Annotated in this window: 46 protein-coding genes and 5 pseudogenes (2 of these 51 cut by a window edge); 13 read left to right on the top strand and 38 right to left on the bottom strand. The window is 45.2% G+C overall.

Translation table 11 applies throughout. The annotated features are described in order from the left end of the window. The 6 genes and pseudogenes from HGD77_RS03740 to HGD77_RS03715 all read right to left on the bottom strand — a co-directional run. Positions 1-1207, bottom strand: partial view of an ABC transporter ATP-binding protein gene (locus HGD77_RS03740; RefSeq protein ID WP_168730716.1) — the 5' portion only. 524 nt of this gene lie to the left of the window's left edge; the window shows 1207 of its 1731 coding nt (coding positions 1-1207); it begins with the start codon at positions 1205-1207; the stop codon falls past the left edge of the window. A gap of 10 nt (positions 1208-1217) precedes the next feature. Next, a complete protein-coding gene (locus HGD77_RS03735; RefSeq protein WP_168730715.1) occupies positions 1218-2369 on the bottom strand; it encodes an ABC transporter permease in 1152 nt (383 codons plus the stop codon). Between the two features lie 7 nt (positions 2370-2376). Continuing rightward, positions 2377-3315, bottom strand: coding sequence for an ABC transporter permease (locus HGD77_RS03730; RefSeq protein ID WP_004279216.1), 939 nt, complete (start codon positions 3313-3315; stop codon positions 2377-2379). Positions 3316-3327: 12 nt separating this feature from the next. Continuing rightward, positions 3328-5333 (bottom strand): annotated as a pseudogene (locus HGD77_RS03725) (M3 family metallopeptidase). Positions 5334-5353: 20 nt separating this feature from the next. After that, a pseudogene (locus HGD77_RS03720) lies at positions 5354-7155 on the bottom strand (ABC transporter substrate-binding protein). Between the two features lie 21 nt (positions 7156-7176). Further along, positions 7177-8933, bottom strand: a pseudogene (locus HGD77_RS03715) (ABC transporter substrate-binding protein). 724 nt (positions 8934-9657) lie between these two features. Here HGD77_RS03715 and HGD77_RS03710 point away from each other — a divergent pair. The 5 genes from HGD77_RS03710 (at position 9658) to HGD77_RS03690 (ending at position 14977) form a co-directional block, all read left to right on the top strand. Beyond that, positions 9658-12321: a TonB-dependent receptor gene (locus HGD77_RS03710; protein WP_168730714.1), complete on the top strand. Its 2664-nt coding sequence runs from the start codon at positions 9658-9660 to the stop codon at positions 12319-12321. 147 nt (positions 12322-12468) lie between these two features. Next, entirely contained in the window at positions 12469-13170 is a 702-nt protein-coding gene (locus tag HGD77_RS03705) for an energy transducer TonB (protein WP_168730988.1), read from the top strand. A 39-nt stretch (positions 13171-13209) separates the two neighbouring features. Then, positions 13210-14097, top strand: coding sequence for a MotA/TolQ/ExbB proton channel family protein (locus tag HGD77_RS03700; RefSeq protein WP_415877834.1), 888 nt, complete (start codon positions 13210-13212; stop codon positions 14095-14097). 16 nt (positions 14098-14113) lie between these two features. After that, positions 14114-14539 carry an ExbD/TolR family protein gene (locus HGD77_RS03695; protein ID WP_004730650.1) on the top strand — a complete coding sequence of 142 codons (426 nt, stop codon included), beginning with the start codon at positions 14114-14116 and terminating at the stop codon, positions 14537-14539. Positions 14540-14560: 21 nt separating this feature from the next. Then, positions 14561-14977 carry an ExbD/TolR family protein gene (locus HGD77_RS03690; RefSeq protein ID WP_153566852.1) on the top strand — a complete coding sequence of 139 codons (417 nt, stop codon included), beginning with the start codon at positions 14561-14563 and terminating at the stop codon, positions 14975-14977. Positions 14978-15032: 55 nt separating this feature from the next. On the opposite strand, the gene ftn is transcribed toward HGD77_RS03690, so the two are convergent. Next, positions 15033-15497 (bottom strand): heteropolymeric bacterioferritin subunit Ftn, encoded by a 465-nt coding sequence (gene ftn, locus HGD77_RS03685; protein WP_004646080.1) that lies wholly within the window; start codon positions 15495-15497, stop codon positions 15033-15035. Between the two features lie 342 nt (positions 15498-15839). Here ftn and HGD77_RS03680 point away from each other — a divergent pair, with 342 nt between their 5' ends. Beyond that, positions 15840-16907: an SDR family oxidoreductase gene (locus HGD77_RS03680; protein ID WP_168730712.1), complete on the top strand. Its 1068-nt coding sequence runs from the start codon at positions 15840-15842 to the stop codon at positions 16905-16907. A gap of 121 nt (positions 16908-17028) precedes the next feature. Here HGD77_RS03680 and rlmF read toward each other — a convergent pair. The 6 genes and pseudogenes from rlmF to HGD77_RS03650 all read right to left on the bottom strand — a co-directional run bounded on the left by rlmF (position 17029) and on the right by HGD77_RS03650 (position 26508). Continuing rightward, a pseudogene (rlmF, locus tag HGD77_RS03675) lies at positions 17029-18003 on the bottom strand (23S rRNA (adenine(1618)-N(6))-methyltransferase RlmF). 225 nt (positions 18004-18228) lie between these two features. Then, positions 18229-20268, bottom strand: a complete 2040-nt coding sequence (ligA, locus tag HGD77_RS03670; protein ID WP_168730711.1) for an NAD-dependent DNA ligase LigA — start codon at positions 20266-20268, stop codon at positions 18229-18231. A 109-nt stretch (positions 20269-20377) separates the two neighbouring features. Beyond that, a complete protein-coding gene (locus HGD77_RS03665; protein ID WP_168730710.1) occupies positions 20378-21343 on the bottom strand; it encodes a cell division protein ZipA C-terminal FtsZ-binding domain-containing protein in 966 nt (321 codons plus the stop codon). A gap of 1 nt (position 21344) precedes the next feature. Then, on the bottom strand, positions 21345-24797 hold the full coding sequence (gene smc, locus HGD77_RS03660) for a chromosome segregation protein SMC (RefSeq protein WP_168730987.1): 3453 nt from the start codon (positions 24795-24797) through the stop codon (positions 21345-21347). An 11-nt stretch (positions 24798-24808) separates the two neighbouring features. Then, on the bottom strand, positions 24809-25504 hold the full coding sequence (locus tag HGD77_RS03655) for a GntR family transcriptional regulator (protein ID WP_005262529.1): 696 nt from the start codon (positions 25502-25504) through the stop codon (positions 24809-24811). A 200-nt stretch (positions 25505-25704) separates the two neighbouring features. Continuing rightward, the gene (locus HGD77_RS03650; protein ID WP_005247146.1) at positions 25705-26508 is read right to left on the bottom strand and encodes a sulfite exporter TauE/SafE family protein; all 804 of its coding nucleotides are present in this window, start codon (positions 26506-26508) and stop codon (positions 25705-25707) included. A 27-nt stretch (positions 26509-26535) separates the two neighbouring features. Between HGD77_RS03650 and HGD77_RS03645 the strand changes: the two are divergent. Then, positions 26536-27290, top strand: a pseudogene (locus HGD77_RS03645) (biotin--[acetyl-CoA-carboxylase] ligase). A gap of 14 nt (positions 27291-27304) precedes the next feature. Continuing rightward, complete coding sequence (locus HGD77_RS03640) at positions 27305-28045, top strand: type III pantothenate kinase (protein WP_168730709.1); 741 nt, start codon at positions 27305-27307, stop codon at positions 28043-28045. On the opposite strand, the gene HGD77_RS03635 is transcribed toward HGD77_RS03640, so the two are convergent. From HGD77_RS03635 to ffh, 3 genes are all read right to left on the bottom strand, one after another. Then, a complete protein-coding gene (locus tag HGD77_RS03635) occupies positions 27999-28604 on the bottom strand; it encodes an RBBP9/YdeN family alpha/beta hydrolase (protein WP_005262536.1) in 606 nt (201 codons plus the stop codon). The two genes, HGD77_RS03640 and HGD77_RS03635, sit on opposite strands and share 47 nt — an antisense overlap. A gap of 144 nt (positions 28605-28748) precedes the next feature. Then, complete coding sequence (locus tag HGD77_RS03630; protein ID WP_005262538.1) at positions 28749-29315, bottom strand: RBBP9/YdeN family alpha/beta hydrolase; 567 nt, start codon at positions 29313-29315, stop codon at positions 28749-28751. A gap of 151 nt (positions 29316-29466) precedes the next feature. Beyond that, positions 29467-30873, bottom strand: coding sequence for a signal recognition particle protein (ffh, locus tag HGD77_RS03625; RefSeq protein WP_004279196.1), 1407 nt, complete (start codon positions 30871-30873; stop codon positions 29467-29469). Between the two features lie 138 nt (positions 30874-31011). Between ffh and HGD77_RS03620 the strand changes: the two genes are divergently transcribed. Continuing rightward, the gene (locus HGD77_RS03620; RefSeq protein ID WP_004730673.1) at positions 31012-31821 is read left to right on the top strand and encodes an inner membrane protein YpjD; all 810 of its coding nucleotides are present in this window, start codon (positions 31012-31014) and stop codon (positions 31819-31821) included. Positions 31822-31881: 60 nt separating this feature from the next. Here the strand turns inward: HGD77_RS03620 and HGD77_RS03615 are convergent, their stop codons facing one another. From HGD77_RS03615 to paaA, 13 genes are all read right to left on the bottom strand, one after another. Further along, a complete protein-coding gene (locus HGD77_RS03615; RefSeq protein ID WP_168730708.1) occupies positions 31882-32643 on the bottom strand; it encodes a class I SAM-dependent methyltransferase in 762 nt (253 codons plus the stop codon). Between the two features lie 129 nt (positions 32644-32772). Continuing rightward, positions 32773-33381: a DapH/DapD/GlmU-related protein gene (locus tag HGD77_RS03610; RefSeq protein ID WP_168730707.1), complete on the bottom strand. Its 609-nt coding sequence runs from the start codon at positions 33379-33381 to the stop codon at positions 32773-32775. A 31-nt stretch (positions 33382-33412) separates the two neighbouring features. Next, complete coding sequence (gene paaX, locus HGD77_RS03605) at positions 33413-34351, bottom strand: phenylacetic acid degradation operon negative regulatory protein PaaX (RefSeq protein ID WP_004279192.1); 939 nt, start codon at positions 34349-34351, stop codon at positions 33413-33415. A gap of 63 nt (positions 34352-34414) precedes the next feature. Then, positions 34415-35707 carry a phenylacetate--CoA ligase PaaK gene (paaK, locus tag HGD77_RS03600; RefSeq protein WP_114541382.1) on the bottom strand — a complete coding sequence of 431 codons (1293 nt, stop codon included), beginning with the start codon at positions 35705-35707 and terminating at the stop codon, positions 34415-34417. A 60-nt stretch (positions 35708-35767) separates the two neighbouring features. Continuing rightward, positions 35768-36979, bottom strand: coding sequence for a 3-oxoadipyl-CoA thiolase (gene pcaF, locus HGD77_RS03595; RefSeq protein WP_168730706.1), 1212 nt, complete (start codon positions 36977-36979; stop codon positions 35768-35770). An 11-nt stretch (positions 36980-36990) separates the two neighbouring features. Beyond that, positions 36991-38544 (bottom strand): 3-hydroxyacyl-CoA dehydrogenase, encoded by a 1554-nt coding sequence (locus HGD77_RS03590; protein ID WP_168730705.1) that lies wholly within the window; start codon positions 38542-38544, stop codon positions 36991-36993. A gap of 3 nt (positions 38545-38547) precedes the next feature. Beyond that, entirely contained in the window at positions 38548-39339 is a 792-nt protein-coding gene (paaG, locus tag HGD77_RS03585) for a 2-(1,2-epoxy-1,2-dihydrophenyl)acetyl-CoA isomerase PaaG (protein WP_168730704.1), read from the bottom strand. Next, positions 39339-40109, bottom strand: coding sequence for an enoyl-CoA hydratase-related protein (locus HGD77_RS03580; protein ID WP_005104871.1), 771 nt, complete (start codon positions 40107-40109; stop codon positions 39339-39341). Before HGD77_RS03580 ends, paaG begins: the two co-directional genes overlap by 1 nt. Before the next feature lie 42 nt (positions 40110-40151). After that, complete coding sequence (locus tag HGD77_RS03575; RefSeq protein ID WP_168730703.1) at positions 40152-41210, bottom strand: 2Fe-2S iron-sulfur cluster-binding protein; 1059 nt, start codon at positions 41208-41210, stop codon at positions 40152-40154. A 75-nt stretch (positions 41211-41285) separates the two neighbouring features. Further along, entirely contained in the window at positions 41286-41786 is a 501-nt protein-coding gene (gene paaD / locus HGD77_RS03570) for a 1,2-phenylacetyl-CoA epoxidase subunit PaaD (RefSeq protein ID WP_005247163.1), read from the bottom strand. Between the two features lie 28 nt (positions 41787-41814). Next, the gene (paaC, locus tag HGD77_RS03565; RefSeq protein ID WP_168730702.1) at positions 41815-42570 is read right to left on the bottom strand and encodes a 1,2-phenylacetyl-CoA epoxidase subunit PaaC; all 756 of its coding nucleotides are present in this window, start codon (positions 42568-42570) and stop codon (positions 41815-41817) included. 17 nt (positions 42571-42587) lie between these two features. Further along, entirely contained in the window at positions 42588-42878 is a 291-nt protein-coding gene (gene paaB, locus HGD77_RS03560) for a 1,2-phenylacetyl-CoA epoxidase subunit PaaB (protein WP_004279183.1), read from the bottom strand. Between the two features lie 33 nt (positions 42879-42911). Then, positions 42912-43856 carry a 1,2-phenylacetyl-CoA epoxidase subunit PaaA gene (gene paaA / locus HGD77_RS03555; RefSeq protein WP_168730701.1) on the bottom strand — a complete coding sequence of 315 codons (945 nt, stop codon included), beginning with the start codon at positions 43854-43856 and terminating at the stop codon, positions 42912-42914. Between the two features lie 262 nt (positions 43857-44118). On the opposite strand from paaA, the gene paaZ reads away from it, so the two are divergent. The 3 genes from paaZ (at position 44119) to HGD77_RS03540 (ending at position 48985) form a co-directional block, all read left to right on the top strand. Then, positions 44119-46230: a phenylacetic acid degradation bifunctional protein PaaZ gene (gene paaZ, locus HGD77_RS03550; protein ID WP_168730700.1), complete on the top strand. Its 2112-nt coding sequence runs from the start codon at positions 44119-44121 to the stop codon at positions 46228-46230. Positions 46231-46424: 194 nt separating this feature from the next. Next, positions 46425-47864 carry a spinster family MFS transporter gene (locus HGD77_RS03545; RefSeq protein WP_168730699.1) on the top strand — a complete coding sequence of 480 codons (1440 nt, stop codon included), beginning with the start codon at positions 46425-46427 and terminating at the stop codon, positions 47862-47864. Between the two features lie 185 nt (positions 47865-48049). After that, the gene (locus tag HGD77_RS03540; protein WP_216077186.1) at positions 48050-48985 is read left to right on the top strand and encodes a tRNA-dihydrouridine synthase; all 936 of its coding nucleotides are present in this window, start codon (positions 48050-48052) and stop codon (positions 48983-48985) included. Positions 48986-49037: 52 nt separating this feature from the next. Here HGD77_RS03540 and HGD77_RS03535 read toward each other — a convergent pair whose 3' ends face one another. The 4 genes from HGD77_RS03535 to rpe form a co-directional block, all read right to left on the bottom strand. Continuing rightward, complete coding sequence (locus HGD77_RS03535) at positions 49038-49700, bottom strand: nuclease-related domain-containing protein (RefSeq protein WP_168730698.1); 663 nt, start codon at positions 49698-49700, stop codon at positions 49038-49040. 34 nt (positions 49701-49734) lie between these two features. Continuing rightward, entirely contained in the window at positions 49735-50217 is a 483-nt protein-coding gene (locus tag HGD77_RS03530) for a methylated-DNA--[protein]-cysteine S-methyltransferase (RefSeq protein ID WP_168730697.1), read from the bottom strand. A 72-nt stretch (positions 50218-50289) separates the two neighbouring features. Beyond that, positions 50290-50607 carry a DMT family transporter gene (locus HGD77_RS03525; RefSeq protein WP_168730696.1) on the bottom strand — a complete coding sequence of 106 codons (318 nt, stop codon included), beginning with the start codon at positions 50605-50607 and terminating at the stop codon, positions 50290-50292. 627 nt (positions 50608-51234) lie between these two features. After that, positions 51235-51921: a ribulose-phosphate 3-epimerase gene (gene rpe / locus HGD77_RS03520; protein WP_005247170.1), complete on the bottom strand. Its 687-nt coding sequence runs from the start codon at positions 51919-51921 to the stop codon at positions 51235-51237. 168 nt (positions 51922-52089) lie between these two features. Here rpe and HGD77_RS03515 point away from each other — a divergent pair, with 168 nt between their 5' ends. Continuing rightward, on the top strand, positions 52090-52368 hold the full coding sequence (locus HGD77_RS03515; RefSeq protein ID WP_004730701.1) for a DUF2218 domain-containing protein: 279 nt from the start codon (positions 52090-52092) through the stop codon (positions 52366-52368). A 44-nt stretch (positions 52369-52412) separates the two neighbouring features. On the opposite strand, the gene HGD77_RS03510 is transcribed toward HGD77_RS03515, so the two are convergent. The 5 genes from HGD77_RS03510 to HGD77_RS03490 all read right to left on the bottom strand — a co-directional run. Further along, a complete protein-coding gene (locus tag HGD77_RS03510; RefSeq protein ID WP_168730695.1) occupies positions 52413-53552 on the bottom strand; it encodes a M48 family metallopeptidase in 1140 nt (379 codons plus the stop codon). 11 nt (positions 53553-53563) lie between these two features. Then, positions 53564-54661 carry a YjgN family protein gene (locus HGD77_RS03505; protein ID WP_168730694.1) on the bottom strand — a complete coding sequence of 366 codons (1098 nt, stop codon included), beginning with the start codon at positions 54659-54661 and terminating at the stop codon, positions 53564-53566. 120 nt (positions 54662-54781) lie between these two features. Next, positions 54782-55618: an S-formylglutathione hydrolase gene (gene fghA, locus HGD77_RS03500; RefSeq protein ID WP_168730693.1), complete on the bottom strand. Its 837-nt coding sequence runs from the start codon at positions 55616-55618 to the stop codon at positions 54782-54784. 43 nt (positions 55619-55661) lie between these two features. Continuing rightward, positions 55662-57044: a C13 family peptidase gene (locus HGD77_RS03495; RefSeq protein ID WP_168730692.1), complete on the bottom strand. Its 1383-nt coding sequence runs from the start codon at positions 57042-57044 to the stop codon at positions 55662-55664. A 120-nt stretch (positions 57045-57164) separates the two neighbouring features. Then, on the bottom strand, positions 57165-57671 hold the 3' portion of the coding sequence (locus tag HGD77_RS03490; RefSeq protein WP_168730691.1) for a class I SAM-dependent methyltransferase. It continues 315 nt past the right edge of the window; 507 of the gene's 822 nt are visible here — the last part of the coding sequence; its start codon lies beyond the right edge, outside the window — the gene reads right to left on this strand; it ends in the stop codon at positions 57165-57167.

Genomic DNA, 57671 nt, shown 5'->3' with positions numbered 1-57671 from the left:
GTTGATACTGGGTAAATTCCTGTTCCGACATGTCCAAAATGTCCCGGCCCTGAAACAGTGCCTTGCCGCCCGTAGACTGTTGCAGACGCATCAGCAACAAACCGATGGTGGTTTTACCCGAACCGGATTCCCCGACCAACCCCAAGGTTTTTCCTTTGGCCAGTTGGAAAGAGACTCCTTTTACTGCCTGAAATTCATCTTTGCCAAACAGTCCTTTACGACTATAAAAAGATTTTTTCAGATCCCGTACATCCAGAATAATTTCCTCTCCGCCCTTTAGTCCACGTGAACGTTGCGGAAGCTGAGTATTCAGACGGATATCTTCCAGCCAGGTTGAGCCATCCTGTTTCATAAAATCGCTGATCATCGGTAAACGTAACGGACGTTGCGACAATTGTGGACGGCAGTGTAACAAGGCTTTGGTATACATGTCCTGAGGCCGGTCCAGCACCTCCCGAACCGGACCCTGTTCACGGATTTCCCCATGGCGCATCACAATCACCTGATCGGCAATTTCACCAACCAATGCCAGATCATGGGTAATAAACAGCATCGACATCTGGCGACGCTGACGCAGCGATTCCAGCAAGTCCAGAATCTGCTTTTGAATAGTCACATCCAGAGCTGTGGTCGGTTCATCTGCAATCAATAGTTTAGGTTCACAGGCAATGGCCATGGCAATCATGACCCGTTGCTGCTGTCCACCGGAAAGCTGCCCCGGATAGGCATCAATTTTAGTTTCTGGCGTAGGGATCCCCACTTCTTTGAGCAGCTCCAGGGTCCGTTGTCGCGCCTGTTTTTTATTCATGCCCAAGTGTAATTGCAGGATTTCTGCAATCTGCATGCCTATCGTAAATACCGGATTTAGCGAAGACATTGGCTCCTGAAAAATCATGGCAATGTCTTTGCCACACATCTGGCGCATTTCTCGGGTTTTAAGCTTGAGCAGGTTTTTCCCTTCAAAGATGATCTGGCTATCTTCTGAAATACGTGCGCTTTCTGCCGGAAGCAGGCCCATAGTAGCGAGGGAAGTAACCGACTTGCCACTCCCCGATTCGCCTACCAGTGCAACCGTGGTATTGGCCGGAATCTCGAAAGAGACCCCTTTTACGGTCTCAATATATTCTTTATTTTCACCTTTAAAACTGACTCGCAGATTTTCTACGCGAAGTAACGCAGGTACTGTGCTTGGATTGATTTCAGACATCGTTGCGCTCCTATTTCAGTTTTGGATCTAATGCATCACGCAGTGCATCGGTAAACATCGAGAAAGCAGTCACCAATACCGCCATGGCGATTGAGGCTGCCGCCAGTTGCCACCATTTACCCAAAATCAGCTCGCTTTGCGCTTCATTTAGCATACTGCCCCATGACACTACCCCGATAGGCACACCGAAACCAAGGAAGCTCAAAATGACTTCAGACTTGATAAATGCCACCACCAGAATAGACATCTGTACCAGGGCAATATGGCTGACATTGGGAAAAATATGGACAAACATACGACGCATATTACTCACGCCAATTGCCTTGGCAGCCTGCACATATTCACGTGCCGTATGTTTCATGTATTCGGCACGAACCAAACGGAAAACTCCGGTCCAGCCAGTCAAGCCTAAAATCAGGATGATCGATAGAATACCTTTCTGTTGCAATACCGCAGCAATTGCCAGAACCAGCAACAGGTAGGGAATCGAGGTAAAGATATTATAAAACCAGTTGAGGACATCATCGACCCAGCCACCAAAGTAACCTGCTATTGCACCCAGTGCAGTCCCAATCAGTACAGCGACAAAGGCTGCAATCAGTCCAACCAGAATCGAGGTTTCAGCCCCCTTGATGGTTTTCTGTAAAACATCCTGACCCCATTTATCGGCACCGAAGACCAGACTTTGCTTGAGTTCCCCACTTTCATCCATCAGCTGGCCGCCGAGTTCCTGATTAATGGCCTTCATGTCTTCTGCCAGCGGATCGACCACTCCATAATAATCGATGCCTGCACCAGCACCCTGCTCAGCAGCAATTTCAGCATTCAATTCAGCAATGACATCTTTTAAAGGATCAACTGGATTGACCGGTAGAGGCACAGATTCTGTACCCTGTTCTGCATCAGATCCAGCCGGAACTGGCGCTGCACTGATAAAACTCGGCGGTGCATAGCTGACCGCTACTTCTTTATTCCAGTCTTTGGCAATCAGGCCGCTCATTGACAGTACCAGCAGCAGCAGATAAAACAGCACCACATACAGGGAAAACATGGCAATCCGGTCACGTTTCAAACGGCGCATGGCCAGTTGCCATAAGCCTGTTGAAGCCGATTCAGGTGCTGCTTCAGCCGCTTGTTCTTTTTTAAATATCGCACTCAGCATAATTCACCTACTTCAACTGTACACGCGGATCGACCCATTTATAGATCAGATCGGCGATCAGGTTGAATATCATGGTCGCAGCAGCGACATAGACTGTAATGGCTTTAATCACAGGAAAATCGGAACGTTCTACCGCAATAATGACTTCACGGCCAATTCCAGGAATACCAAAAAAACGTTCAATCAGGAAAGCACCAATCAGCAGTGCCGGAAGTCCTGCCATGACATCGGTAATAATCGGAATCGAGGCATTGCGCAGGACATGCACGCCCATGATACGGTTTTCACCCAGGCCTTTGGCACGCGCAGTACGTACATAGTCCTGATTGACTTCATCCAGTACAAAACTACGATACAGGCGTAGTGTTGGTGCAATACTGACCACCAACATAATCAGCACAGGTAACAAGGCATATTTGAAAAGATTATCAGCGAAATTATCGCTCCAGCCCTGTACCGGGAACCAGCTCAGTTCATAGGCCAGGAAATACTGGAACACGATGATGTATACCAGAATACTGATCGACATACCGATCGTACACAGCATCATGATCATGCGATCAGTCAAAGAACCACGAACCGAAGCCACACCCAAAGCCAGAATGATAGAAATAATAGTTTGCAGAATGGTCAGTGGAATCAGAATGGTCAGTGAGGGCCCCAAACGGGTGGTGATAATCTGTGCCACCGATTCCCCGGTACTCCAGCTCACCCCATAATCAAAGGTTAAAATCTGCTTGATAAAGATCCACAGTTGTACGTAATACGGTTGATCCACACCCAGTTGCTGACGGATGTTTTCAATCTGTTCCGCATTGGCCATTTTACCGGCCAGAATATAGGCAGGGTCTCCACCTACCCAGTTAAACAGCAGGAATATCAGCAAAATCACCCCGAGCATGGTCGGGATCATTTGCCAAAGCCGTCGAATAATATATGCCAGCATCGCTTGCCTTCCTTAATTTTTTCCAGAGATTTCATTAAAGAAAGCTTTGCTGTCCGGATCACGACCCAAGAAGTCTTTCACCATTTGCTCGCCATGCTTTTGACCACCTTGAGCCAGGACCGTATTACGATAATGCGCACCGACTTTCTTGTCCATCAGCTGATCACCAAAGGATGAAAGCATATCCAGGGCAATGACTTCAGACCACATATAGCTGTAGTAACCTGCCTGATAGCCGCCCATCAGATGCCCGAACTGTCCCGGGAACTGCTGACCGCTGACATAACCCAAGGCGGTCTTGCCTTCCATATCCTGCCAGAGTTTTAAAGGCTCAATGTTTTTTGCATCTTTACCATGCAAGGCCATATCATATTGGGCATATAAAGCCTGACGGGCATAATGCAGGCCTCGGCCGTAATTCTTCACATTCTTTAAGCGCTCGGTCATGGCAGCATCCACCCGAGGACATGCTGGCTCACAGTAATCTGCTACTTTTGACAAGGTTTCCAGACGACGTGCCCACTCTTCGTACATCTGTGACGGCGCTTCAACAAAGTCACGCTCTACCGAAGTACCAGATTGTTCTGTATAGCGGGTCTTCGAAAGAATCCCGTGCAAGGCATGACCCATTTCATGCACAAAGGTTTCCAGTTCATTGCTGTTCAAGCCCTTACGGTTAAAATTGGTCACCAGTACCGATACCGGACGACGCTGATTCAGGGTACTGCCGCCATAAGCTCCCCAGACAGCTGCATGCCCATATTTGCCTTCACGCGGGTATTTATCAACATATAATCCGCCCAGGAATTCGCCCGTAGCTTTGTCATGTACCGCATAATATTCCACTTCATCATGCCAGGCCTTGACTTTCACCGGCTTGAACTCAATACCATAGAGTTCCGAAGAAATAGCGAATAACCATTTTTGCGATGCTTCTGTCGGGAAATAATCCCGCAATTTTTCCTGGTCTACCTTGTATTTGGCCTGACGCAGTTTTTCACTCCAGTAACCCTGATTCCAGCGTGTAATTTCTGCTTTCTCTAATGGAACTTTTAAAGTTTCAGCCTTGAACTGGCGTAATTGTTCTACATCCTGCTTTTCTAGAGGTGCAACTTTGGCATAAACCTCATCCAGAAAACCGTTCACTGCTTCAGGAGTTTTGGCCATACGGAATTCAAGCGCAGAATGAGCATAGCTTTCCTTATCAAAAAGTTGTGCCATTTCATAACGCAGATCAATGGCTTTTTTCATGAATTGCAAGTTTTGTTCGGTCCCGCGACGCGTGTAAGCGGTCTGGTAACGTTTGCGTGCTTCATCACTTTCTGCCAGCTCCATAAAAGGCTGGTATTCCGGATAATCAAAGCCGAGCAGATAATTGCCCTTTTCATTTTTCTTTAAATTTGCGATGTAACTTTCTGGCAGGCCTTTCATTTCAGCTGGAGTAAATTCAACTTTTTCAGGGTTATCCCGCACATTTTTGGAAAAGTCCTGTCCCAGTTTGGTACTTTCTTCAATAATTTCTTTCAGTCGTTTCTGTTTTTCTGCACTGAGTTGCACCCCGGTGTTCTCAAACTGCTCCAGAATATCTTCTAAAAATTTCTGATCAATCGGATCACTGGCTTTCAGTTTTTTGAACTGTCCATACAGTTTAGGATTCTGATACAGGGTGGTTTGGTATTTGCTGATTTTAAGTTCACAGTCATCGGCTGCCTGACGCAATGCAGGATCCGGATCGACATTACTGTACAGCCCTACTGCTGCACCGAAATCCCGGGCTTTGGCATGCAACTCATCCCATTCAGCTAGATAAGGTCCTGCCTTGGCTTTATCTTTAATTTTTTATTTTCAAATATCTGGATATCTTTTTGCATGGAAGCCAGACTGGCATCACATAAAGACGGAATTTCTGCAGCCTTGAACAATTGCAACAGCTGTACTTGGGTATCTGCCGCTACACCTTGATATCCCCCCATTATCATTAAACATAAGGTACTTAATTTTAAAGACTTTGATTTCATATTCATCTCCAGATTTTTTCTTACTTTTTCGTATTAATATCGATATACATCCATTCTGAAGACAGAATCGGATGAGACTTATGTCCAATAATTTGGGGTTGGGTCAAGGCGTTACGGTAGGTGCTATAGAGCATCAGGGTTGGCATGTTGACTTCGAGAATCCTGGTCATTTTGCGATAGAGCAGATCACGCTCCGGACCTGGCGGCATGCTCTGGGTTTGCTCGTAAAGACGGTCAAATTCAGGATGCTTGAAACAGGCATTGTTGGTGACATTGACATTCTTGCCATAGAACAGCTGCATAAAATTGTCGGCATCCGGATAATCGGCAATCCATGCAGAACTCTTGAACATGGTTTTACATTGCTTTTCCAGCTTGATGCCTTCAGCAAATGGCATGGCCTTACTGGTCAATCGAATATGAATACTGTCCAGGGTCTTTTTCCAGAACTCACCCTGCTGCTGGCCCCGACTGGTATTCCCAGTAATCAGCTCAATCACCAGAGGTTTACCTTCAGGCGTTTTCCGCCAGCCATCTGCACCGATCTTGTAGTTATAGCGGTCGAGCAACATGTTGGCTGCTTTGACTGAATAGGAAATACTGCTTTTATAGGACGGTGAATAGCCTGCTACTCCTGGGGGGATAGGCATGTGCAGTTTTGCTCCATCCCCCTTAAGTAATACATTGATCATGTTTTCTACAGAAAATGCCATCGCCATGGCACGACGTAAGGCAATTTTTTCTGGCGCGAAACCACCCACGACCGGGTTTTGCATATTCCAGTAATGGTAGCTAATGGAGGGCTCTAAAATACGTGACAGCTTCACTCCCTGCTGAGCCAGCTCAGGCTTTAATTTGTCACCATCGAGGGCCTGTACGACGATATCGCCCTCAATTTCGAGCAGGTCCAGTTCATTTTTCTTAAATGCCAGCATCCGGGATTGCGCTTCTTCAATAACACGCACATCAATAGTGCCGATTTGAGGCATTTTTTTGCCCTGCATGGCTTTTACAATAGCCTGATCTTCTGCACCACTGGCTTTAAAGTCCCAGACAAAACCACGATAAGCTGGATTTGGTTTTAAGATAATCCGTGAGCCTGGTGTCCAGCGACTGAGCACATAAGGACCAGTTCCCACTGGCCTATTCATGACCCAACCCGCTTTGTCTTTATATTTTTCAATCACTTCACGAGCTACTGCAGCGGCAGGCCCATGTGCCAGCAACATCGGAAAGTTCTGATCCGGATTATTCAGCTTTAATATCAAGGTATAGCGGTCTGGGGTCTGAATACCTTCAAACGGATTTTCATAGGCTTTGCCATTTTTTTGGTTAGGGCCATCCATGCGTCCAGCCCCTTAATTCGGCCATCCAGCAACCAGCTGTTCGGTGAATGCAGCTTTGGGTCCAGTAGACGTTTCAAGCTATAGGCATAGTCATACGAAGTCAGTTCACGTTTTTTACCGCCGAAAACAGGATCATCGGCAAAGTAAATGCCCTTTTTGATTTTGATGGTATAAGTCAGGCCATCCGCACTGACTTGAGGCAGACTGACTGCAGTTAATGGCACTAATTTTGCCGGCGAGGCCAGATAGTCATAGGTAAATAAGGTCTCAAAAATCGCCGCATTAATCTTGGCTGAATAACGGTCATGGATATAACCCGGATCAAAACCGGTTTCAGCCGCCGGAAATACTGTTTTTAAAACTTTATTCGGGTTGGCAGGATTGGCAGCCCATGTGGACGCAACCCCTGCCATCATCAAACCAGCCACTAACACCCCACGAGCCAGTTTTTTTAAAGCATTTGTATTCACATTCATATGGTTCTTAATCTTCTCAAGTTATTTTTTAACAGGTTCAATATCCATATATTGCCAAACTGCTCTGGTCACCGGATGGGCTTTAAAGCCCTGCACATGCGGATGAATCAACCAGTTGCGTATACGGGTATTGTGCAGAATCCATGGATTATCGGCCTCCATCTGACGGTTCATCTGCTCATAATATGGCGCCCGCTGCTGCGGCGGCAGTTTCATCGCGGTCTGGTACAGTGCATCATAAGTTTTGGAGGTATAGCAACTCAGGTTGCCTTGCTGCGCATTTGGCCCATACAGTAACTGGGCAAAGTTTTCCCCTTCCGGATAGTCCGCAATCCAGGCTCCACCCCACATCATATGCTTGCATTGGGTGGCTTCTTTTAAATTGTCAGCAAAATTACTGACCTTGAACTCAATTCGCACCCCGATCGCATCCAGATTTTTTTCCATAATTCTGCAGAAATCACCGAAGAGCTTGAGCTGGTTGAATTCATTTTTAGTATCAGAGGCTTGCCATCAGGCAAGCTACGGTAACCATTAGCGCCTTTCTTATAACCAAAGCGGTCAAGCAGTTTATTGGCCAGTAATGGGTTATAAGCAATACTGCTTTTATACGTCGGGTCATGTCCACCTACTCCCTCTGGCAAAATCATTTCAGCTTTATCGGCATGACCTTTGTACAACTGCTGGATAGCTTCTTTCTGGTTATAGGACAAGGCGAGAGCACGACGTAAGGCAATTTTTTCCAGTGAATTCCCACCAATCACCGGATCACGCATATTCATGATAGTGTAGGTAATTTCCGGTTCTTTATTCGGATAGTGCAGGATGCCTTTTTTCTTGTATTCACTTTTCAGCTGCTTATTTTCCAGTGCCTGTTCGGCGCCGCTCGCAGTGAGTTTGTCATAGTCCAGTTGTCCAGACTTTAAAGCCAGCCAGCGAGACTGTTCCTCTTCAATAATACTGATTTTGACCTTGCCAATTTGCGGCATCTGCTTGCCTTGCATGGCTTTGACAATACGTTGATCCCACTCGGAACCATCGCCCTTAAAGTTCCAGACAAAACCGCGATAATTCGGGTTGGCAGTCAGTTCAATACGGCTACGCGGAACATATTTGTGTAACTGATACGCTCCTGTTCCAACCGGATGCTGACCTGCCCGATGACCATAATGTTCGATCGCTTCCCGTGCGGTACCACTAAAAGCCACATAGGCCAGAATATATGGAAAATTCAGATCGGAACGGGTCAGGGTAATTTGTAAGGTATATTTATCTAGTGCTTTTAAACCGGGAATAGGTGCATCGTAGTTGAACTTGCCAGTTTTTTTAGCCTGCTGGATGACCTGATCTGCCCCAAGGATTTTTCCATCAATAAAAGAAAAAGAAGGAGAATGATTTTTGGGATCCATGATCCTTTGCATGGAGTAGATATAATCACGCGCCACCAGTTCACGCTTCTTGCCCTGAAATACAGGATCAGGACTAAAATAAATTCCTGGCTTGATTTTAAAGGTATAAACTTTGCCATCCTGCTCAACCTTGGGTAAAGATTCGGCTGTATTTGGAGCCAGGATTGCAGGCCGCGCCAGATAGTCATAACGCAACAAGGGTTCAAAAATGGCTTCAGCAACGCTACCACTATAAAAATTATAGGTTTTGACCATATCAAAACCATCATCAGGTGCTTCAAAAGCCAGGTTTAAAACTTTATCCGGATGTGCAGATGATTTTGCCCAGGAGGCTTGCCCCGTAGTCATGGCCAAGGCCAAAATTGTCATGCTGAAAAGTGCTGATTTCAAATTTGTACCTATTCTTGATCTTGAAGTTTTATTGCTATAGGAAGTCTTTAACACATCATCCCATATTTGCTTCAATGGATGGGTCAAAGCTGGACAGATGGAATAAAATGAACAAAGCGAATTTCATGCCATCCTCGAAAAATAACGATTTTTTCCTGTTATTAACTCAAAAAAGCTTATTTTTATTAATCATTTAAAACATTATCAATAACATAATATTTTCCATGAATCATTAATTTAATATTTATTCTTAAAATCTAGCTCCAAGCCTAGTCTGCACAAAAATAAACCAGACCTGTTTCATATTATTGCATCCTCCCACTACTTCAACCTAAGAAAATACATACATAAACAAATGAAATATATAATTATTATCTTATTAAATTATTGTATATTTTATGTAAAAATCATGCACCATGATTAAACTTTATTCAATTTCCCTTTCAATTTTAGATTCCATTCTTATTCATTAAATATTTATTTTTTACTTTCTCATGGTTTCCTATAGAGACTTTCTTCAGATTTTAAACCCTACTCTCTTAATATTTCTTCATCAGAACTTAGTACACCTCCAAAAAAATAAAATTAAATATAATTTTTTCAATCACTTAATATTTTTTAAAATTAATAATTTATAAGTTGGCATTCGCTTTGCTTAAGTCCTCCCAGCACTACTTCACATAACAAAAGGGTGAAAATTACGATGAAAAAAAACAAATTGGTCGGATCTATGGGGGCTCCAACCGTTGGCAAAAAACTCATCAAATTAAGCGCGTTAAGCTTAAGCATGATGTGTCTTTCGCTGGCACATGCAGCAGATGAACCAGAAAACTCCGCTGCACAACCTACCAAGGTTGAGAAAGTGCGAGTTACTGGATCATCTATTAAAGGTGTAGCCGCACAAAGCGCCTCACCAATCACGATTATTAAAGGTGAAGATCTGGTGAATCAGGGGGTAACCACTGTAGAAGAAGCATTGATGAAAGTCAGTGCCAACCAAGCAAGTTATGTCACAGCACAAAATGTCGGTGCCAGTAATACCAGTGGTTCAACAGCAAATTTACGTGGTCTTGGTTCGGATAAAACTTTAGTTTTAATTAATGGTCGCCGTGTTGCAAGCAGTGCATTTGGTACCGATTCAACCAACTTAAACAACATCCCTCTCGCATTGGTAGAGCGCATTGAAGTCTTACGTGACGGCGCATCTGCAGTCTATGGTGCAGATGCAGTGGGTGGTGTAATCAACTTTATTACGAAAAAGCAATATGAAGGCGTGGGCATTACTTTAGGTGGTCAAATTCCTGAAGAAAAAGGCGGCGAAAAAATTGACGTTTCGATTTTTGGGGGATATGGCGATCTAGATGAACAAGGTTTTAATGTCTACGGTGTGATCGATTACCGAAAACAAGATACGATTTGGGCAAAAGACCGTAAAGTCAGCCGCCGTGGTGGGGTACTTCCTGAATTAGGAATTGATGGCAGTTCAGCAAATGCTTTCCCTGCAAACTTCTACGATCCTATCACAGGTATTTTGGGTAACCCTTATGGGGATAATTGTTTAAATACCAAAGATACTGTTGCTGAAGATGGTTTCTGTTATTTAAATACCCAAACTGTTATTGGTATTGTGCCTGAACAAGAGAATCTTTCTGCGTTAGGTCGCGCAACTTTCAAATTGTCAGATAACTTTAATGCGATTGGTGAGTATATCTATGCACGTGATGAAGTAACCACTTCAATTGCGCCTGATGTTTATAGCCGTAGTGTGACCTTGCCTTATGCCAGTCAATATTACCCTGGCAAAGGTATTACTCCAGCAGTTGATGGCTTGGCGACTAACACATTACAACTGTATCTACGTTCACAAGGCGGTAACCGTGTTTCTAAGTCAATTAACGAATCGAACCGTATCTTTGCAGGGATTGAAGGTGAAGCATACGGTTGGGATATGAATGGTGGTGTTACTTATGCAAAAAGTGATGCGACTGACAGTTTCGTAAGTGGTTATTTAAACCGCAGTAGAGTTCAGGCTGCACTTGATAATGGAACTTTAAACCCATTTGGCCCACAAGCAGCAGCCAATGCCGGCTTATGGAACACTTTTGATGTCAAAGGCGATACCAATCAGGCATCTTTAGAATCCACTACAATTGACTTTACCGTGAGTCGTCCAATCTACACACTGCCTGCAGGTGATGTCGGTTTTGCACTCGGTGGCAGTTTCTCCAAACAAGACTGGGAAGCAACTGTAAATTCTGAAATTGTTGCTCAAGTTCCAGGCAGTGGTATTGATCCAAATAAACCAAAAAGCTCAGGCGATCGTGACATTAGTGCAGTATTTACTGAACTCCAAGTACCTTTATTGACCAACCTGGAATTACAGTTGGCCGCTCGTTATGATGACTATAGCGATTTTGGTGACACCTTTAATCCTAAAGTGGCCTTACGCTGGGAACCAGTTAAAGAACTCATGTTCCGTACTTCTTACAGTACCGGTTTCCGTGCACCAAGCTTATATGAAGTCAATGCTCCTTCGGTCAGAACCTGGACTGGTGCAAGATATAACGACCCGGTTCTTTGCCCGGGTGGTACACCAACTGAAACCAGATACCAAACTGAATGTAATACCCAGTTTATCCGTACCCAAGGCGGAAATTCTGAACTAGGTCCAGAAGAATCAACATCTTACATGGCTGGTTTTGTCTTTGAACCGATCAAAAACTTAGTTTTCACTGCCGATTACTACAATATCGAAATTGAAAACCTAGTTGGAACGATTGGTGAAGCATCAATTTTTGGTGATCCAGAAAAATATGCTCAATACTTTGTTCGTAATGCAGAAGGTCGTATCGATCATATCTCAACTAACTTGATTAACTCCGGTGGCTTGAAAACTCAAGGTATTGATTTGAGTTTGAACTATCTTTCTCCAATGACGTCAACTGGCCGCTTCGGTTTCGGTATTGACGGTACTTATGTGATCAAAATGGATTACCAAAGTGAACCAGGCGGCGAGTGGGAAGGTTATGTCGGTCTTTATGATGACCCAGCAGTTGTTCGCTGGAAACATACTGCAAACGTGAACTGGTCTTATGAAAACTGGAGAATGGTGTTTGAACAACAGTTCGTTCGTGGTTATGAAGACTATTCAGAAGAACGCGATGTTGCTGACTACACCGTATACAACATTTCTGGTACTTACAAAGGATTTAAGAATCTGGAGCTAACTGCCGGTATTAAAAATATGTTCGATGCAGAACCACCTGCCTCTGACGTAATGGATAACTTCCAATACGGTTATGACCCACGTTATAGCGATCCAACAGGCCGCGCTTACTTCCTACGTGGTACCTATAAATTCTTTTAATTAATTACTTCGCAAACACTGCTGCCAAGCGGTGTTTGCGGTTTTCCCCGTTTAATTTTAGCCAAACAAAAAATAATGCTGCCTGTAATCAAAAAAATTTCTCATCAGTGCACTATTTCCTGTTTGTCTTAAATTCTAGGAGTCATGATGGGCACAAAGTTTGAAGACTTAGAAAAAAACTCCGCCAAAAAACTGACTGGTATTGGGGTCGTTGTTTTTTTGCATATCCTGGTTGGCCTGGTACTTATGGCTGGTATGGCAAAAGACATTATTAAACCGACGGAACAGCCAGTTGAGCTAATGATTATTCAAGATATTAAGCCGCCTGAACCTGAGCCACCAAAAGAAACACCACCTGAACCACCGAAAATCGTAGAAAAAGTAGCACAAGTGCCTGAGGTGAAACCGGTTGAAAAAGTAGTTCCTGTACAGAAAACACTTCCAACGCCAACTCAACCGACAACTGTTGCAGTACCTACTCCCGTTGCAGCGAGTCCTTCACCAAGTCCGGTAGCAGCACCGGCTGCAGTAGTCGCAGCCGCTCCAGCACCAGCTCCTCCACCCGCTGGTGTCACTCGTGGGGTGACACAAGGTGAAGCAGGTTGTAAACGCCCAGACTATCCACGTGATGCACTGATGAATGAAGAGCAAGGTGAAGTGCTGATCTCTGTATATGTAAATACCACCGGCAAGGTCCAGGATGCCAAAGTGAAAAAGTCGAGCGGTAGTCGTGCGCTGGATCGTGCAGCATCCAAGGCCTTCAGTTTATGTACTTTCAAGCCGGCAATGAAAAATGGCGAACCGCAAGAATCTTGGTATGACATTCCCTATGAATTTGTCCTTGACTAACAGATACAACAGATAAAGAAAAAAATCAGGAGATCCATGATGAAAAAATCACTAAAACCTTTAAAAAATATGACTGCTGCCGGTGTAATTGCCATGAGCACTTTATTACCTTTGCAAACAGTTTTTGCAGAACAGTCCGCTACACCCAATACCAGTGCTGTCACTGAAACAGCGGTAACAACACCTGCAACAGCGGCTACACCGCCATTACCAGCTGAAGCTAAGGATGAAAAGGCTGGATATAATCCTTATGGTCTGGAAGCCATGTGGAAAGAAGGTGACATGGTATCTAAAGTCACCCTGTTCATTCTGGTGATTATGTCAATCGGTACCTGGTACATCATGATCAGCAAATGTTTACAGCAAAGTAAGATCCGTAAGCAAGCCAAGGAAGCTGAACACCAATTCTGGGAATCATCTTCTCTAGATAATGCCACCGAGAACCTAGATGAAGCCAGCGTCTACCGTTTTATTGCGGAAAAAGGGATTAAATCAACTAAAAATCATGGCGGTACATTACTTGAGCGTATTGACTTTAATACCTGGGTCACCATCTCAATTTCCCGTGCGATCGATAAAATCCAGAACCATCTGAGTGGTGGCCTGGCCTTCCTTGCGACAGTCGGTTCTACCGCACCTTTCGTTGGACTTTTTGGAACCGTTTGGGGAATCTACCACGCGCTTACCGCGATTGGTGTTTCTGGTCAGGCTTCGATTGATAAAGTAGCAGGTCCAGTGGGTGAAGCACTGATCATGACAGCGATCGGTCTGGCAGTCGCAGTTCCTGCGGTACTCGGCTACAACTGGTTGACTCGCCGTAATAAAGCGGTCATGGAAGAAGTACGTACCTTTGGTTCTGATTTACACGCAGTATTACTCAGCGGTGAAATTACAACCAATAATCCTGTTAATCGTGACGTGAAGTAAGAGTGAGGTATCAGCCATGGGAATGATGGTCAATTCAAACGACAGCGATGATGAGGTAATTGGAACCATTAATACCACACCTTTGGTTGATATTATGCTGGTTCTGCTCATTATCTTCCTGATTACTGTACCGGTTGCCATTCATACCGTACCAGTCGATCTGCCAGAAGAACGTAATGTCCCGTATGAAACCAAGCCAGAAAATGTTCAGCTGGCCGTCAATAAAACCGGCGATATTTTCTGGAATGAGTCTTATATCCCGGATAAGACGGTTTTACTGAGCCGATTACAGGCAGAAGCTCAAAAGCGACCTCAGCCTGAAGTGCATATCCGTGGTGATCAGATAACGCCTTATGAAGCAATTGATCAGGTGATTAGTACCACCCAACAGGCCGGTATCGGCAAAATTGCTTTTGTCACCACTCCGCCCGCTACACCTTAAGCACAAAGAGGGATTAAGTTTATGGGTATGAATGTTGGTTCAAATCAAGATGATGATGTGATGTTAGATGTCAACATGACGCCACTGATTGATGTCATGCTGGTCTTGCTGATTATGTTTATTATCACGATTCCATTACCAAATAACTCGATTAATATTGACCTGCCAAATGGCACGCCTCCTGTAACCGATGAAAAACCGCCGGAGCTGGTGGAATTACGTCTGGATGCACAAGGTAAGATTTTCTGGAATGATCAACCAGTAGAAAATACCCAGGCTCTGGAAAATTTATTCAAGACAGTAGCGCAAAAAGCGGATCAGGATCAGATTAAAATCAAAGCAGATCGTGCGACAGAATATAAGCATATCGCCATGGTCATGGCGGCGGCTCAACGACTGGAAGTCAAAAAAATTGGCATTATGAGTAACAACAACTAAGCATTTTCAAGATATAAAAAACCCAGCATGTGCTGGGTTTTTTATTCATCCGGTTTTACATCTGTGACTGAATATAATTTTGCAGACCAATCAGTTCGATTAAACGCAATTGTTTTTCTAACCAGTAAGTATGGTCTTCTTCGGTATCCGACATTTGCTGGCGTAACATATCACGGCTGATATAGTCACCTTTTTCTTCGCATAACTTGATGCCCTGCGCCAGTTTTTCCCGCACGTGGTATTCAAGTTTTAGATCGGCTTTCAGGCAGCTCACCACATCGTCGCCAATCTCAACGTCATCGCGCTGCATGTTTGGCGTTCCTTCCAGGAACAGAACACGACGGATAATTGCATCCGCATGCTGGGACTCTTCCTGCATTTCGTGATCGATACGTTCAAAGATTTTGGTCAATCCCCAATCTTCATACATACGAGAGTGAATCAAGTATTGGTCACGAGCAGCCAGTTCGCCACCGATCAACATATTTAAATAATCTACGACTTCTGGATTTCCGCGCATTTGAATAACTCCCTACCTGTATTTTGCTATTATGGCGAAAAGCAATTGAATTTGCAAAGCTTAACCATGGTTAAATATTTGATTTTTATATAATTAAAATGAGAAGTACTTGCATTTACACTTCGTTCTTAATGAAATCCCATTTATAAAACAACACTTTGCATTTTCATTACGCTTGCCAATAACCTAAAACCGGCAAATAAACACATGCGTTAAAATTTGTAAATCTTAATTTTGACCAGACAGATTCATTCTTTTTGTATAAACATCACTGCATTGGCGTACTTCATGCTCAAATTTCGCTTATCATTCACACAAATTTAAAACAACAACGGTTCCGATATGACACATCCACAAACAACAGCGCCTGTTCTGGTTACCGGTGCATCGGGTTATATTGCTAGCTGGGTCATCCAGAAATTACTCACGCAAGGCTATACTGTACATGCCACAGTACGTGACCTAAATAAAAGTAAAAGCTTTGCCCATTTAGAAAAAATTGCCGACAGCACACCGGGAACTCTCAAGTTATTTCAGGCCAATTTATTAAGCCCAGGTTCTTTTGATCAGGCGATGCAAGGTTGTGAAATTGTCTTTCATATGGCCTCACCTTTTGTGGTCACCAACTATAAAGATGCAGTCAAAGATATTATCGAACCTGCGGTGTTAGGCACTGAAAATGTACTGAATAGTGTCAATCAGACCGAATCAGTGAAACGCGTGATCGTCACATCAAGTATCGCATCCACCTATGGCGATGCCATTGATATTCTACAAACTGAAAATAACAGTTTTGATGAATCATGCTGGAATACTACCAGTTCGGCCACGCATCAGCCTTATCCTTATTCCAAAGTCATGGCAGAGCGTAAAGCCTGGGAAATGGCTGAAGCACAAGATCGCTGGGATCTGGTCTGTATCAATCCAGCGCTAGTCTTTGGTCAATCCCTAACACCAACTACTCAGTCGGGCAGTGTCGAAGTCTTGCAGCAATTTGCCAACGGCATGATGCTGCTTGGCGTTCCACCGATGTGGAATGGCGTGGTCGATGTTCAGGATGTCGCTGAAGCGCATATCCGTGCTGCATTTAATCCGCAAGCGCATGGCCGTTATATCATTTGTAGTGAAAGCTTAAGTCTGCTGGAAATGGGCCAAATTCTACGGGCACATTTCGGCAATAAGTTTCCGTTCCCACGCAATCAACTGCCCAAAGCAGCCTTTAAACTGTTCGGGCCTGTAGCAGGTTTTAGCCGCAAATTTGTAGAACTGAATATGGGTTATCCAATTTTCTTTAATGCACAAAAAAGTAAGGATGAACTCGGTCTGGAATATCGTCCGGTGAAAGAGAGTCTGGTCGAGCACTTCCAGCAATTACTAGATGATGGTGTGGTGAAAAAATATATTCCTTAATCGTACTTGCTCAAACCTGATCTGACAGTTACCGATTTTTTTATTGTGTCTGTCAGATTAAATTTGAGCTACTACACCGACTTATACGCCCACAAGCTCACTATTCCTGCCTAAAAACAAGCTAAGCAGAAGTCCAACGCGCATTTTTCCACGCTTGCTGTTGCTTTGCATCTAGAAAAGTCCAAGCCACAAAACGACTCTCTTTTTGCCCCTGCGTCATTTTAATGGTTTTTACCTCCACTGCACCGCACTTACGCAAGGTATTTAACAGCATAGGCAATGTGGTTTTCTTAGAAACCAGTGTACTAAACCAAAGACATTACTCAGCAAACTGTGTGCTCTCTTGTACCATCTGGCAAACAAAGCGTTCTTCTCCACCGTCACACCACAGCTCGTTCTTTTGTCCGCCAAAGTTTAACACCACTTTAGACCGATCAACCGGTTTACCAAGTTTGCGTATTTTTTGCGTTGCTGTGGCATTTGCTTCATCTTGCGAAGCATGAAATGGTGGGTTACACAGGGTCAAATCAAAACGATCTGAAGGTTTAATCACACCTTTGAAAATATTGCTCGGTGTCTTTTGCAATCGAATCTGAATCCCCTTCCTGAGATTTGGATTTGCCTCCACAATAAATTGAGCACTTTTTACCGATGCAGGATGAATGTCTGAGCCAACAAATTTCCAACCATAACTACGATGACCAATAATCGGATAAATACAGTTCGCGCCCACCCCAATATCTAATACGTGAACGGCGTGTCCTGTTGGAATCTGACCTTTATTGCTATCACTCAACAAGTCCGCTAAATAGTGAATATAGTCGGCTCTACCCGGAATAGGTGGGCAAAGATAATCTTGAGGAATATCCCAATATTGAATACCATAAAAATGCTTGAGCAATGCTTTATTGAGCATTTTCACAGCTTGAGGATCAGAAAAGTTGACTGAAAGATCGTTGTATTGATTCGGGCTGACAAAAGGCGCAAGTTCCGGACAACTCTTGATTAACTGAGGAAAATCGTAACGACTGCGGTGCAGATTTCGTGCATGTAATTCCGATTTTTGTTGCGGAAAAGATTTCTTTGCTTGCGCCATGTGTATGCCAATCATCAACGGGAGAACAGAATCAATAAGGCAGGATCTATGCCTGCAAATGAATCGATATTGTACGTGAATTCAACTCACATTGCCGAACCCGTCCTTGTATTTGTCTATCCTCCCCTTCTCATTCACCTATAGTTTTGAACTAGCAATAAAAAAGACACCTCAAGATTCATCATCCTGGGTGTCTTTTTTATTTGAGTCATTGTTTATAACTGATTAGCCTTCGATTTGCCCATGCTCTTTCATCAAAGCAATAAACTGTTCTTCATTGATCACAGGCACACCGAGTTTTTCTGCTTTATCGAGCTTAGAACCCGCTTTTTCACCCGCCACCACACATTTGGTTTTACTCGATACACTGCCACTGACCCGTGCACCTAAGGCTTGCAGTAATTGCGTCGCTTCATCACGTCCCATAGAACTTAAAGTTCCAGTCACTACCCAGCTTTCGCCATTCAGTGGTTGGCGCGTTGGTGCAATTGGCGCATCCCAATGAATACCAGCAGCCAACAAGCGATCCAATACTTCCAAGTTATGCGGTGCCTGGAAGAAATCAACAATCCACTCTGCGGTAATATCACCAACATCCGGTGTTTTCTTTAAAGCGTCTACATCAGCACTACGCAAAGCGTCGAGAGTCTGGAAAGTATTGGCCAGCATACGTGCTGTCGTTTCACCTACGCCACGAATCCCGAGCGCATAAATAAACGCTGCCAATGTAGTTTTCTTGCTGTTCTCAATCGAATCAATGAGATTCTGAACAGACTTTTCACCCATTTTTTCGATTTGCAGTAATTGCTCACGATGCTCATGCAGATGGTAAATATCTGATACATCTTTCAGAAGATTTAAATGTAGCAGTGACTCTACCCAGCGATCACCCAGCCCTTCTATATCCATGGCCTTACGCGACACAAAATGACGAATGGTTTCGATTCGCTGCGCAGCACAATAGAGTTCGCCAGAGCAGCGGGCCAATGCTTCACCTTCCGGCATCACTACTGGTGAATCACATACTGGACATTGTTCAGGTAAATGCACTTCTACTGCATCGACTGGGCGGAATTCCGGCCAGACTTTTTCCACCTTAGGAATTACATCGCCACTACGATAAACACTGACCGTATCGCCAATACGCACATCCAGACGGTGAATTTCCCCAATATTATGCAGCGTCACATTGGAGACTGTTACTCCACCAACAGCGACCGGATTCAAACGCGCAACCGGCGTCAATGTTCCAGTACGACCCACTTGCCAGTTAATATTTTCTACTGTGGTCAGTGCTGCAACTGCCGGAAATTTATAGGCGGTGGCCCAACGCGGTTCACGGCTCAGGAAACCAAGCTGTTGTTGCTGTTTCAGGTCATTGACCTTGATCACCATACCATCGATTTCGACACTGAGACTGGCACGCTCATCAATGATCTGTTCGTAGACCTTTTGCACGTCCTGAATACTGTCACAGATAAAGTGACGCTCGCCAACCGCAAAACCGAACTGATGTAACCATTCCAGACTGGCGGACATAGTGGTTTGTCCATGATGCGGCACGCACTGAGCAATCCCATAAGCATAAAAAGCCAATGGCCGCGAGGCAGCAATATTCGGGTCCAGCTGACGCAAACTTCCTGCCGCAGCATTACGCGGATTGGCAAAGGTCTTTTCACCTTTGGCGGCATTGGCAGCATTCAATTTTTCAAAACCGGATTTCGGCATCAACACTTCGCCGCGGACTTCCAACAAATCGGGAATGATGCCATTCACTGGAGATAAAAGTTTCGGCAGGTTGCGAATAGTTCTGACATTCTGGGTGATGTCTTCACCGGTTTCCCCATCGCCGCGCGTCACCCCACGCGTCAGTACGCCATGCTCATACCAGAGTGAAATGGCCAGACCATCAAATTTCAGTTCAACATCATATTCAATTTTTTGATTCGGCAAACGTTCTTCAATACGGCGGGCAAAAGCCAGCAGATCTTCCTGATTAAAGACATTGCCTAATGACAGCATCGGCACGGCGTGTGTTACGGTCACAAATTTTGAAAGCGCCTGCCCACCCACTTTATCGGTCGGGCTATCGGACTGGATCAGGTCAGGATATTGTTGTTCTAAGGCTTTGAGCTGATGAAAGAGCTGATCATATTCACTGTCTTCAATGCTCGGTTGATCCATCACATAATAAGCATGGTTATGCTTGGCAAGCAGTTGAATCAGTTGACGCATTTGCGCAATGACAGTGGCATCTTGGGTCATAATTTCACCATAAAAAAGGGCGGAAAATCCGCCCTGTAGAATATTCAGCTTTTAGCTATTATAAAAATTGCAGTCTACAGATTCAACTTGGAGATTGAACAAAGCAGCCTTAAACTTCCGTTCCTTGTCCAGCACGATAATCAATGGCCTGATGGCGCCAGAATTCACGTAATTGTGGAGTAAATTCCTGCTGGTTCTGGTCATAGACCAGACCATCGACTTCACGGGCAATCAAACGTGAAATACTGTCCATGGTATCAAACGCATTTTGTACATCGCTATGCGGTAAAGCCAGGAAGAATGCCAGACCTTTCACTTCCTGAGTCGACAGGGTTTCCAAATCAAAGCCTTCCATCCCAGTATCAGTCATTTGCAGTACTGAGAACAGCAGTTTTGAACCGTCTTCACTATAACGGTGGAAACAGGCCAATTCACCATAACGCAGGCCATATTTCAATAAAACCTTCAAGGTTTTATCACCCGAAAGTACACGGCCTTGCGGATAGATATGCAAAGAAATAATGGTTTCAGCATTGGACAAAGCACTTTCTTCATCCACTATTTTTTGCTCATGCAGATGTGCATCCAGAATACTGCTTTCATCATTAAATTCAGAAATTTCTGCTTTTTCGATGTTACTGTTCAGGCTGAATTCAGGCGTTTCTTCCTTGGTTTCAGTCTGGCTATTCTCCTGCTCTGCTTTTACTTGCGGAATATCTGCTGCCGTGACTACCGACTTTGCCACTCCTTCAGCTTCTGTTGACGGGGCAGCTACAGGAGTTTCGACCGCTGCCGGCTCAACCGGAGTTGATTCAGCCTTTTGAAATACTGAAGGCTTTTCAGGAGCCGGCTCATCTATACTCAGGCTTGGCTCGATACGATCAGATTCGACATCCTGTTGTGCCAACTGAGAACGTACATGCCTTGGAATGATCGGTGTCTGGCTATCCGGGTCAATATGCAGGTTGGCATCCAGTGAAGGTACAGCCTCTACAGGTTTTTTGAACAGCATTCTTATACCAAACAGCATAATCACAATTGCGATAACAATCCCGATAATGGTGGTGATTTCCATATTATACCTCCGCAGCTAGGCCGTATTCTTTTGCCTGTTCCAAATTAACTGTCACTAATTTTGATGTTCCCGGTTCAGGCATGGTTACACCCAAAAGATCAGTCGCCATCATCATTGCAAGTTTGTTATGGGTAATATAAATAAATTGCACGTGTTCAGAAAGCTCTTTGACTAAATTACAAAAGCGTCCCACATTGGCATCATCCAGCGGTGCATCGACTTCATCCAGTACGCAAAATGGTGCTGGATTTAAGCGAAAAATCGCGAATACCAATGCTAATGCAGTTAAGGCCTTTTCTCCACCCGAGAGTAAGGCCAATGAGCTGTTTCGTTTACCCGGTGGTCGGGCCATGAGTTTTACCCCCGATTGCCAGCCATCTTCAAGGCTTAAACTCGCCTCACCGCCTTCAAACACTTTCGGGAACAGGTTTTGCAGTTCAGCATTGACCTGATCAAACGTGTGCATAAACAGTTTACGGGTTTCCTGGTCAATACTTTTCATCGCAGCCTGTAGCTGTTCAACCGTATTTTCCAGATCCTGCATCTGGTGACTCAGTTCCTCATAACGTTTTGATACTTCTTCATATTCTTCAGAAGCCGCCAGATTGACTGCACCGAGTTTATCAAACTGGGCCTGAGCTTTTTCCAGTTTGGTTTGATGTGCTTTAACATCAATATTCAGCCCGAAAATTACTTCACTATTCAACTCTTTCAGTTGTTCAGCATAATGCTGCAAATCAGATTTGGCTGCCTGCCAGGCCAGACGTTTTTCTTCCAGTGTACTGCGGAGTTTTTCATCCTGCTGCTGGAAGCTGTGACGTTGTTCGGTCAGCTGCTGCTGTTTGCTCTGCACCTGATTTAATTCAATCTGCCAGTCGGCCCAAGTCTTTTGCAGCTTTTCAGTGATCTGCGCCTGTTCATTGAACTGGCTCTGTAAAGCAGGTAATTCCAGCTGTACCGGATCGACAAACTTTTTAGCCTGCTCGATTTGTGCAGTAATTTGTTGAGACTGTTCTTTTAAAAATACCTGATCTTTTTCCAGTAATTCAATCTGCTGCTGGCTTTGCACATTTTGCCGACGCAGCACTTCCAGTTCCTGCTGCGCTTGCTGACTGAGCTGCTGTGAGTCATCCAGCTGAGCACTCAATTCTTCCAGTTGGAATTGCAGAGTTTTATAATTTGGTAGCGCCTGTTCCAGTTTGATATTCAAGGCATGCAGATCAATTTCCAGATCATCTTTCTGCATGGCATCTTCTTCAAGCTGCTCATCCAGTTGTTGTAACTGATGCTGTAATTGCTGCTTTTGCAATGCGAACGCCTGCGCACTACTTTGTACTTTGGCAATATTGACATCGAGTTGCTGCAGCTGCTTTTGAGCCTGTTTCTGCTGCTCGCTGATACTCTGAATCTGGTTTTGCAAAGCTTTAACCTGATCGGCCAATTCAGGTAACTGCTGCTCCAGCTGCATAAACTTAGGTTCAAGTTCTGCAAGCTGCTGCTCGATTTCATCCAGACGGATTCGATGACTCAATGCACCTTGTCCGGCCTGACTGGCTTCATCATAGTCCAGTGCAATCACCCAATCCGCACCAACATGGTAGCCATCTAAACTCAGTAATGTCTGGCCTTGTAATAACTCAGTTTGAAGCGGTAATGCTTGCGCTAATGTATCTATGACTGCAACTTGCTGCCACAGTGAATAATGTGGAGATTCAATCCAGTCGGCCAGACACATCGTATTGGCAATCTGAATTTTATCCTGAATAGCCTGTTGTTTTAACTGACGTGCACAATCTTCAAGGAAGTGCTCGCCCTCTGCCAGAATCTGGGCAGATAGCCACTTGGCCAGAAACTTTTCGATCAGGCTGGCATGTCCTTTGCCTGCATCATTGAGCTTAAGTACATGCATCAGCTGGACCGCATCGTTTTTAGCATTTGGATTGGCTTTGGTCAGTAATTGGCTCAGGTTTTTCTTTTCTGAATGAAGCACCTGAATTTCAGATTTGAGCTGCATCAAGCGCTGCTGATGGGCCGCCTGCTCTGCCTGAAACTGCTCGAATTGAGTTCTTAAATCTGTTAATTGAATTTCATAGCCAGCGATTTGCTGTTCAGCTTGGGCTTTGTCTGCCTGATACTGCTCCAGCTCATCTTGCTGCGCCTGTTGCTGAATCTGTGCACTTTGCTGTTGGAGCGTCTGTTTCTGCTGTTCAATCCGCTCAATATTCTTTGCTAGTTGCTCGCTTTGAGCCAACATCTGTAATTTACGCTGTTGCTGCTGTTCGACCTGGGTTTTGATCTGGGTAAATTGCGCTGCCACAGTGCTATGTTGAGCTTTGAGCTCAGTCAAGTTTTGGCTTTGCGCCTGACTCTGGCCATCTTGCTGCTGCAACTGCGCCTGCTGATCTTCAAATTGCTGCTGTAAAGTATCGAGTTGCAGTTCAATCAACTGCAAACGCTCTTTGGTTTGGGCTTTTTGCTGTTCCAGTTTGACCAGACTTGTAGAATTTTGCTCTAACAAAGACTGCTTTTGTTGCAGGGTCATTTCCAGTTCAGCCAGTTTTTTCTCGGCCTGTTGCCATTCGCTTTGCAAAGGGGTGGATTGCTGAATCAGACGCTGGAACAACTCACTGGTGCTACCCAAATCATGTTCAACAGTGGTCAGTTCGGAACGTACCAGCTTAAAGTTTTCCCCGAGCGTATTCATCTCAAGGGTATATTCCTGCTGTAAGCGCTGGCTCTGCTCACATTGAAAAGACAGAATTTCGATCTTGATCGTTCGGATCTGTCCTTCCAGTTCTTTATATTGAATCGCACTTTCCGACTGCCGTTTCAAGGTTTTTAACTGGGATTTCAGTTCGGAGGCGATATCTCCCAGACGCGACAGGTTTTGTGTGGTGTGATCCAGATGCAGCATCGTTTCACGGCGACGCGCCTGATAGCGTGATACACCCGCGGCTTCTTCAATATAAACCCGCATTTCATCTGGCTTGGCATCGACCAGACGGTTGATCATGCCCTGCTCGATAATCGCATAAGAACGTGGCCCAAGACCGGTACCAAGGAAAATATCGGTAATATCACGACGACGGCATTTGCTGCCATTCAGGAAATATTCGGACTTGCCATCGCGGTTGACCTGACGGCGTACTGCCAGTTCATTATAGGCATTATAAGCACCGCCCAGCTTGCCATAGGTATTGTCAAAGCGCAGTTCTACACTGGCCATGCCCACCGGTTTACGTTTCGCAGTTCCGGTAAAGATGACGTCCTGCATGCTGCCACCACGCAGCTGGCGCGCACTGGACTCGCCCATGACCCAGCGTATGGCATCAATGACGTTAGATTTACCACAACCATTCGGTCCCACGACCGCAGTACGATTATCTTTAAAATGCAAAGTGGTACTGTCGGCAAAAGATTTAAAGCCTGAAAGTTTTAAACTGCTTAAACGCATAATGTCCTGATTTAACGTCGTGAGCGTCTGGCCCACGCGAGTTCAATTTGTTTCATCCGTGTCAGAGATTCCAACACAAGGTTGCGCAAGTGTCGACAAAAATCTTCCATAAATAAAGTGGCCTGATGGCTTTTTCGTATCAAAATTGCTTCAGTGACCAGTTTAAATAAGTCAAAAGATTCCTGTAACTCGCGTCTGGAAATATTCAGGGTCAAAAAATAGCTCCGACGTAAAGAAGGCAGCAGTTCCTGATAGTAGCGCATCAGATAAGGATTCCCGACCATCTCATGCTGCTGGGCCATGCCCTGAAAGATCAGATCATAAAACTTTTCAGTGTGTCCTTGGCGGGTTTCTGCTTCCAATTGCTCTAATAATAGCTGAATACGCTCAGCTTCATGCACCCGCCAGGTTTCCGCCATGCGATGCACCATCTGCCCGAGCAATAACGAGGTCATATCAAATAAGGCACGCACCTGCAAGGCCGACATTTCCGAGACAATCGCCCCACGGCGCGGAAAGATTTCAATCAGCTGGGTGCGTTCCAGCAAAAGCAGGGCTTCACGAACCGAACCCCGACTGACATCGAGCTCCGAGGCAATCCTGAGCTCCTGTATACGTTCGCCTTCGACCAGTTCACCGCGAATAATCTGTTCGCTAATGTGCTTGGCAATCTGCTCAGACAAACTGTGCGCTTGTTCTAATGGCATACCGTTCCTGTCTTTATTTTTATGGATACTGGTTTAGCCCTTTATTTGGACTATGTTGCTATTAAACGGGTTTTTATACATAAATACTTTGACATTGTCAGACAATCTTATGTCTATATAGCCAACTTAGGCCCATAAAAAAGGAGAATAATGAGCTATTCTCCTAATACGGTACATCAGTCCAACCTAAAAAATTTAAATCAGGCCATAAAACCTTGATAAATAAAATACAGGCCGACGGTGGTCAGTAGAGCAGCAAAACATTTTTTTAATACGGCCGGTGAAAGCAGATGTGCCACTTTTGCCCCCAGCTTGGCCGTGAAAAAACTCATCATGCTGATCCCAATAAAGGCATAAATATGAATATAGCCAATAGTATTTGGCACGGTGACCTGCGCCTGTTTACCAAACCAGATAAACCCCAGCGCACCTGCAACTGCAATCGGTAAACCGCAAGCCGCAGAGGTCGCTACGGCTTTTTGCATTACGATCCCGCAGCGATTCAGAAATGGGACGGTCAGACTTCCCCCACCAATCCCAAAGATGGCCGATGCCACACCGATCCCGCCACCTGCAGCAATTTGTACCGGGGTTGAAGGCAATTTTTGATTCGGATCAATTTGAATATGCGCCCCCCTGAACATCCTAAATGCCACCCAGACCGCAAAGAAGCCAATCAGTAACTGTAAACCCTGACCAGATAAATAGTCGGCAATCCCCGCACCCAAGAAAGAGCCAATGATCAGACCTGGCGCCAGATTACGAAATACGGGCCATAGCACTGCCCCTCGTTGATGATGCGCCATAACCGAGCTGATAGAAGTCACAATAATTGTTGCCAAGGAAGTGCCCACCGCCATATGCATAATCACGCTGGGATCGTACTGGAGCTGGGTAAAAACAATGTAGAGGATGGGCACAATAATCAAACCACCGCCGACCCCAAACAGGCCTGCTGTGAATCCGGCAATTGCACCAATCAATAAATATATGATTAACTCCATAACGATATTTACCACGTTTAGATTCAAATGGATGTAGAAACTCGTGAACTGCAACAACGATTAAGCGATGCAGGCCAACTCCCGGAAGTATTACTCATCAAACCGATTACTACATCGACCAATGATGATGTACGCGAATTGGCAACGAAGGGGGTACAGCAGGTTCTGGTGTGCAGTCATGTGCAGACCCAAGGCCGTGGACAGCGTCAACGTCAGTGGATTTCACCTGAAGGGAACATCTATTTAAGCACATTGCTGCATACACAAAAACCCATTGATGGTCGTCTGGCGCTAGAAATTGCGTTAAATATCCTGCAAATGCCCAGTCTGCAAGGGCTAGAATTACAAGTAAAATGGCCGAATGACCTGTATAGCCTGCACGGAAAATGGGGCGGTATTCTGGTCGAGCCGATTTCATCCACACAGGTGGTGGTGGGGGCGGTTTGAATATTGATCCTTTGCCTACTGACCTTCCAGACCAGCAGGTCAGTTCCTTAAGCGAGTTAGGATTGTCTCATACTTCAAGAGTCGAACTCATTGCCCAATTATATCTGGCAATTCAACAAGCCGGGCAATGGTTTAACTATGGCAGTCAGAATCTGGCGGCGCGTTTCAATCGATCAGCTGCATTTATGCAACAAGTAGTTGAATTTACTGACGTGCAAGGGGAATATTCCGGTACTTTTCTGGGGATTCAGGATGATGGTGCGGTCAAGATTTTGACCGATCAGGGAATCCAGAGCTTTTATCAGGGACAGCTCCGCCTTAAACATGGTGGATGAACAGGCATACAGCAATGAAAAAATTATGGTTGGATATTGGCAATACCAGGCTGAAATACTGGATTACCGAGCATGATCAGATTATTGAACAGGCAGCAGAATTACATTTACAGTCTCCTGCCGATTTGTTACTGGGCCTAATCCAGCATTTCAAAGCGCTGGGCTTGCATCAGGTCGGATTATCTTCTGTCCAAGATAAAATCAATAATGAGCGCATTCTCGGCATTTTAGAAAGTCTGCATATTCCAGTGATTTTTGCTCAGGTACAGGCAGAATATGCCGGTCTGATCTGTGGTTATGATGAACCTTCGCAACTGGGGATTGACCGCTGGTTGCAGGTACTTGCAGTCGCGACGCAAGCGCATGAAAATTATTGTGTGATTAGTTGCGGTACGGCGCTGACCATTGATCTGGCGCAAGGACAACAACATTTGGGCGGTTTTATTCTGCCAAATCTATACTTGCAACGTGATTCCCTGATTCAGAATACCAAAGGCATTAAAATCCCCGATGCCGCGTTTTCTGAACTCAATCCTGGACGCAACACCATCGATGCGGTACATCATGGCATTCTGCTGGGTCTGCTCAGCACCATCGAAAAAGTCCTGCATGACTTCCCTGCACAGTTGGTGTTAACCGGCGGAGATGCTCCACTTTTCGCGCAGCATCTCTCTCAGTATCAACCCCGGATTGAACCTGATCTTTTGCTTAAAGGCCTGCAGCATTTTGCAGCTCATTTGCCAGACACTGTTTGATAATATCCAGCAACTGAGGGAATTCGGCAAACCCATCAGATTTATTAAAATGCCCGGCTTTTTTGATCTCAAAAATTTGTGCATTCAAGCTATGTGCTAAACGCAAGGAAATCGGTGCAGGCACATAGGGATCATTACTGGAGATCAGCATCACCGCACGTTTACAGCTATACGGCAAGTTTTTCAGATCGAGTCGCACAGCCTGCAGTATTTTATTCAGTTCTGACCAGGCCACCAGCGGTGTATCAAAGGCCGAGACCAGAATGATGCCGCCGATCTTGTGTTGCTGCTGGAGATAATGTTGCTGTAAAAAACTTAAAACACTGACGCAACTCAGGCCATGTGCAACTAAAAAGGTATGTTCATCCATGTGCGGAATGTGCAATTTCAGGTTCTGCTGCCATTCTTCTAAATTGGGCTGAAAGGGGTTGGCCAGCATAATCCGTTTAGACTCAAAACCGGCATTTTTAAGCTGGCGACTCAGCCACGGGTACCAGTGATCATTGGAGGTCGCCTGATAATCCGGCACGATATAGACTTTCTTGATTATATTTTTCATAGTGATTTACTTATTATCATTGAACGCAAATTGCGTCGACAAAAAATAAGTTTTAACCATTCTGGAGATGGAATTCAAGTGCCTTTTTGAACACCATCTCATGTTAAATTTTAAAATTTAGCGAATACAATAACATGCCTAAATTTAAGATTTAATCAGATAAGGTTCGATTACTTTCCAGAGTTCTGGCAAATCAGTACAGCCTTGAGAATCAATAAAATGTCCGTGATGCTTGGCATTCACCACAATGGCATCCAGACTGTCCGCCTGTTCCAGACTAAATTCTGGTGCAACCCGGTCATCGCCTTCAGAATAGATCACTACACGTTCTGCAATCTGCTGTTTGAGTAAATCAAAATCGATATCAGCGGCATCAATAAAAGGGTTTACTTCATCCAGACGACCTAACCGGCCATTAAATCCCGCGATCAATACCAGTTGCTGAATTTTCTGCTGTTTTAATTCTCTGGATAAGTAATGCAATGCGGCCACAGTTCCCAAGCTATGTGCAATAAAGATACTGTCCTCGTCAATTGCATCAATCTGTTCACGCATTTGCTGATCCCAGGTGTCCAGTGTCGGTGTGGTCGATGGATCGAGCCGAAGTACTTTTAAACTGACGTTTTCCTGTTGGGCTTTTTCCTGAATCCACGGATACCAATTTTCTTCCGGGCTTGCAGTATAACCATGTACGACAATCACTTGGGTCATTTGAAATTTCTCTTTATTTTGTGCTCATGCTCCTGAGTCTGCCTGATCGGATTTTTATTTTGGGTAAGTAAATGTTGTTTTGTTTAAACCAGTTTGACCATTTATTCGCAATAAAAAAAGGCGCATATTGCGCCTTTTTTTTAAACACAACTTATTTCTTGTCGTTGCCGCCGAACAATGGACCCATACCACCGCCGCCGCCAAACTGTTTCTGCAAGCCGCCGAGTGACTTCATCATTTTTGCCATACCGGATGGATTGGCAAATTTTTTCATCATCTTGGCCATTTGGGCATGTTGCTTGATCAGCTTGTTGACTTCTGCCACTTCCATACCACAACCTGCTGCGATACGTTTTTTACGGCTTGGGTTCATCAAGTCCGGGTTACGGCGCTCTTTGATGGTCATCGACTGGATAATCGCTTCCATTTTCTTGACCTGCTTTTCAGGATTGGCTTGCGCCAACGCATCTTGCAGACCGGCATTGCTCATGCCAGGAAGTTTGTCCAGGAAGCCCATCATGCCGCCCATCTTGTTCATCTGCTCAAACTGCATCAGCATGTCTTCAAAGTTGAAGCTGCCGCCTTTTTGCAGTTTTTTCGCCATTTTTTCGGCTTTTTCTTTGTCGACCTTGCGTTCAAGTTCTTCGACCAAAGAAAGTACATCCCCCATACCGAGAATACGCTGTGCAACACGCTCAGGATGGAATGGCTCCAAGGCATCGAGTTTCTCACCCATACCCAAGAATTTGATTGGCTTGCCGGTAATCGCGCGTACTGAAAGCGCTGCACCACCGCGCGCATCACCATCAGTTTTGGTTAGGATCACACCAGTTAAAGGCAAGGCATCGTTGAATGCTTTGGCGGTGTTTGCCGCATCCTGACCGGTCATGGCATCGACCACGAACAGGGTTTCAGTCGGGTTAATCGCTGCATGCAGCTCTTTGATTTCACCCATCATGTCATCATCGATATGCAAACGGCCTGCCGTATCGACAATGAGTACATCGGCAAACTGGATTTTTGCCTGTTCAATCGCGCGATTCACAATCGTAATCGGTTTTTCGTCTGCGCTGGATTCTAGGAAAATCGCACCGACTTCACCTGCGACAGTCTGTAGCTGTTTGATCGCAGCCGGACGATACACATCGGCAGAGACCATCGCAACTTTTTTCTTTTGACGTTCTTGTAAGAAGCGTGCAAGTTTCGCTGCAGTTGTTGTTTTACCTGCACCCTGCAAGCCTGCCAGCAGGACAACCACAGGTGGTTTTGCAGCGAGGTCGAGGCTTTCATTGGCCTCGCCCATCATTTTGGTCAATTCGTCATGAACGATTTTGACAAAAGCCTGCCCAGGAGATAACTGAGTCATCACTTCCTGGCCCAATGCTTCTTCCTTAACTTTCGCGATGAATTCACGAGTTACAGGTAACGCAACATCGGCCTCAAGAAGCGCCATACGCACTTCACGTAACGTATCTTTAATATTGTCTTCGGTTAGCTGCCCTGAGCCAGTAACATTTCTTAAACTCTGCGTGAGTCGTTCTGTTAAGGTATCAAACATTGCAAAATCCGCTTAAAATAGCCATGAGCAAAAAATTGTTTCTTAAAATAGAAAATTTATGCATAGAATGCTATAGGATACTGTAGTTCGCAGCGAATTTATATAAATGAATATTCATCACCCTTAAAAAGGTTTGACATGGTTAGCCTCCCCTTGGTTTATACGATCTTAGCATTAGTCGCTTATACCGCTTCCTTCTGGTATCTGTTCATTCATTTAATGTCTAAACGTGCTCCTAATCAATGGTTTGTCTCGCTAACCGCACTGCTTGGACTGGGCTTGCATGCGCTGGTTTTATATGGCGATATGCATACCCCGCTGGGCATCAATTATGATGTCTTTGCCCTGTTTTCCTTTACCTCTGGTCTGATGCTGTTACTCAGCATTATTTACAGCACTTATCGTCCGATTATTGCCCTGAACCTGATCGGGATTCCGGTGGCTGCGACCGGATTAATTCTTGGCTTTGCGTTTACTCAGCCTGCAAAAATCATCACACAAAACTCTTTGGGTCTGGATATTCATATTATCCTGTCTTTGTCTGCTTATGCAGTATTGCTCATGGCAACCATTCAGGCCGTAATTTTACGTTTTCAGGATCGTGAGCTGAAAAAGAAGCAGAAACGCCGGGTCTGGGTCAGTTTGCTACCCTCTTATCAGGACATGGAATCGCTCCTGTTTGATATGCTGATGACCGGTTTTGTTTTACTTACCCTCGCTTTGGGCTTTGGCTTTTTCACCATCGACAATTTCTTCGCCCAGCATCTGGCACATAAAACTGCGTTCAGTATTATTTCCTGGCTGGTTTATGGTTCCCTATTAATCGGACACTGGAAGTTTGGCTGGCGTGGCCAGAAAGCCGTGCGCTTTACCCTGCTCGGTTTTGGCTTGCTGGCACTGGGTTTTATTGGGTCTAAATTTGTGCTGGAAATGATTCTAGGGCGATAATTCTGAGCCTTGAAATATTCAATTCATTGTCCAATAAACAGGCTTTAGCTTGAATATTCTTTAAACGATTATACGCCCCGCACGCACTGACAATGGCCAGCGAATCACTCTAGGCAATTCTGGATCTTCCCATTCTGGCAATAAGGCATCTGCCAGTGCATTTAATGGATTATGTCCAAGTGCTTGAGTGGCTGCTTTCACGGCTGACCAAGTACTCATATAACCAATTAACTGATAAAAATTCCATTCAACCTGTAATACCGGTGGCTGAATCACCATTTCCTGAAATGGAAATGGGAGATTTTTATATCCTTCATCTACATGGCGACGTTCAGGCAGCCAGTACGATGCAAGCGTTACCTCATAAAAATGCTTAAAATAATGATCCAGATGGGGCTCATCCACACTGAACACGCCATAGCTAATTAAAGCCAGAACGGCATTAGGCCGGGCAAGACGGCGAACCTCTGCATAAAATTTTTCCAGATCGAGCCAATGCGCTGCTTGAGCCACCGAAATCAGATCAACACTCTGGTCAGCACACGGGATATCTTCAGCGAATGCCTGACCATACTGAATTTTTGGATGCGGTTTGGCCTGAGCAATCTGCTCACTACTCGCATCAATAGCCATCACCTGATCAAAGTAATTCGCCAAAACTTCTGAAAGCTGTCCAGAACCACAGCCGACATCTACAGCCAATTTGGTACTTGGTGACAGCTCTGCCAATAGCTTTCCCAATGCATCCGGATAATGCGGACGAAACAAGGCATAATCCTGTGACTGTTGGGAGAAATAATCTTTAAATTCCCTGTTTTCCATATATGCTTTCCAGACCAGTTTTATTTCAGTCTAAATAGCCAGTCAGGGAATGCAGTTGGAATTTGGTTTCAGTCACTTCCTGTTTTTAAAATGCAGAATTCATCCAATGAATAGAATCATGTTCCTGACTTAGTCATTCAAGCTATTCTGCTTGATCTGATACTCTGCCTTAAACGCTTTGTAACTCAGCCGGTCTGTGGAGACTTCTGTTAACGGAATCACCTCCTGCATTGAGGAAAGACAGCGCTCTGTCAGCTGAATATATTCCTGCGTCCCTTTGCTTTTCCAGGCAATTTCTTTGGCGTCCAAGGGACGGATAACCCGCGCCGGACTACCGAGCACCAGTGAATTTTCAGGAATCTGGGCTTTGGCTTTAACCATACTATTGGCACCGATAATGGTATTTTCACCAATCTCGGCTTCATCCAGAATTACGCTGTTCATGCCCACCAGTACATTTTTGCGAATGATACAGCCATGTAAAATCGCGCCATGTCCGATATGACCATATTCTTCGACCAGCGTGACGCTACCGGGAAAGCCATGAATGGTACAGGAATCCTGAACATTGGCATTTTTCTGGATATGAATCCCACCAAAGTCGGCTCTTAAAGTAGCAAAAGGCCCGATATATACGCCCTCTTCAATCACCACATCCCCAATCAGAACGGCTTGCGGATGCACATAAGCGCGAGGGTTGACCACAGGAATCACACCAGCAATGGCATAACACGGCATTATTTTATTCCTTTAAAAATGCAGAATTAGATTAGCTAACGGCTTCCAGTCGTAAACCGCCAAAACGTTTATAAAATTGTGGATGTACCGGCGGCATCGAACCTTCCGAAGTTCGTGCGATCTCCATAAAGAACTCATCCCCTGCCGCAACCACCGTTTGATATAAATTACTGCTCAGATTACGGGCATTCAGGGAAAGCCAGTTGGATGGCAATAATTCAAAAGGCAGATTTGGATCTTTTAGTAAAATCCGGCGAAATTGATGAATCAGCAAAATTCGCAGCTGAAAAGCCTGAACCGGATCCAGTTCATCTTCCTGTTCCACCAGATGAAAGAATTCCCGGAAATCCGCAATGAATTTTTCATAACGCTGATGCAGTTCCTGCACCGGCCAATTGGTGGCAACCATGCGTTTTACAGTTGGATAGGATTCCTGCCAGAGCTGCAAAGTTTCAGCTTTAAACACCACGACTTGGTCGGTCATTTTCAGGTTCAGCAGCAGGTTTTGCAGTTTCTGATGATCACAGCCCGGATAGGCCATGACATTGGTGGCGATATTGGCAAAGCCCAGCCATTCCAGTTCTTTTTTCAGAACCAGTTTATTTTCCAGTTCCACTGAACTGAGTAGCACCAGATCCCATTTCTGATCCCATTCGGTATGCTGAAAACTATAAATTTTTTGATCTGCCATAATAAAACGCTGGCGGCTGCTTTCGGTTACGCGATAATAACTGGTGCGACCAATTTTCTCAGACATCAGCCAGCCATTTTGGACCAGACGGAATACGGCAGTCCGTACTGATCGTTCATTAAACCCGAAGACATCCATGAGCTGAATCAGACTGGCCAGACTGATGATGCCCCCTCGGTGAAAAATACAGTCACCGAAGATGGTCATGATTAATGAGGTTCCGCTGAGTGCTTCAGTTTGAATAAAGTCATCAATTATTTGTTTTAATTTCGGATTCATTGCGTTTAACTTTACCTTATAGAAACTGGATGATAGACCATTTGGCTATCATCCAATAGTACTTCATGCAGACTTGCGGATATCAAAAACGCGCTGTGCCTTACCTTCAGAGCGTGGCAGACTGCCTTCAGGCAACACTTCGACACTTACGGTGATTCCGACCATGGTTTTAATCTGGCTTTTCAGCTGAGTTGCCAGCTGATGCGCCATAATGTCACTGCTATCTTTACGCATTTCGGTACGGATATGCAATGTATCCAGATGTCCTTGTTTGCAAATCTGAATCTGATAGTTTGGGATGAGTTGCTGGATCTGTAAAATCTGCTCTTCAATCTGCGACGGGAACACATTGACCCCACGAATAATCATCATGTCATCACTACGGCCGACAATCTTGTCCATACGGCGCATGGTGCGTGCCGTGCCTGGCAATAAACGGGTCAGGTCACGGGTACGGTAACGGATTACCGGCATGCCTTCTTTAGTAATGGTGGTAAAGACCAGTTCACCCAGTTCGCCATCTGGCAGCACTTCGCCAGTTTCCGGATGGATAATTTCAGGATAGAAATGATCTTCCCAAATGGTTGGGCCATCTTTGGATTCCAGACATTCCATCGCTACGCCCGGCCCCATCACTTCTGATAAACCATAAATATCCAGCGCATCAATGCCTAAACGCTCTTCAATTTCCTTGCGCATTTCATTGGTCCATGGCTCTGCACCAAAGACACCGGTTTTAATCGAACAGTTTTTGGCTGTGCCAAATTTCTTCTCAAGCGCTTCAATAATGTTCAGGCAGTAAGATGGCGTAACCATCAGTGCTGTTGGTTTAAAGTCATGAATCAGTTGCGCCTGTTTATCGGTTTGTCCGCCAGACATTGGAATCACGGTTGCACCCAAGCGTTCAACGCCATAATGCGCGCCTAAACCACCGGTAAACAGACCATAACCGTAAGACACCTGGATGATATCTTTACTGCTCAAGCCGGCTGCACGTAATGAACGCGCCACTACATCTGACCAGACATTAATATCATTTTGGGTATAACCGACTACGGTCGGCTGACCGGTGGTGCCAGAAGATGCATGCACACGTACAATCTGTTCCTGTGGCACAGCGAACATGCCAAACGGATAGTTATCACGTAAATCCTGTTTGGTGGTAAACGGGTATTTGGCCAGATCTTCCAGTGAGTTAAAATCGTCTGGATGCACGCCAGCATCATCGAATTTCTTTTTATAAACCGGGCTATTCTGATAAGCATGTTGCAACGTCTTTTTCATACGCTGTAGCTGAACACTGCGTAACTCATCAACCGATACTTTTTCAATTTTTTCCATTGCATTGTTATTCATATTCTTACTCCTGACGCAGTCTTCCTGACCACGGTTTAATTCATTGATTGAATGATGTGTTTAATCCATATTTTCTAAAACCAGTGCCACACCTTGACCCACACCGACACACATGGTGCAGAGTGCATATTTGCCTTTACGGCGTTTTAGTTCTTTCATGGCCGTGATCACCAGACGGGTGCCACTCATACCCAGCGGATGACCCAAGGCGATGGCACCGCCATTCGGGTTAATTCTGGAATCATCGTCTTGCAAGCCGAGTTCACGAATCACGGCCAGTGACTGCGCAGCAAAAGCTTCATTCAGCTCAATCACGTCCATCTGTTCCAGACTGAGTCCAGTCTGTTTCAGCACTTTATGTACTGCTGGCACCGGCCCAATGCCCATATATTTGGCTTCCACACCGGCACTGGCCATTCCAATCACTTTAGCTTTCGGGCGCAAACCATACTGCTCAGCAAACTGCTGATTGCCGAGTAATACGCAAGCCGCCCCGTCATTAACACCCGAAGCATTACCAGCGGTGACTGAACCGCCTTCTTTACGAAATGGGGTTTTCAAGGCTGCCAGATTATCCAGCGTCGTTTCTGCACGCGGGTGCTCGTCTTGGGAAATGGTCAGAGTGGTTTTCTTCGGACCTTTAACCTCTACTGGCAGAATTTCTTCGACAAAAATACCCTTCTGTTGAGCTACTGCAGTTTTCTGCTGGCTGTGATAGGCAAATAGATCTTGATCTGCGCGGCTAATCTGGTATTTCTCAGCGACGTTTTCGGCTGTTTCCGGCATGCTGTCGACGCCAAACTGCGCTTTAAATTTTGGGTTGATAAAACGCCAGCCAATGGTGGTGTCATAAATTTCAGGGGTACGGCTAAAGGCAGTTGTAGGTTTGGATTGCACGAAAGGCGCTCGGCTCATGGATTCTACGCCACCCGCCAAAATAAATTGGGCCTCACCCGATTTGATGGCACGGGCTGCCAGTCCAATGGCATCCAGACCTGAGGCACATAAACGGTTTAGGGTCAGTGCTGAAACAGATTCAGGCAACCCTGCGAGTAAAGCAGCCATACGCGCCACGTTGCGGTTATCTTCACCGGCCTGATTGGCACAGCCTAGGATCACTTCATCCAGTTCTGCCCATGGCAAGGCCGGATGCTGATCTTTCAGATATTGAATCGGTAGCGCTGCCAGATCATCAGCACGAATGCTGCTCAGTCCACCGGCATAGCGTCCGATCGGGGTGCGAATTCCATCAAAAATATAAACCTGTTCCATGATTCTTCCTTTTAGCCAGCAACACGTAATGGTTGCTGCTGAGTTTTCTGTGCATGTCCCTGCACCGCTTTCTTTGCTAAATATATACTAGTTCTATAGCGGTCTTCACCATAAATACGATACATATTTTCTAAAATTTGTAAAATTGTGTAATATCCAATTCTATCTGCCCATTCGAATGGACCACAAGGATAATTCACGCCATATTTCATAGCAGAATCAATATCTTGCTCTGATGCAATATCATGCAATACCGCTTCACAGGCTTCATTCACCAACATGGCAATACTACGTATAACATAAAGACCGGGATGATCCTTAGACCAAATAGGTATCATATCCATACCTATGAGGAATAGCTCCACTGCCTGGCGTTGTTCAGCACTACATGCTGGTGATGCAACGACTGGAATCGATTGGGCATTTTCCCAATCTGCATGCCAATCCATCAACACCACAGGCTCATGCGGATAAGCCAGTTCAACCGACTCGCCGAGCGATAATCGCAGGGAAAGATCACCAATCAGGATTTCATTCTGTTCTGCCGCCTGAAAACTCAGCTCCACATGAGAGGCCTGTTTTAAACGTTCAATCAGTGCTGCTGAATGCAGCCATTCACCTTTTATCGTGACTTTGAGCTTATTCAGCGACTTGGCATAACACACTGGCAATTCATATACAGGTGCAGGCTGGGACTGCGTATAATCATAAAAACCCTGACCGGACTTGCGGCCATAACAGCCGGCATCGACCAGCTCTTTTTGAATCAAGGATGGGCGGTAGCGTGGCTCATAGAAAAATTCCTGATAGACACTTTGTGTGACCGAGAAATTCACATCCTGACCAATCAGGTCGGTGAGTTCACACGGTCCCATGGCAAAACGGCCACATTCGCGCATGATGTAATCGAGCTGTTCGGGTGTGGTAGCATTTTCCTGCAAGGCACGAAAGGCTTCGGCATAATACGGTCGTGCGACACGATTGACGATAAAACCGGGTGTCGATTTGGCTCGTACCGGAACCTTGTTCCAGTGCTTCATTAGATCAAATACAGCATCGGCAATGACTGCTGAAGTTTTCAGGCCGCGGATAATCTCGACCAGTTTCATCACCGGCGCCGGATTAAAGAAATGCAGCCCAATCACCCGTTCCGGATTCGGAATCGCCGAGGCAATTGCGGTAATGGAAATCGAAGAAGTATTGGAAGCAAAAATTGTCTGTTCCGGGCAAATGGCAGCCAGCTGTTGAAACAGGTTTTGTTTGACCTCTTTCTTCTCGACAATGGCTTCAATAATCAAGCCCGCATCGGCAAGCTGCTGAATATCCTCTGCCACGATCAGATTGGCGAAGGTACTCTCCAGCAATTGCTGGGTCATTTTGCCATTTTGTACGCGCTTGCTCAGCTGCGCCTCTAAAGCAGTCAAGGCACTCTGAACTTTGCTGCGATCGAGATCAAACACATAGGTCGGATGCCCGTGCATGGCGGCTAGTTGCGCAATGCCAATCCCCATGGTTCCAGCACCGACCACAGCAACTTTGACTTGTTCCAAATTGATCTGTTGCATGATTTAGCATCCTTTATATTCAGGGGTACGCTTCTGCATAAAGGCTTGTACACCTTCTTTATAGTCGGTTGAACGTCCAGCCAGACGTTGCAGGTCACGTTCCAGAATGAGCTGCTCATCCAGATTATTGTCGGCTGCGGCATGGATGGCTTTTTTGATCAGGGACAGACCGTAGGTCGGTTGCTGTGCCAGATGCTCTGCCAGTTTTTTCGCTTCTGCTTGCAGTTGTTCATCTTCAACCACTTGCCAGATCATGCCCAGTTGTACTGCGCGCTCAGCCGGAATTTTATCGCCGAGCATGGCAAGGCCCATCGCCTGGGCACGGCCAACCAGACGCGGCAAGAACCAGGTACCGCCTGAATCTGGTACTAAACCTAGACGGCAAAAAGCCTGAATAAAGGAAGCCGATTTTGCTGCCACCACAATGTCACAAGCCAGGGCAATATTGGCACCTGCCCCTGCTGCCACACCATTCACGGCACAAATCACCGGTTTAGGCATTTCGGTAATCAGCTTGATCAAAGGGTTGTAATATTTTTCAATCGATAGGCCTAAGTCCGGTGCATCGGCATTCGGATCGACCACACGGTCATTCAGATCCTGACCGGCACAGAAACCACGGCCTTCAGCTGAAATCACCACGGCACGAATCTGGCTGTCTTTGGCCCAGGCCTTGATGACCTTGGAGACTTCCTGATGCATGGTTTCATTAAAACTGTTGAGCTGTTTTGGACGGTTAAAGGTCAGGTAGCCCACTGCATTTTTTTCTTCGACAATAATTGTTTGATAATCCATTACACACCTCTAAATTCTGGTTTTCTTTTTTCTAAAAATGCATTAATGCCTTCCTGGCGATCTTGGGTTGCAGCCAGCCAGACAAAATGTTGACGTTCCAATTTCAACCCCTGACTTAAAGTCACTTCATGGATCGACTTTAAAGATTGCTTGATGGCACGAATGGCCAGCGGTGCCTGCTTGGCAATTTTTTCTGCCAGTTCCAGTGCGTATTGCACGGTCAATCCTGCCGGACAAACCTGGCTACTAATGCCATGTTGCAAGGCTGTTTGTGCCGAAATCATTTCACCAGTCATGGCCCAGCGCATCGTTAATTGCTGACCGACCAGACGGGCCAGACGCTGGGTTCCACCGGCACCCGGCAACATACCTAAACCGATTTCAGGCAAGGCAAACTGGGCATTTTCTCCGGTCAGCACCATGTCACCATGCAAAGCCAACTCGAAACCTGCACCAAAAGCATAACCATTTACGGCCATGATTAAAGGCTTGGAAAATTCATCAATTTTTTTCCAGAGCAGTGGGCGTTGGTCTTGCTGGATGCTGACCACATCTAACTGCGCCAGCTCATTTAAATCAGCACCGGCAGCAAAGCATTGCGTATTTCCGGTGATGACCACAGCTTTCACAGCAGCATCTGTTTCCAAGTCCTGTAGACAGGCTGCAATATTTTGCAAGGTGGCATTGTTTAAAGCATTGCGCTTTTCTGGACGATTTAGCTCGATCAGTACCACACCCGGCTTGGGTGAGCTGGTTTTAATGTAGGTCATCCTTGAACTCCTGCTATGCTCGCGGTGCTGTAAATTCAGCTTTTATTCATCAAAACTGAGTCGGACATTGGCCGTGGTTGGACGTGCCTGACAACTGAGCACATAGCCTTTCTGAATTTCATCTTCTTCCAGACTGTAATTCACCGCCATTTCAACCTGTCCCTCTAACACCTTACATTTACAGGTGGCACAAACGCCGCCCTTACAGGCATATGGCAGGTCGGCTCCGGCACGTAGCGCAGCATCTAAAATACTGTCATCCTGTTTGGAGACTTCAACAATCAGCTCACGACCATCCAGAACAATATTGACGCGTTCTTCGCTACGGCTTTCCATCTGCTGGGCGGTTGCTCTTGGTGTAGTGCCCGTATTGAAGCGTTCAGTGTGAATCTTGCTGCGCTGAATACCCCAAGTCGGTAATACCGTTTCGACTGCTGTCATCATTTCTTCAGGACCGCAAGCGAAACAGTGATCTGCTTCGGCAGAAATCAGATTGGCCTGAAATAACTGCTGCAATTTGTCTGCATCAATCCGACCATTAAAGATGTCACTGTCATTCAGTTCACGTGAAAAAATATTTACCAGTTGCAGACGTTCCTTAAAACGGTCTTTCAAGTCCATGATCTGTTCAGAGAACATGGTCTGTTTCCAGGAGCGGTTACCATATACCAGAGTGAATGTTGCGTCCGTTTGACGGTTCAACACCGACTTTACAATCGATAAAATTGGCGTAATGCCACTGCCTGCTGCAAATCCTAGATAATTCTGGCCACCAGCCTTGGCGGCTTTCTGAAAGAACACCCCTTGCGGTGGCATGACTTCTAGTACATCGCCCGCTTTGAGATGCGCATTGGCCCAGGTTGAAAACTGACCCTGATCAATTTTTTTAATCGCAATGCTCATGTCTTCCTGAGTATCACTGCAAATCGAGTAGCAGCGGCGCAGCTCGCCGTCATCGGTTAAATGACGAATGGTGAGGTGCTGACCCGGCTGATATTGAAAAGTATCCAACTGCTCAGGCGCGAGATCAAAGGCAATGCAGATCGCTTGCTCGGTTTGTGGCTGAATCGATTTAATGGTTAATGGTATAAATTGGCTCATGGCAAAATCCTTCTTTTAGGTGGCGGTGTTCAGGCTTGTTATTGGTTTACCCTGCCCACCGCGCAATCGTTACAATCAAATACATTTGAAATAGTCAAAAGTTTCTAAGCAGTCCCGACATTGATATAAAGCTTTACAGGCGGTCGAACCGAATTCACTTAATAATTTGCTGTTGTTACTTAAGCACTGTGGACAGGTGATGCCATCGGTCAATGCCACATGCGTACCACAGCTATGTGACTGGCCTTGCGGCGGGGCAATACCATATTGCTGTAATTTGTGTTTGCCCGATTCACTCATCCAGTCCGTAGTCCAGGCTTGAGACAGATCCACAATGACTTTGACCGGCGTCAAACCGTTCGCCTCGAAAGCCTGGGTAATTTCTGCTTTTAATAAATCCGTGGCCGGACAGCCGCTATAGGTCGGCGTGAGTCGCACCACAATTTCATCCTGCTGATTCAGCTCGACGCCACGAATCATGCCCAGATCAATTACTGACAATACTGGAATCTCTGGATCAGAAACCTGCTGTAAAACGTCCCAACATTGATCTTCTACGTGTCGAATCAGATTCATGCGACTCACTCCCTGTGATTGTGCCGAATTACCAGTTCATGTTTGGATAAGAGCGCTGCATGTATTGCAGTTCAGCCAAAACAAAACCGAGATGTTCTGTATGTAAACCCTGTTTAGCCCCACTGCGATAAGCACCCAGCTCTGGCAGGCTTAATTCAAATCGCGCCAGCTCGGCTGTAATGGTCTCCAGCCACTGGACTTTTAAATTTTCAATCTCTGGAATGACACCGCTATCGACTAGTTGTTTTTCAGCTGCCGTCAGAACAAAAAGTTCTTCGGTAAAACGCCATAACTGGTTTAGACCTTGCTGGGTTTTTTCATGCGCTTCTGCGGTACCTAAACTTAAGCGTTCCATCCAGGTGGTGGAAAAACGCTGGTGATATTTCACTTCTTTGAGTGATTTCACTGCAAAGGCAGCCAACTCAGCATGCTGACTTTCAGTTAAAGCACTAAATAATAAAGTGTGGTAATGATCCATCAACCACTGGCGTACCAAAGTCTGGGCAAAATCACCATTCGGCTGTTCGCACAGCAGCAAATTACGGTATTCACGCTCGGTGCGGAAATAAGCCAGCTTGTCTTCATCACGACCCTGTCCTTCCACTTCACCCGCCAGACTGAGGGCAGTACGTGCCTGACCCAATAAATCCAGTCCGATATTGGCCAAGGCAATATCCAGCTCCAGTTCAGGTGCATGACCACACCACTCTGCCAAACGATGTGACAGGATCAGTTGACTGTCACCCACATGTAAAAGAAATTCTGCCAATACTTGATTTGTCATAATCTTCACCTTTCCCTTTACATGTGCTCGATGCCAGCTGGAATGTTATAAAAGGTTGGATGGCGATAAACCTTGTCCAAAGCGGGTTCAAAAAATTCTGCTTTTTCATCTGGCTGTGAAGAGGTAATCAATTCAGATTTCACCACCCAGATACTGATCCCTTCATTGCGGCGGGTATATACATCGCGGGCATTTTGTAGTGCGACTTCCTCATCCGGTGCACGCAGGCTGCCGACATGACGGTGACTCAGACCCTGTTTACTACGCACAAACACTTCATAAAGTGACCAGTTATTTTTGTTATTCATGAGCAAATTTCCTTATATTGATCAAACTATTTTTTAAGCAACTTTTTGTGCTGCTGACTGTTGCTGCTGTTTCTGCGCATAGACTGCTGCTGAATCACGTACCCACTTGCCGCCTTCCCAGGCTTTGCGACGTGCTTCGATACGCTCATGGTTACACGGTCCCTTGCCTGCAAGAATCGCAAAAAACTCATCCCAATTGATTTCACCAAATTCGTAATGTCCGGTTGCTTCATTGAATTTGAGGTCTGGATCTGGAACGGTTAAACCCAGCTGTAAGACTTGCGATACGGTGTTATCGACAAATTTCTGACGTAGCTCATCGTTGCTGAATAATTTAATTTTCCACTGCATGCTTTGTGCACTGTTCGGTGAATTATCATCACTTGGACCAAACATCATCAGTGCCGGCCACCAGAAACGGTTCACGGCATCCTGTGCCATCTGCTTTTGTTCCGATGTACCATTGGCCAGTTCCATCATGGCTTCAAAGCCCTGACGCTGATGGAAACTTTCCTCCTTACAGACACGCACCATGGCACGTGCATAAGGACCGTAAGACGTACGGCAAAGTGCAACCTGATTGACAATTGCTGCACCATCCACCAGCCAGCCAATCGCTGCAACATCGGCCCAGCTCAGGGTTGGATAGTTAAAAATGGAAGAATATTTCATGCGACCAGCAATCAGTTTATCCATCATATCGTCACGATCGGCACCAAGGGTTTCTGCGGCACTATACAGATACAAAGCATGACCGGCTTCGTCCTGGACTTTTGCCATCAGTACGGCTTTACGTTTCAAAGTCGGTGCACGGGTAATCCAGTTGCCTTCCGGCAACATGCCCACCACTTCAGAGTGTGCGTGCTGACCGATCTGACGAATCAAGGTCTTACGATAAGCATCCGGCATCCAGTCCTTCGGCTCGATAGAAATGTCCTTTTCAATCTTTTGATCAAAGATTTGTTGTTGATTATTCATTGTTCCCTCACTTATCCCAAGTGTTGATACACTCAAATTAAAACGATACGAAATTAAAATCAATATCTATTTATTGGTATCATTTAATTTTCACCCCTTATTTTTAATAAATATTTGTTTTATATAACTTAATATTTTTTATTTTATTGTTACGCATTTTTAAATACAGATTTATGATTGACATTTTCAATTTTTCAACACAAATTATGAAACATCAAAATTAAAATACATCTCAAAACGTATCATAAATGGAGTTTTTACAATGTTAGAGTTAGACAGCAGCTCAAGCACAACGGATTATCAAGATACTGCATCAACCCATAATCCTATTGCCATCAAAAGCTTATCTTCACTGGTGTACGGCCAGGAATACGCAGCGCAAGCCGATTTACGTACGGTTTATCATGCCATTAGCGGTGAAGCGGTTTATCAGGTCGGCAGTCAGGGCATCGATACCCAAGCCGTGGTGAAGTATGCCAAACAAAAAGGCGCGACTATTGCCACATGGACCTTCCATCAACGTGCCAATGCACTGAAGCAAGTGGCTCAGTATTTGATGGAACGCAAAGAAGACTTTTATGAGCTTGCCAAAGCAACCGGCTGTACCCGTAAAGATGCCTGGATTGATATTGAAGGCGGGATTGGCACCTTATATGCTTATTCGAGTTTGGTGCGTCGTGAACTGAGTGATGAAACAGCATGGGTCGAAGATGCCTGGATTCCTCTTTCTAAGCAAGGTAGCTTTGGCGCGAAACATATTCTGACGCCTAAAGCCGGTGTCGCCGTGCATATCAATGCCTTTAACTTTCCGATCTGGGGCATGCTGGAAAAAATCGCACCGACACTGCTGGCAGGCGTACCCTGTATTGTCAAACCGGCAACAGAAGGTGCCGAGCTGACCCACGCCGTGGTCAAAGCTATTCATGAAAGCGGCTTTTTACCAGAAGGTTCACTTCAGCTGATTTGCGGTCAGATTTATGATTTATTTGATCATTTAAATCCTCAAGATACGGTCACCTTTACCGGTTCAGCATCAACAGGACAAAAACTCCGTTCTCATCCGCACCTCAATGCCTACTCGATTCCATTCACCATGGAAGCAGACTCGGTCAACAGTGCAATTTTGACGGCGCAAGCCAATGATGAAACGATTGATTTATTCGTCCGTGAAGTTTTCCGTGAAATGACCTCTAAAGCCGGACAAAAATGTACCGCAATTCGTCGTGCATTCATTCCGGCTGAACTTTTGGACACCGTACAGAGTCGCCTAATTGAAAAACTGAAAAAAGTCGTTGTGGGTGATCCGGCTCAGGAAGGCGTGACGATGGGTGCTTTGGCCAGCGTCAAACAGAAATATGATGTCGCGGCAAAAGTTGAACAGCTCAGCCAGGATGCAGAGATCGTATTCGGTAGCCACTTGCGTCAGGACTTTAAGATTCAAGTACAAAACGCTGAAAAGTCTGCATGCTATCCACCGACAGTTTTGGTATGCAAAGTGCCAGCTCAGGCAGAAAATATCCATAAGATTGAAGCCTTTGGACCTGTAGTGACTTTAATGCCATATACTGACCTGGCTCAACTTGCTGACCTGGTGGCACGTGGCGAAGGTAGTCTGGTGGCATCCATCGTACGCAATACCGATGAAAATATTGAACAACTGCTCAGCAAAATTTCGCCATGGCATGGTCGTGTACACATTCTGGATGCTGAAAGTGCCAAAGAAAGTACCGGACATGGTTCGCCATTGCCCTTACTGGTGCATGGTGGGCCAGGACGTGCCGGTGGTGGTGAAGAACTCGGTGGCTTGCGCGCAGTCAAACATTATATGCAACGTACTGCGATTCAAGGCTCGCCAAATGCCATGACCCAAGTCGGCCATAGCTGGACGGCTGGAGCTCAAGTCTTTGAAGACCGCGTGCATCCTTTTAAAAAATCATTTGATGAATTGCGTATAGGCGAGCGTTTACTGACTGCACGACGTAGCGTGACCGAAGCAGATCTGGTGAATTTCGGCTGTCTGAGCGGTGATCACTTCTATGCGCATATGGACAAGATTGCTGCAGCAGAATCGCTGTTTGGTGAACGTGTTGCCCATGGCTACTTTGTGGTATCTGCTGCGGCCGGTTTATTCGTTGATGCCGCTCAGGGCCCAGTCATTGCCAACTATGGCATGGACAACTTGCGCTTTGTAGAACCGGTGAAAATTGGCGATACCATTCAGGTAGAACTGACCTGTAAGCAGAAAACTCCAAAAGCACTGCGCGATCCGGCACAGAAGCCACATGGTGTCGTGGTCTGGGATATTAAAGTAAAAAACCAACGCAATGAACTGGTTGCAACCTACGATATTTTAACGCTGGTTGAGCGTGGCTAAAAATTTAAACTCAAAAAAAGGAATCATTATGATTCCTTTTTTTTGCCTTTAAAAATTATTTGTATCTATTTTTAAAAACAGATTGACGTCTCTCTATTTAGGCTCTAGATTAATTAAATACGATACAATATAAAAATAACAAGCATATTAAAAGTATCAAATAAATATCTCAAACGATCAGCACAGGATGTTGCATGATGAATGATAAATCGCTGAACCTAGAAATGGTTGAAAGGACGATTCAACCAACAAATCAAAATTTTGAGCCTACACCGACAGAAACGGCTGTGCCGCTGTCTGAACAGATTGAACCGCCACCGGAAAGCAGCACCTATCAATGGTATGTGGTGGTCATTTGTATGATGGCTTACATTCTGTCATTTGTAGACCGTCAAATTTTATCGCTCATGATTGAACCGATTAAAGCCGATTTAATGCTGAGCGATACTCAGTTTAGTCTGTTACAGGGTCTGGCCTTCTCCTTATTTTATGCCATTATGGGCTTGCCCATTGCCGCATTGGCGGATCAAAAGTCACGGATTAAAATTATTGCAACCGGGATTGCATTCTGGAGTCTCGCTACAGCGGCTTGTGGCCTCAGTAAAAACTTTATTCAAATGTTTATTGCACGTCTGAGTGTGGGTGCCGGTGAAGCTGCGCTTTCCCCTGCCTTTTATTCAATCGTTGCCGATTTATTTCCGAAAGATAAATTAGGCCGTGCACTCGGTGTATATGCGATTGGTGCCTTTATTGGTTCGGGCCTAGCTTTCCTGATTGGCGGCTATGTGATTGGCCTGCTAAAAGATGTCAGCTTCGTAGCCTTACCCCTCATTGGTGAAGTGAAAACCTGGCAACTTACCTTTATGATTGTGGGTCTTCCAGGCGTATTACTAGCCCTACTCATGGTGCTGACGGTGCGTGAACCTGCACGTAAGGGTATGAAAGTCGATCAGGATGGCCAGGTCATTAAAGCCTCTTTCAAAAATTCGATTGGTTTTATCAAGACACATAAAAAGACCTTCTTCTGTCATTTTATTGGCTTTTCTTTTTACACCATGATGCTGTATTCGCTGCTGGGCTGGGCACCTGCCTATTACATGCGTAATTTCGGTCTGGATGCGAGTCAAACCGGTTATATCCTCGGTACGATTATTCTAGTCGCGAATACTTCGGGTGCCTTATTCTGTGGCTGGTTGATCGACTTCTTCTCGAAACGTGGCTATAGCGATGCTGCAATTCGTACCGGTGCGATTGGCTGTGCAGCGCTGATTATTCCGAGTGTGCTGTTTACTCAGGTCGATAATATGCAGCTTTCATTTGCGCTGATTTTTGTGGCGATGTTCTTCTCCACTTTCCCGATTCCTGCATCGGCTGCTGCTACGCAAATGCTGACACCAAACCAGCTACGCGCACAGGTATCTGCCAAGTTCCTGCTGGTTTCAAACCTGATTGCCTTAGGCGTCGGAACCACCGCTGTGGCATTAATCACGGATAAATATTTCCAGAATACCTTAATGGTTGGTAACTCGATCTCGATCGTCAATGCGATTGCCGGATTGATTGGTTGCTTCCTGTTGTACAAGGGCTGTCAGTATTATCGTGAGAGTATGAAAGTCGAGAAACTGGCTGATTAAAATAGCTGGATATCGCTAAATCATCCTAAGCTTCACTTTTAAAGGCCTTTAATCCACATTAAAGGCCTTTTTATATCAGCCCAAAAAGTTCAATTTTCAGGTACTCATCATTCAATTCCGATCCAGCCTAGACAGGCTGCCTAAAAAAACGTATAACACCGTTTTAAATTTACAGGTGTGCACCGTTGAAACTTGTGCTTGCTCCCATGGAAGGCTTAACCGATCCGATTATGCGTGATGTGCTGACATCCGTAGGTAGCTTTGACTGGTGTGTGACCGAGTTTATCCGTGTCACCGATTCCCTTCTGCCCGATCATATTTATCATACTTACTGCCCGGAACTGTTGAATGATGGCAAGACGGCAGCAGGTACACCGGTACATGTCCAATTCTTAGGAAATAATCCGGAGATGCTGGCAGCGAATGCCGCCAAAGTGGCAGCCATGGGTGCACCGGCAATTGACATGAATTTTGGCTGTCCGGCCAAAACCGTGAACCGTCATCGCGGGGGCTCAGTCCTTTTAGATGAACCCGAAGTCGTACATGAGCTGGTTAAAGCCGTGCGTGATGCCGTTCCTGCACATATTCCGGTTTCTGCCAAAATGCGTCTGGGTTATATGGACCGTAATTTCATGCTGGAAAATGCCCATGCCATTGAAGATGCTGGAGCAGCGTGGGTTACCGTTCATGCGCGCACCAAAGCCGATGGCTATACTCCGCCCGCATTCTGGGACCAGCTACAACCGATTCGTGAGACACTTAAGATCAATGTGATCGCCAATGGTGAAATCTGGAACAATGCCGATGCCAAACAGTGCCGTCTGGAATCCGGTTGCGAAGACCTGATGATTGGCCGTGGTGCAGTGACCACACCCGACCTGACTCAATGTATCCGTCAAAACTCGGATGCACCTTTGATGAAATGGAATGAACTGCTACAACTGCAAATTCGTTTTATCAACGGCCCAGCCAAAACTGAGATCGGGATGGTCGGTCGTTACAAGCAATGGCTCGGCATGATGTCGAAACATTATCCTGAAGCCAAAGCATTATGGGATGAAGTAAAACGGATTAAAGTTCTGGCCGAGATTACCGAAAAACTGAAAGCTTCAAATATTTAAAACCAAAAAGCCTTTGAATGATTTAAAGGCTTTTTTATGGACTCGTAAAAGCTTATGACTGCTTAAGCTGCTTTAAATTTTCTACATGCTCCCGATTAGTTTTCCAAGATTTTTCTAAAACTTCTTTTTCTAGCCGCAGTTGTATCCGTTTTAATTTCGTTTCAGAAATCATCTGTTGATCAAAACTTTTCACATAGTCGGTCCAGCCCGCCCCCCGAAATACATGATTTGGCATCGGCGTTTTAAACACGGCATCTGGCATAAATACAATCACAGAATGCAAAAGATCTGGTTCCACAATATTTGCCAGTAGCTGCTCCAATACTTTGATGTGCTTATAGTTTTGATGAATCGGATTCTGAAATTTATAACTGTGTTTATAGATTTTCTGGGTCCAGGTTTTTTGTCGCTCGTTTCCAAATATCCAGCCTTTATAGTTTTTAGTCTCAATCACAAATATTCCGTAAGGACTTAATAACAGATGATCGATCTGCGTGGTCGCGCCTGTCCCGTCTGGAAGAGTCAAATCATTGAGCAGAATATATTGAAGATCTTTTAAATACAGTTTGACATGGGCAGCAACCGCAAATTCTCCTAATTTCCCTTTTAAAAATGGCTTGAATAATTTAAAAATCATCACGCCAAAGAAAAGCAGAAGAATCCACCCTAAGCTGGACCAGAATGGACTTAATAGCTGTATGGTAGAATGTTCCATATTCTAATTTTCATTTGTTTTAAGTGTTTAAATATTAATGCGTTCGCTCAATATTTAACAGGATTTCTTTTTTATCCAAACCACCGGCAAATCCTACCAGCTTGCCACTGCGACCAATCACCCGATGACAGGGTGCAATAATCGAAATCGGGTTTTTGCCATTGGCTGCACCCACGGCGCGTACTGCCTTGATATTACCCACCTGTTCAGCAATGTCACGATAGCTTCGGGTCTGTCCGTAGGGAATATTCAGTAGCGCCTGCCAAACTTTTTTCTGAAAATCAGTACCGGCAAAGTCCAAAGGCAGGTCAAAAACATTGCGCTGACCGGCAAAATATTCCTGGAGCTGACGTCTGGTTTCAATCAAAACCGGATGCTGCGGATCTTCAACCAAGGTCGCCAGTTTCACCCGATTCGGCTGTTCACAGTCCCAAAGCACAGCCACCAGCGCGGTTTCATTCGCGACCAGTTGTAGCTGACCTACGGGAGAATCCATATAGAGATAACTTAAGTTCATGATGGCGCCCTGTCCCAATCACTGAGTTCATTTTCTATATTAACCCAGTTCACCGAGACAGGCAGAAACAAATTATGAAGAGGATACTTTCATCAGTACCAGACCGGAAATGATGAGTACGGCAGCCAGCATACGCAATGCTGTAGCAGGTTCACCCAGAACCCAAATACCGATGAGAAATGAACCCACTGCACCAATCCCGGTCCAGATCGTATAGGCTGTACCTAGCGGCAAAGTACGCATCGCATAAGCCAGTAAAGCAAAACTGAGTACCATGAAGACAATGGTAATAATACTTGGAGTGAGTTTGGTAAATCCTTCAGACAGCTTCATCGAATATGCCCAAACGATTTCAAAAATACCCGCAAGAATAAGTACGATCCAGGCCATGCAGCCTCCTCCTTTTATATAAGAATCAGGCCGTCCTGACGATTTTTCCTGTAAATTCCGATACGTAATTCACAAGGGAGGTCGTTCCTCCTAGGTGTAAAAATTTGATAAAACCGCGTTTCAGCAATCTGGCTATTTTTACAAAACATCACTTATCGAGATACAACTTAACTTTGTCTTACTCAAATCTTCACGACATTCATGGCTACTCTGGTTATGGTAGATTTTGAAAATGCCAAGTCAGAAATAGTTCTAATAATCGGGCAATTCATTCACAACAATTACATGAGAATGGACTCAGAATATTAAGTTATACACATCAATTAAATTTAAACTTTGTCTGGAGAAATTACATAATGAAACACAAATATACGACACATTGATCACTTTTTGCCTGGTTCCATTATCAACCTATGGTGAATAAATAACCACCAAACACAAGGGTTATAAGCAATAAAAAAGAACCCGATTTGAGTTCTTTTTATACAAATTTTGTCTAAATCGCAATCAATCAGGCTACAAACGATTACATTTTATGCAACATATCCATATGGTTATCAACATAGATATCTACACACTTATCCATAAAGTTATCCACATATTTATGCACTTATGAGTTTTTAACGATTACAGTTGAACCTGCCCTACTCTCGCTAATTCCGTACGCATTTCATCAATCACAGCTTTATAATCCGGCTTGCCAAAAATAGCTGAACCAGCTACAAACATATCGGCACCCGCTTCGGCAATTTCACGAATGTTGCTTGGCGTAACGCCACCATCGACTTCCAGACGAATATCACGACCTGAAGCATCGATCAGTTTGCGTGCCTGACGCAATTTATCCAAAGTCATTGGAATAAATTTCTGTCCGCCAAAGCCCGGGTTCACGCTCATGAGCAGGATTTGATCGACTTTATCCAGCACATAATCAAGGTAATGCAGTGGCGTTGCCGGATTAAATACCAAGCCCGCTTTGGCACCACCCGACTTGATCAACTGTAAAGAACGGTCAATATGGTCAGAAGCTTCCGGATGGAAAGTGATGATATCAGCACCTGCTTCAAGGAAATCTCCGATCATGCGATCCACCGGCTTAACCATCAAATGCACATCAATTGGCGCCTTGATCCCATAATTTTTCAAGGCCTTGCAAACACCCGCACCAAAAGTCAGGTTCGGCACATAATGGTTATCCATGACATCAAAATGGACAACGTCTGCACCTGCTTCCAACACGTTCTCGACTTCTTCACCTAAACGGGCAAAGTCAGCAGATAAAATAGAAGGGGCAATTAAATAAGGCTTGGACATGGGAGAACCTGGCTTGTTGAAATTGGATTTTTCCTATTATATCAAATCCGCTCCGGCTACTGTGATTCGATGTTGCAAGATTAAAACGCTGTGTAACGCTTTGAGGCTTATGCCGACATCACCGCCTGGTTTAAAGTGCAGGATAATGATGAATAGTGTAGAAGACTGATGAAAAGTATTGCCCATATCCAGACGCAACAAGCTTCACGAATTGCCAAACGCCTGGCCAATCACTGGAAACATAAATTTAATATTGATGAAACCGAACAAAATTTCCTGATTCATTTTCCAAGTGCGGAAGTGAACCTGATCCCAGAGGCAGATCATCTTACCGTAACGATTCAAAGCACAGATGAATTTACTGACCTGAATAAACTCGAAAATGTCGTGCTGGATCATCTGATCCGTATGGGACAGGAACATCTGACTGCCGACTGGCAAAGATAGGGACTAAAATGCCTTGATGATCAAGGCATAGCAATGATCAGAAACTAAATACGATGATTCGCCTGTTCATTAAAGGCATGAATACGCTCAATTCTTTTATCCAGTTCGGGATGTGATTCCAGATATTTTTTAAACTTCCCGATCAGGCGAATCCATTTCAGTTCGGTTTCTGTCAGATGCCGGTCTTTTCCATCGATATTGAGAGTGAAATTTTTCATTTTTAAGGTTTGCGATTCCTCTGCCAGTATTCTGGCATTTTCCACCCGCTGCAAAAAATTAGACAAGTGAATACTGGAAATCTGCTGTTGATGCCAATGCTGCATGGCATAGTCATCGGCATCCAGTTCAATCGCCTGCGAATATCCGGCATCGGTCAACACGACTACAGAGGCTGTGACCACATCACTTAAATCTCCAGTCACCAAGGCAAACAGTCCCGCGACACCCAGATTAGAAATCACTTTTTGCATGCTGTGCTTCTGTACCAGATGGCCTTGTTCGTGGGCCAGTACTGCGAGGACTTCCTCATCGGTGCCGCTGATTTTCACCAGTTCATCAGTCACAATAATGGTGTTATTCGGGATGGCTGCGGCATTCATGCCCATGCTTGATCCACCTTGACGGAAAATAATTTTTGCAGGTTTTCCTACAGCAATCTTTTGTTCATACAAAGTTTTTAATCGCATCTGCTGTTCTGCCGGGAGTGTACTTGGCTGGGTCTGGGCAATTAACTGCTGCTCTGTCCGGTTGCCTACTTCAACCAGAGTCTGCTCCGGAAGAAGTTTTGCCAGCTGTTTGGCAGTATAAGGAATCCCCCATTTTAAAATCACAATCACTGCACTAATCACGATGATCATGGAAAAGAAAATCAGGATTGGTGAACGTTCAAACTTCCAGATCGCATGATAAATATCTTTATGCTTAATCCCGAGCCAATGCGGCGCTTTGCTTAAAAACTCAATCCGACGCTCTTCAGGCAACTCAATAATCGGTTTACGACCACCGACACCACCAATGTAGGCCATGTCCGGATAAGCAAAATAAAAATCTGCATCGCTAACTTGTGCTGGAACATCCTCATCAAGTTTCAGGGCAATCCCTTGTTGCTGATCCGGTACAATCCAGGCACGGCGGGCTTCAGCGAGAATTCCGTCATAAAACTTAACTTCGACAGGTCGTTTCATCACATTTACTCCTATAGCGATGCATCGAAATCAAATACGTCCAGGATTTCATCAGCCAAAGCACTCGGGTCAGGTTGCAAGATATGCTCAAGATTAGTTTCATCGTCTGCTACATAGAGTTCCAGATGGTTCAACTGATATTCATATAAACGGATGGCAGCCCAAGGCGTCATTAAGCCCAGACTAAGAACACGCACTATCCAGTTGCTCAGCACAATCCAGCTATAACGCCAGGTAGTTACCCGTGTTTTAAAGTAACTTTGACCAAGCTCCACATGATTCCAGGTAATGAGGTATAAACGTGCAGAAATGACCGGCCAGACCAGCGCCAGACAAAGCAGATAGCTAAGCAGTAAACCCAGACTAAACAAATTGGTTCCAATCCGGTCCACCCAGTACACTACTGCTGCAAGCCAGCCAATACCAACCAGCAGGCAAACACCCAAGGGCAGATAAACGGCAGACATAAACTTGGACCAGTTAATATTCAGCTTGAATTGCAACTGACCAATCGATAAATGATTAAAGCAATAGCGTTTATAGAGCCAGATCATCACCGGACTAAACAGCAGCAAAGTAAAGATATTGATCAGGATGGCCAGAAATAAGACCCTATAAGCCTCGCGGTTGCTGCCATTAAAATAAAAACGCACATTGCCATATTTGCTATTTCTAGCCTTGAATTTCAGCGTCATCCGAATGAGCCAGGGCAAACACAGCGCAGCGACCATCAATAAAGAACTGGTGGCAAGGATTGAATAGTTGGTCAGTACAACGGTGACCAGATACAGTTCCAGTGCAAACAGACGACCCAGCAGGATCCGGCTCGGCATGGCCACAAAGTCGAAGCGATGTTTTAAAAATTGGGTATTGCCGTAGAAATAACGCATACGGCGTGCTTTGGCCCAAGGACTGTACAAGGTCAATGTCACAATGGTCAGCATCAGATTCACCATCCAGATACCAAAATATTCGGATGCACTGCCATGAAATCTGAATCCATATCGCTGATATTTCGGTCTGACCGAAGGCGTGGCTTCAGTCGAAAAACTTGAAGCAGCTGGAAATAATGACTCACTGACACGAATACCGTCTGCTGTCTGCTGCATGACGACCCCAATTTTTTATACTTTTATACATCTGATATTAAAAGAAAAACCCCCGGAATGTAAAAACATTTTGGAGGTTTTTTAATCTTTTTGGCTTTGCTACATATCTGCAGTCCTACTTTAAGGATTTAACTGCACGGCATGGAATTGCAAATGATCATCTACGAAACTTTGAATAAAGTAATAGCCATGATCATAGCCCTGATGTTCACGCAAAGTTAGCGGCTGGTTCACGGCATCACAAGCTTGCTGAAACAGGGCTGGATTGAGCTGGTTATAGAACTGGTCCGAAAAACCCTGATCAATCAGGATATCGCTAAATAATGCGCCCTTTTCCTGAACCAAAGCGGTTGCATCATGTTTCAGCCATTCCTCTTTCTCAGTACCCAGATAATTCGAGAATGCTTTGTCGCCCCAAGGACACTGGCTCGGTGCACAAATCGGTGCAAAGGCTGAAACAGATTTAAATTTTTCTGGATATTTAAATGCCAGGGTCAATGCGCCATGACCACCCATACTGTGGCCAAAGATGCCGATCTTGCCGGGATGGATCACGAACTCCTCAGTGACCAGTGCATAGAGTTCATCCACAATAAAGCTTTCCATCTGGTAATGTTCAGCCCACGGCGTCTGGGTAGCGTTGATATAAAAACCCGCACCCTGACCGATATCCCAGTTGTCGCCTTCTGCCACGCTTTCACCACGTGGTGAGGTATCTGGTGTAATCAGAATCAAGCCAAGTTGCGCCGCCAAACGCTGTGCATGCGCCTTGATGGTAAAGGTTTCTTCGGTACAGGTCAAACCTGCCAGATAGAATAATGCCGGACAGCTGTGACCTTCTAAAGCTTGAGGCGGCAGAAAAATGCCAAATTTAGTCGGTGTTTTAAGATAGCGTGAATCAAAACGATAAATCCGCTGTTCACCTTCAAAGTTTCTATTGTTCTGTATAAGTTCCATGGCTATTCCTTATTATTGCAACCGGTCTGTGGATGACATTGATCTAGGGAGATGGTGTCGCCGTACTGGTCTGTGGAAATAAACGTTGCTCCAGTTGTGGCAACATCAATTCCATATTCTTGCCGATGACCCATTGCGGTTCTGATGGCTCAAAACCTTGAGCCGATTCCCATTTTGCTACGGTATCTGTGGCCTGGGCGAACGAGCTTTGCAAGCTGCTATTTTCACGCATGGCTTCATCAAAGAACGCACGGCCAAAATAGGTATAATCTGCTTCATTCGAACAGCCAAAAGACTGACGGTCAGCTGCCGAAGCCGTAATCACTAAGGTATTGTCATTCTGTAAGGCAGAAGCAAAACTGCCTGAAAAACATGCCGAGATTACGATCACGCGCCAACGTATGCCTGATGCATCTAGTGTTTCACGCAACCATTTTGGATCGACTTGTGCTAGATCCAGCGGTGCATTTTCCATTTCAAACACATTCGGCAAACCGTGAGAGGTCATATATAAAAACAGCACATCACTTTCCCGGTTCATCTGCTGCCCCATACGGCGTAATGCCAGCTCCATACTGGTTTTGGAAGCAATCGGCATGGTGGTACGTGTCGCTGGGTGATTAACCAAGGCAATCGATCGGCCAAAAGTACCAAAACGGGTATCAAACTGTTCTTTAATCCGCTCGACTTCAGAATGGAATACATCCTGATAGCTCGCTCCGGCCACCCCCATGAAATACCAGTGCGACTGTGCGAATTCACCGTATTCGATATTTTCCAGCGCTTTGTTCAGCAGAGTTGGCTGGGTATAGAAAGCATCTTCAGCAAAACTCGGTGGAATTTCTTCGACTTTCCAAATCGGCTGATCTTTGACTGAAATCTGCCAGACCACCAAGGTAAACAGGGTCGCCAGCATAATCAGCGCACGTTCCCACCACGGCCATTTTAATTCACGTGAAATCACCCAGACCACTGCCAGACTTTGCCAGACAAATAGCATGACAAAGAGCGTTGGAATATAGTCATAGAGGATATACGGTAGATAATCCAGATCACCCAGATACTGGATCAGGCACTGGAACAGCATGATATGGGTATCTAACACCAACCATAACAAGGCTGGCACCAGCATCAGGCGTGGATTATTGACCCGTTGCGAAAGAAAAATACCGACAATCAAGGCAATGAAAGGCCAAAGCGCATAACTGATCAGGCCTTGAGAGTTAAAATCTCCCATACGGCCTGAACTGAGCCAGCTAAACAAACTGTTGGCGCAGCCACCCAAGATCCCCCAGAACACCAGTTGCATGATGGATGGACGGACCAGTTGTAAAGAACGCCTCGACCCCAGAAATAACCACATCCCGGCAATTTGGTTGCTCTTAAAATCGTGCCAAAAATTAATGGAGGGTTTAAAGTCGATCATAGGATTTCAAGGAGATGAGTGGCTCGCTAATGTGCTGAATAAGTTTATGCTTGATAAGCATTTAATCAATGCTAATTTTAAATATATAACAAATCTTTGCTTAATAAAGAAGCCATTATCCTATTCAGCTACAAGTTCATGCTGAAAATACGCATCAAAGCGACAAGCATCGCCTTGCCATTGATGATTTGGCTCTTTTCCAGCCAGAAATACCGCCAGACGCGGACGTTTGACCACGACACGCTTGCCAATTTTCTGTGCCAGTTCTAAAAGGTTATCGCCCAGATCCATTTCACCATCTTCAGGCAATAACATATGCAACAGCTGCATCTGTTTTTTGACCTGTGCCTGCTTTTTGACTGCCTGCTGATTTTGATCCCGCTGTGGGAACATTGGATCAAGATAAACCACATCAACAATCTGCTGCTGCTCGGCCTGCTGTTTTAAATAATCGGCTGAATCAGAAAAGACCAAATTAATCCGCGACACGACCTGACTCAGGAATGCATCCGACTGGGCACGTGTATGGCTATCTTCAAGCAAGGTGAACAGAATCGGATGCCGTTCAACCAGGGTGACTTGCGCGCCTAAATGTGCCATCAACAGACTGTCATGCCCCAGACCCGC

Origin of the sequence: Acinetobacter sp. NEB149 (assembly GCF_012516415.1) — a bacterium.
Classification (GTDB): domain Bacteria; phylum Pseudomonadota; class Gammaproteobacteria; order Pseudomonadales; family Moraxellaceae; genus Acinetobacter; species Acinetobacter lwoffii_V.
The sequence above is the reverse complement of the archived record's forward strand: the minus strand, read 5'-3'. Positions and strand labels throughout refer to the sequence as shown.

Bases quoted from the DNA above. Each gene is read 5' to 3' on its own strand.
- HGD77_RS03735 (WP_168730715.1), bottom strand. From the start codon at position 2,369: ATGCTGAGTGCGATATTTAAAAAAGAACAAGCGGCTGAAGCAGCACCT.
- HGD77_RS03730 (WP_004279216.1), bottom strand. From the start codon at position 3,315: ATGCTGGCATATATTATTCGACGGCTTTGGCAAATGATCCCGACCATG.
- HGD77_RS03710 (WP_168730714.1), top strand. From the start codon at position 9,658: ATGAAAAAAAACAAATTGGTCGGATCTATGGGGGCTCCAACCGTTGGC.
- HGD77_RS03705 (WP_168730988.1), top strand. From the start codon at position 12,469: ATGGGCACAAAGTTTGAAGACTTAGAAAAAAACTCCGCCAAAAAACTG.
- HGD77_RS03700 (WP_415877834.1), top strand. From the start codon at position 13,210: ATGAAAAAATCACTAAAACCTTTAAAAAATATGACTGCTGCCGGTGTA.
- HGD77_RS03695 (WP_004730650.1), top strand. From the start codon at position 14,114: ATGGGAATGATGGTCAATTCAAACGACAGCGATGATGAGGTAATTGGA.
- HGD77_RS03690 (WP_153566852.1), top strand. From the start codon at position 14,561: ATGGGTATGAATGTTGGTTCAAATCAAGATGATGATGTGATGTTAGAT.
- ftn (WP_004646080.1), bottom strand. From the start codon at position 15,497: ATGCGCGGAAATCCAGAAGTCGTAGATTATTTAAATATGTTGATCGGT.
- HGD77_RS03680 (WP_168730712.1), top strand. From the start codon at position 15,840: ATGACACATCCACAAACAACAGCGCCTGTTCTGGTTACCGGTGCATCG.
- ligA (WP_168730711.1), bottom strand. From the start codon at position 20,268: ATGACCCAAGATGCCACTGTCATTGCGCAAATGCGTCAACTGATTCAA.
- HGD77_RS03665 (WP_168730710.1), bottom strand. From the start codon at position 21,343: ATGGAAATCACCACCATTATCGGGATTGTTATCGCAATTGTGATTATG.
- smc (WP_168730987.1), bottom strand. From the start codon at position 24,797: ATGCGTTTAAGCAGTTTAAAACTTTCAGGCTTTAAATCTTTTGCCGAC.
- HGD77_RS03655 (WP_005262529.1), bottom strand. From the start codon at position 25,504: ATGCCATTAGAACAAGCGCACAGTTTGTCTGAGCAGATTGCCAAGCAC.
- HGD77_RS03650 (WP_005247146.1), bottom strand. From the start codon at position 26,508: ATGGAGTTAATCATATATTTATTGATTGGTGCAATTGCCGGATTCACA.
- HGD77_RS03640 (WP_168730709.1), top strand. From the start codon at position 27,305: ATGAAAAAATTATGGTTGGATATTGGCAATACCAGGCTGAAATACTGG.
- HGD77_RS03635 (WP_005262536.1), bottom strand. From the start codon at position 28,604: ATGAAAAATATAATCAAGAAAGTCTATATCGTGCCGGATTATCAGGCG.
- HGD77_RS03630 (WP_005262538.1), bottom strand. From the start codon at position 29,315: ATGACCCAAGTGATTGTCGTACATGGTTATACTGCAAGCCCGGAAGAA.
- ffh (WP_004279196.1), bottom strand. From the start codon at position 30,873: ATGTTTGATACCTTAACAGAACGACTCACGCAGAGTTTAAGAAATGTT.
- HGD77_RS03620 (WP_004730673.1), top strand. From the start codon at position 31,012: ATGGTTAGCCTCCCCTTGGTTTATACGATCTTAGCATTAGTCGCTTAT.
- HGD77_RS03615 (WP_168730708.1), bottom strand. From the start codon at position 32,643: ATGGAAAACAGGGAATTTAAAGATTATTTCTCCCAACAGTCACAGGAT.
- HGD77_RS03610 (WP_168730707.1), bottom strand. From the start codon at position 33,381: ATGCCGTGTTATGCCATTGCTGGTGTGATTCCTGTGGTCAACCCTCGC.
- paaX (WP_004279192.1), bottom strand. From the start codon at position 34,351: ATGAATCCGAAATTAAAACAAATAATTGATGACTTTATTCAAACTGAA.
- paaK (WP_114541382.1), bottom strand. From the start codon at position 35,707: ATGAATAACAATGCAATGGAAAAAATTGAAAAAGTATCGGTTGATGAG.
- pcaF (WP_168730706.1), bottom strand. From the start codon at position 36,979: ATGGAACAGGTTTATATTTTTGATGGAATTCGCACCCCGATCGGACGC.
- HGD77_RS03590 (WP_168730705.1), bottom strand. From the start codon at position 38,544: ATGCAACAGATCAATTTGGAACAAGTCAAAGTTGCTGTGGTCGGTGCT.
- paaG (WP_168730704.1), bottom strand. From the start codon at position 39,339: ATGGATTATCAAACAATTATTGTCGAAGAAAAAAATGCAGTGGGCTAC.
- HGD77_RS03580 (WP_005104871.1), bottom strand. From the start codon at position 40,109: ATGACCTACATTAAAACCAGCTCACCCAAGCCGGGTGTGGTACTGATC.
- HGD77_RS03575 (WP_168730703.1), bottom strand. From the start codon at position 41,210: ATGAGCCAATTTATACCATTAACCATTAAATCGATTCAGCCACAAACC.
- paaD (WP_005247163.1), bottom strand. From the start codon at position 41,786: ATGAATCTGATTCGACACGTAGAAGATCAATGTTGGGACGTTTTACAG.
- paaC (WP_168730702.1), bottom strand. From the start codon at position 42,570: ATGACAAATCAAGTATTGGCAGAATTTCTTTTACATGTGGGTGACAGT.
- paaB (WP_004279183.1), bottom strand. From the start codon at position 42,878: ATGAATAACAAAAATAACTGGTCACTTTATGAAGTGTTTGTGCGTAGT.
- paaA (WP_168730701.1), bottom strand. From the start codon at position 43,856: ATGAATAATCAACAACAAATCTTTGATCAAAAGATTGAAAAGGACATT.
- paaZ (WP_168730700.1), top strand. From the start codon at position 44,119: ATGTTAGAGTTAGACAGCAGCTCAAGCACAACGGATTATCAAGATACT.
- HGD77_RS03545 (WP_168730699.1), top strand. From the start codon at position 46,425: ATGATGAATGATAAATCGCTGAACCTAGAAATGGTTGAAAGGACGATT.
- HGD77_RS03535 (WP_168730698.1), bottom strand. From the start codon at position 49,700: ATGGAACATTCTACCATACAGCTATTAAGTCCATTCTGGTCCAGCTTA.
- HGD77_RS03530 (WP_168730697.1), bottom strand. From the start codon at position 50,217: ATGAACTTAAGTTATCTCTATATGGATTCTCCCGTAGGTCAGCTACAA.
- HGD77_RS03525 (WP_168730696.1), bottom strand. From the start codon at position 50,607: ATGGCCTGGATCGTACTTATTCTTGCGGGTATTTTTGAAATCGTTTGG.
- rpe (WP_005247170.1), bottom strand. From the start codon at position 51,921: ATGTCCAAGCCTTATTTAATTGCCCCTTCTATTTTATCTGCTGACTTT.
- HGD77_RS03515 (WP_004730701.1), top strand. From the start codon at position 52,090: ATGAAAAGTATTGCCCATATCCAGACGCAACAAGCTTCACGAATTGCC.
- HGD77_RS03510 (WP_168730695.1), bottom strand. From the start codon at position 53,552: ATGAAACGACCTGTCGAAGTTAAGTTTTATGACGGAATTCTCGCTGAA.
- HGD77_RS03505 (WP_168730694.1), bottom strand. From the start codon at position 54,661: ATGCAGCAGACAGCAGACGGTATTCGTGTCAGTGAGTCATTATTTCCA.
- fghA (WP_168730693.1), bottom strand. From the start codon at position 55,618: ATGGAACTTATACAGAACAATAGAAACTTTGAAGGTGAACAGCGGATT.
- HGD77_RS03495 (WP_168730692.1), bottom strand. From the start codon at position 57,044: ATGATCGACTTTAAACCCTCCATTAATTTTTGGCACGATTTTAAGAGC.